The sequence below is a fragment of the Pseudoalteromonas sp. SCSIO_11900 genome, from assembly GCF_000576475.1.
Taxonomy (GTDB): Bacteria; Pseudomonadota; Gammaproteobacteria; order Enterobacterales; family Alteromonadaceae; genus Pseudoalteromonas; species Pseudoalteromonas tetraodonis.
Map to the genome: position 1 here is coordinate 452732 of NZ_KK070023.1, position 57671 is coordinate 510402.

The window sequence follows — 57671 nt, forward strand, 5'->3', positions numbered from 1 at the left end:
GGCCTGTTATGTCTCGGGAGCTGACGTATATATTCGCCGCTAAAAATTTCAGCAGAGCTAAGCAAGCTGCTGCCTACTGTGGCTTAATACCGCGGCTGCATGAGTCTGGGAAAATGAAGGGCCGTACAACTATGAGCAAGCTAGGGCCCTCAAAAATAAGAAGTAAACTTTATATGGCAGCAGTAGTCGCTGGGCAGTGGAATTATAAGATACAACAGCAAAAAATAGCCTTGCTGAATAATGGCAAAACGTCGATGCAAATCATTGGCGCCAATATGCGTAAACTCATTCATATATGTTTTGGTGTAATAAAAAATCAAGAAGCGTTTAAGCTCCAAGAAAGTTAAATACGATCTTGAAGCCTATAAAGAGAGATGGTATCTACAGAACAATTAAAACGCGGTGGTTCCCCGCAACTCGTAGCCCGAACCTTTAACCTTTAACCTTTAACCTTTAACCTTTAACCTAATCCTAACTTTGCACTTAAATAAAACCACTGTATTATCAACGCAGAATTTAGTTTTAGGTAAGATAAATGCATACTTTTTTTATTGATATCATCACCGCAATGCAAAGCCATTTATGGTTTTACTTAACCACGATTGGCCTAGTGAGTTTATGTATTGGTAGCTTTTTAAATGTGGTGATTTATCGCTTGCCGCTAATGATGCAAAAAGAATGGCAAACTGAATGCCGCTTATTATTAGCCGATGAACTAACCAGCCAAAAGGCTAAACAGACCACTGAACACACTACTAACACGTTTAACTTAGTTAAACCCAATTCATGTTGCCCAAAGTGCAAAGCAGCCATTAAGCCATGGCAAAATATTCCTATTATTAGTTGGTTATTTTTAAAAGGACAATGCGCGACCTGTAACAACCCAATATCAGTTCGTTACCCTCTCGTTGAAGCCATTACCGCTATTTTAAGTTTAGTGGTTGCCTACCGCTTTGGTGCTACAGATCAGGCCCTTTTATATACTTTTGTTACTTGGATTTTAGTCGCGCTCACCTTTATTGATATTGACCACATGTTACTGCCGGACCAGCTTACTTTACCGCTAGTATGGCTTGCGCTTATAGCCGCTGTAATGGGCGTAACAATAAGCCCGAGTGATGCGATAATCGGGGCCGCCTGCGGCTATTTAAGCCTGTGGAGTATGTTTTGGCTATTTAAGCTATTAACCGGCAAAGAAGGCATGGGCTATGGCGACTTTAAGTTACTAGCGGTGTTTGGTGCTCTACTTGGCTGGCAGTCGCTATTAACCATTATTTTGCTCTCCAGCGTGGTTGGCGCTGTAATTGGCATTGCCCTGCTGAGCATTCAAGGTAAAGACAAAGCAACGCCTATTCCTTTTGGCCCTTACTTAGCAATAGCCGGTTGGATCACTATGCTATGGGGCACACAACTGCAAAACAGCTATTTTAATTTTATTGGCTACTAACTATGAGCAATACACAACATCATAAAAATAACTGGGTGCTAGGGCTAACCGGCGGGATTGGCTGCGGTAAAACTGCAGTTAGCGATATGTTGGCAGCACTAGGTATTACTATTGTGGATGCAGATATAGTGGCTCGCCAAGTGGTTGAACCCGGCACTGATGGCTTAAAAGCGATTATTGCGCATTTTGGCACTGACATACTCGATGAACATGGCGCTTTAAATCGTGGCGAGCTAAGAGCGCGTATTTTTAGTAACGCTGAGCAAAAAGCGTGGCTCAATGCCCTGCTGCACCCTTTAATACGCACTAAACTACTCACTGACTTAAAAAACGCGCAAAGCGACTACGTGGTGTTAGTTGCCCCACTATTATTTGAAAATGGGCTTGATGGCTACTGTCATCGTACTTTGCTAATAGATGTTCCCAAAGAGGTGCAAATTGCACGTACTACACAGCGCGACAATATAAGCACTGAACAAGCAAAACAAATTATTGACGCACAAATGTCTCGTGAGCATAAACAACAAAAAGCGGATGATATTTTAAATAATAACCGCGACCTAAGCGATGTAAAACAAGACTTACTTAAACTACATAATTATTATTTACAGCAAGCAAAGTCTACAATATAGAGTGACTAACCCAATCACAGCGCAATAAACTGATATTTTTATCAGTAAATTATCTGCTGCATTGGTACGATTAATGTATTCCTTTCTTTTTTCTGATAAATTGCTGACAAATGAAGGATTAAATCAGGTGCGCAATGAATATTAACTCACCGTTATTAAGAAAATTTATTACCCTCGGCCGGGTTGATACCGATACCATAAAAGCCAGGCAGCAAGACTTTGCGTCAACCGCAGAGCTTATCTCTAAATGTGGAAAAATAGACAGTAAAGATTTAGCGCAGCAATGCATTGATTTATTTAGAGTGCCTTTTTTTGATTTAAAAGATTTTAATGTTGCACAAATTCCTGCCGAGCTAGTTAAAGAAAAGCTGATCCGCAAACACCACATTTTGCCTTTGGTACAAAAAGGCAGGAAAGTGTATATTGCCGCCTCAGATCCTACCGATTACGGCGCTTTTGAAAACTTTGAATTTAGCACGGGTTTATCGTGCGAAGTAGTTGTGGTTGACTACGTCCAGCTCGATAACAAAATTGAGCAATTACTCGATGCCACTGGCAGTTTAAATTTAAGTGAAGATGAATTTAAAGAGTTTGCTGAACTCGATTCTGAGCAGCACAAAGAACACACCCCTAAAGACGATGACAAAGACGACGCCCCGATAATTGTCTACATTAATAAAATTTTAATGGATGCAATAAAAAAAGGCGCCTCAGATTTACACTTTGAACCTTATGAACACAAATATCGTATTCGCTTTCGCATAGATGGTATTTTGCACGAAGTTGCCAGCCCGCCAAAAACATTGGCCAGTAAGCTATCGGCGCGAATAAAAGTAATGTCGCGACTGGATATTGCAGAAAAGCGTAAACCACAAGACGGCCGTATTAAGCTTAAAATCACTGAGCGTAAAAGTATTGATTTTCGTGTTAGTACCATGCCCACTTTATGGGGCGAAAAAATTGTAATGCGTATTCTTGATTCATCAAGTGCCATGCTAGGTATTGATGTATTAGGCTATGAACCCGAGCAGAAAAAACTATACCTTGATGCACTTGAGCAACCGCAAGGCATGATTTTGGTTACCGGCCCAACCGGTTCGGGTAAAACGGTATCTTTGTATACGGGCTTAAATATACTCAATCAGCCGGAGCGGAATATTAGTACCGCCGAAGATCCGGTAGAAATTAACCTCGAAGGGGTTAACCAAGTACAAATAAATACTAAAGCCGATATGACCTTTGCTAATGCACTGCGGGCGTTTTTACGTCAAGATCCCGATGTGGTGATGGTGGGTGAAATACGTGATTTAGAAACTGCAGAAATATCAATTAAAGCGGCGCAAACCGGTCACTTGGTGCTCTCAACACTGCATACCAATTCAGCGCCAGAAACAATTACTCGTTTGTTAAATATGGGTGTACCCGCGTATAATGTGGCCAGTTCTATTAGTTTAATTATAGCTCAGCGTTTAGCCCGAAGGTTATGCTCTAAATGTAAAACACCAGAGCAATTACCTCGCGAAGAGCTTATACGCCAAGGCTTTAGTGAACAACAAATTCAAGACATGGTTTTATACGCACCTAAAGGCTGTGAAAACTGTACCGATGGCTACAAAGGCCGTGTTGGCATTTACGAAGTAATGAAAATTACGCCTGAAATAGCGCAAATTATAATGCGCGGCGGTAACTCATTAGAAATTGCTGAGGTATCACTTAAAGCAGGATATAACAATTTGCGTTTATCGGGTATTCGTAAAGCTGCAGAGGGTGTGACCTCACTTGCTGAGATTAATCGTGTCACTAGTTTTTAAATAGAAAGCTTAGCTGTTTATTATAAATTGAGTCGCAAAGCCTATATTAATGTGAGAGTAAATTATGCCAACAGTGGTTAACTGCCCAACCTGTAAAGCAAAAGTAGAATGGTCAGCACAAAGTCCGAATCGCCCTTTTTGTTCAAAACGTTGCCAACTTATTGATTTAGGTGAATGGTCGTTTGAAAATAATAAAATTTCAGCGCCAATTACATCTGCAGATGAGTTCAGCCAAGACATGATTGAAGATATTGAAGCAATGATGGCAAAAAACGAAGATGACTTTTTTAAGTGATTTTTAAAGGTTCGAGGTTCGAGGTTCGAGGTTCGAGGTTCGAGGTTCGAGAAACTTAAAAACCTTGCTGTTAACATAGCAAGGTTTTTTTATACCTGTAGCTGCGGGTTCAACCCGCGTCAGTGTTAGGTTTTAGGTTTTAGGTTTTAGGTTTTAGCAACAGGCAACTCTGGGGAGCGCAAAGCGCCTCTGCCCCCTCTGTGGTTCAAAATATTCTGTAAATACGCGGGGCTTCGGGTTGCGGACCTCGCCTCTCGCACCTAGCCCTTCTATCTGCGGCGTTGCTGTATTTTAGCTAACTTTTCTTTTTGCTCAGCGTTAAGCAATTGCATTACTTGATGCTGGGTTTTTAATTTAATTAACCCCAATTGCTGTTTCTTATCTTGGCGTGCGGTTAATAGCTCTTTCGCCGCGTTTTCGTCAAACGTTGGAGCGCTAAGTAGTGCATCCATTTTTGCTTTATGCGCTTCGCGCTGTGCTTTACGTGCTTCTTTATCGCCGCCACGTAGCGCTTTCATTTGCGTTTTTTGCGCTTCAAAAATAGCTTCAAGCTTAGTTTGCTGCTCGTCGGTTAGACTAAGTTTGTCTGCGCCGCGCTCAGAGAGTAAAAAACGCGCTTGAGAATGCCCTTGCTTATCGTGCATGCCGCCTTTTGCTAATACGCTACTGGCACCAAGTGTAGCCGTTGCTAGACCACAAATAAGTACTAATTTTGAAAGTGTATTTACTTTAGTCATAATCATCACCTTAATATTGGATGGATTGAATTTGATTGTGGCTGCTTAGCCAGTGAGTTAACTATACCGCTTGCAACGCAAAGTAACGCAAAGCAGTGTAAAGGTTGTGTAAAGATTCACTTTTACACAATTTAAGAAGTAAAATATCCATATAGAAATTGCCTAAGGGTTTGAAATGAAGCTATTAATGATTGATGACGACACAGGTTTGTGCGAACTACTCACTGAATATTTAGCCGCGCAAGGCTTTGACGTACAAAGCGTTCACGATGGCGAGCAAGGCTTAAAGCTTGCTTTGTCAAATGACTACGCGCTGATATTGCTTGATGTAATGCTCCCCACCCTTGATGGCTTTGAAGTACTTAAACAACTTAGGCAAACCAAGCTAACTCCGGTCATTATGCTCACTGCAAAAGGCGAAGACTTTGACCGCATTTTTGGCCTAGAGCTTGGCGCAGACGATTACATAGCTAAACCCTTTAATCACCGCGAGTTGCTTGCCCGTGTAAAAGCCATTACCCGCCGCATAGAGCACATTAATAGCCTAAACGTTGCAACGCCTAGCAAAATGAATGTAAATGGCATTACAGTTAATTTGGCAGCCCGAGAGGCCGCTATTAACGAGCACACCCTCACACTGACTGGCACAGAGTACGAAGTACTGGTGTTATTGATTAAAAATGCCGGCGAAGTTGTCAGCAAAGAGCAAATAAGTGAAGAAGTGCTCGGGAGGCGCTTAGCTTCGTTTGACCGCTCAATTGATATGCATGTGAGTAATATTCGAAAAAAAATAGCCGAGCATATCGCGGGTGAAAAAATTAAAACTATTCGAGGGACGGGTTATGTCTTTATCCAAGGAGAGTAAAGTAACGCGTTTTAGCTGGTTAAGACACCCTCGACATTATTTGTTTTTTAAAGTCTTTGCTTGGTTTTGGCTAACGATCATTGGCACTTTTACTGCGCTATTTTTCTTAAGTAATATTTCGCTGATCAATGCTATTAGCCATGACCCCCTAAAAGGGCCCAAGCAAAAAAATCTAGAACACTTGGCTCGAGGTATCGAACGTAGTGCACATAAACACAAGCGCTCTATTCATGACATTATTACTCACCCGCGTTTGAGTAAACGCAAGTTACTTTATTTAAATTCACTAAGTAGCGATGAGTTTTTGATCAGTAAAAAAGTTGAGAATAATATTGATTTTAGCTTACTGAACTTTAGTGAAGGCATGCCACCTCAAATTATTTTTACTGAATATTACCAAGCTTTTGGCCCTGTGCGCATTCGAGTACCTGAAGGCGAATTTGCGTTATATGAAATCGATATAAATCAACAGCGACCGCTCTTTATTCGCTTAAGATTGTTGCCGGTTTGGTTAAAAATTTCTATCGCCATTATCGCCTCACTTACATTAAGTTTTTTATTTAGTCGTAACTTAATTGCCCCTATAAATAGTTTAAAACAAGCTGCAATTAGGCTCTCAAATGGCGATTTAAGTGCGCGCGCATCAATAAATAGTCAACGAAAAGATGAGCTTGGAGTTTTAGGACGCGATTTTAACCGTATGGCTGATCAATTAGAGCAACTACTTAGCGCTCAAAAGCGTTTACTTGCCGATATATCCCATGAATTGCGCTCCCCACTAACACGCTTAAAAATGGCCACAGGGCTGGCGCAAATGCAAGCGAGTGAGGCCAGCCAATCGTATTTATTGCGTATTGAAAAAGAAGCAAATCAACTTGATAAAATGATAGCCGATGTATTGCAGGTATCGCGCTTAGAAGCCAATAGCCAACCTTTATCACTGCAAGCGCAGTCGTTACAAGTTATTGTTGACCATGTGATTAACGATGCTCAGTTTGAAGCAAAACAGCACAATAAAACGCTGCATATTCAAGGTGATGCTGAGGTAAATATAGAGTGCGACGAAATGCTGATTGCCAGTGCTCTAGAAAATATTTTACGTAATGCAATTAAATACGCACAACATACTATTAGCATCACCTTAAAACACAGTGATATCATCACTATACAAATATGTGATGACGGCCCTGGCGTTCCCGCAGCGCAACTTGATAAACTATGTGAGCCATTTTTTAGGCAATCAGACGCCCGCGACCGAGTCAGCGGCGGCACTGGGCTGGGTTTAGCCATTGCAAAAAATGCGGTGATTGCCCACGGCGGAAATTTAGCTTTATCAAATAAGGACGCTGGCGGGTTATGCGTTGAGATAAGCTTACCAATACAAAAGAGAGACCATGTTTTATAGCAATGAAAGCGAGCTTGAAAATAACCTGCCTGCCATTAATGAGTTTTATACTAATACACTCAAAAAAGCCTATTTAAGCACGGCTGCCGGTAAATTATTTTATGCTTACGCTAAGCCTAAACAGGCCCACACTGCCATTGTTATTAGTTCTGGGCGCATTGAAGGGCTCGATAAATACAAAGAGCTGCTTTGGGAGCTTTATTGTAATAATTTTGCTGTTTTTATTGTTGATCACCAAGGCCAAGGGCGCTCTTATCGGTTATTAAAAAACCCCCATAAAGGCTATGTCAAACAATTTGAAGATTACAGTCACGATCTTAATCAATTCAATCTTGAGGTGGTAAAGCAGCATTGGCAAGGTAAAAAACTACTGCTTAGCCATTCAATGGGCGGCGCTATTGCGTTTGATTACTTAGCACGTTACTCACATGACTTTAGTGGGGCGTTTTTATCTGCGCCCATGTTTGATATTCATACTAAAGGAATACCAAAACCCGTAGCACAGTTTATCGCCGCCAGTGCGTCATTATTAGGGTTCTCAGGGTGTTATGCGTTAGGACAAAGCGATTATACACCTGAAGAGTTTGCGCTTAACACTTTAACCAGTAGCCAAATACGCTATGATCAATTTAGGGCAACTTATCAGCAAACGCCACTATTACAATTAGGCGGTGTTACCTATGGCTGGCTGCATACTGTTTTTTCATTTATTAAAGCGCTCGATAAACTATCCATAACAACCCCGTTATTTATAGCCAGCGCAGAAAATGACGAAGTGGTTGATAACCAAGCTCAGCATAAGCTTGCAAGCCGACATAAAAACACCCTAATAAAGCAGTTTAAAGGGGCTAAGCACGAGCTGTTTTTTGAGCGGGACGAAATTCGCCAACCATTGCTGACAAGCCTTTATAAATTTTGTGATTCAATAGGTTAACTACTAAGCGACAGCGGATCTAGGTGAATCAAAATATCAACTTCAGATTCAAATTGCTGAGTGATCATCAGCTCCACTTCATCTGCCACTTTATGGGCACGAATAAGTGGTAAATTGTCATCAAGCTCTAAATGCAGTTGAATAAACTTAACTTTACCGCCCTGTCGAGTGCGAATACCGTGAACGCCATAAACATCATTATGGTTACGCGCTATTTCAAAAATACTTTGCTTTTCTTCATCGGGTAGCTCTTTGTCCATTAAATGCGAGGCACTTTCGGTCGCTATATCCCAACTGTTATACAATAAATAACCTGCCACACCGATAGCAAACAATGGGTCGGCATACAGTACGCCATAGTAGGCGAGTAAAATAGCAAGCAATACCGCCGCATTTAAAATTAAATCGCCCTTGTAGTGAACGGAGTCGGCTTTTATAGCGATTGATTCTGTGTGCTTCACGACTTTATTTTGCACAAATACAATTACCAAGGTACAAGCAATGGCAAAAATACTCACCCATACACCTAATAATGAGTGCGAAAGCTCAACTGGGTTTATTAATCGCTCGATACCGTGAAACATTAATAAACAGCCCGAGCCCGCAATAAATGCAGCTTGGCCTAACCCTGCAAGCGCCTCCGCTTTACCGTGACCAAACCGGTGGTCATCATCCGCAGGACGCAGTGCATACGATAAAACTAAAAAGCTCATTAGCGTCGCGGTAATATCCATTAATGAGTCGGTTAATGAGCCAAGCATTGACGCCGAACCCGACGCCAGCCAAGCCCATGCTTTGGTCGCAATCATTAGGCTCACCATGACCATGGTCACTATGCTTGAAGCTTTGACCCAAAATTCATAACTGCGATTATGCACGTATCTGTCCAAGTGTAAGTTGTATTTAATGTTTGTAGTATATCATTTTTTATTCATTGTTCGTGTATACTGAGCCAGTCAAATTAAAGATTTTATAGGGCTTATTGTGCTGGATATTGTTTTATACCAACCTGAAATTCCGCCTAACACCGGGAATATCATTCGTTTATGTGCCAATACTGGCTATTCATTGCATTTAATTGAACCGTTAGGGTTTGAGTGGGATGACAAACGTGTAAAACGCGCTGGACTTGACTATCACGAATTTAGCCATGTACAACGCCATGCCTCATTTGATGCTTATTTAGAAAAGTGCCAACCTAAAAAGGTGTATGCTTGCACTACTAAAGGTAGCCAATTTCATCACCAAGCACAGTATGAAGCGGGTGATTGCTTAGTATTCGGCCCAGAAACCCGAGGCTTACCTGATGACATGATTCAAGCACTGCCAAACGAGCAACGCGTGCGTATACCTATGCAAGCCGATAGTCGCAGTATGAATCTGTCTAATGCAGTAGCTGTGTTTGTGTATGAATCTTGGCGCCAGCTTGGCTTTGTAAACGCGCAGTAATTATTTACCAATAATAAAAAACCGACATTATTGAAGTGACCCCCAATAGTTGGACATTCCAATTACTGGGGGTCTTTTTATGTCCAAACATCATCGAGCTTTTAAGCTCAAAATAGCAGAGCTCGCTTTGTCTGAAAGCTCTTCGACAGTAAGCAACAGATTTAATGTTACAGATAGGCAGGTCCGATATTGGACCGCTATTTATCGAATTCATGGCGCTGAAAGCTTCAGGTCTGTTCACAAACCTTATTCTCAAGCATTTAAGGTAGAAGTGTTAAAAACGATGACAGCAAACAGTTGGTCACTCGGTTATACCAGTGCTTTTTTCGATTTATCGTCCCCTGGCATTCTTTTTCAATGGCAAAAGCTTTATGCTCGTGATGGTATATCACGTCTCAAACCACAAATAAAAGGTAGGCCAGTCATGACTAATAATTCTTCTTCATCAAAACCAGTAGAGCAAATGACTGAGGAGGAGTTACGAGAAGAATTAGCATACTTACGAGCAGAGAATGATGTGCTAAAAAAGTTAGAAGCCTTGGCTCAAGCCAGAAAGAAAAAAGCAAAGACAAGACGATAGTCGTCGAAGAGTTCAAGGCAAAACATAGCTTACGACACCTTTTAAAGGCTACAGGGCTGCCAAAGAGTGTTTACTATTATCATCGCACTACTTGTAAGCAACCCTGTGCAAGCAATGATTTACTGGTAAAAATACGTGATATCTATCACGCGCATAAAGGACGATATGGCTATCGCAGAATTACGAGTGCTCTGAGAACAATGGGGGTACTTGTTAATCATAAGCGCGTTCAACGGCTGATGAATGAGTTAGGCCTCAAGTCAAAAGTAAGGCCTAAGCGTTATAAATCCTATAAAGGTGAAGTGGGTAAAATCGCAGAAAATACGCTTAACCGTGAGTTTAGTGCGCAGAAGCCAAATCAAAAATGGGTGACGGATGTGACAGAGTTTAAAGTGAATAATGAGAAGGTATATCTATCGCCTATGATTGACCTATTCAACCAAGAGGTAATCAGTTACGAAGTCAGAAAATCCGTTGCACTCCCTTTGGTAACTGACATGCTTAAAACAGCAACTGCTAGGTTGAAGCCAAATGAAAAGCCAGTTGTACACTCAGATCAAGGGTGGCAATATCAAAACAAACAATATCAAAATCATCTCAAGGAAAAAGGGTTGCAACAAAGTATGTCTAGAAAAGGAAATTGTTTAGATAATGCGGTTGCTGAGAACTTCTTCGGCATATTGAAGAGTGAGATGTACCACAACGAAACGTTTAAAGACGTGAATGAGCTTATTGAAAACATCAAAGAATATATCGACTATTACAACAACGAGCGTATTAAGCTGAAACTAAAAGGCCTGAGTCCGATACAGTATCGAAATCAGGCCTTGGCAGCCGCTTAAAAATGAGTCCAACTTTATGGGGTCACTTCATTATGTCGGTTTTTTAATTTTTAAAGAATAGTGAAGCATTTATTCTGACTTTTGTTCACGACCTAATAAGGCCATAGCAGCCGCTTTCATGTCTTTATTTTCATAGAGTACTTTATATATTTGCTCGGTAATTGGCATTTCCACACCAGCGCGTTGAGCTAGTAAGTACACTTCTTTGGTATTTCTAAAGCCTTCAACCACTTGGCCGATTGATGCAATGGCATCATCAACACTCTCACCTTTGCCTAAGGCTAAACCAAAACGGCGATTGCGCGATTGGTTATCGGTACAGGTCAGAATTAAATCACCTAACCCAGCCATGCCCATGAAGGTTTCAGGTTTTGCACCCAGTGCACACCCTAAACGCGACAACTCTGCTAAACCACGAGTGATAAGCGCGGTACGAGCATTTGCACCAAACCCCACTCCATCAGAAATTCCCGCACCAATGGCAATCACGTTTTTAACCGCACCACCGAGCTGTATACCAATAAAATCATCATTGTTATACACCCTAAACGAGCGCCCGCAATGCAATAAATCGGCTATTTGTTTAGCAAATGCCGATGATGTTGATGACACCGAAATTGCAGTTGGTGATCCCATCGCCATTTCTTTGGCAAAGGTTGGCCCTGAAAGTACCGCTAATGGCACCTCTTCACCTAGCTCTTGCACTGCCACTTCTTGTAACAAACGCCCAGTATTTGGCTCTAGCCCTTTGGTGGCCCAAGCTATTTTTGCATTTGGGCGCAAAGCAGGTTTGATTTGCTTTAATGTGTCAGCAAATGCGTGGCTTGGCACAACAACCAAAACAATATCGCTACTTTGCGTTGCACGCTGTAAATCTGCTTCAAGGATTAAGGTGTCAGGAAAAGGAATATCAGGTAAGTAACGTTGATTTTTTCGCTCAGCTGCAAGCGTCGCAACGTCTTGGCTATTGCGTCCCCATAAAGTCACTTTGTGGCCATTTCGGGCTAAACAAATAGCAAGGGCGGTGCCATACGACCCCGCCCCTAAAACACTAACAGCTGATGTGGCTGTATTCATAAATTAAGCGTCTGCTGTAGCCTGCTCAGCTTGCGCTGTGCGTTGCTGCATGTACTGTGCAAATAATGCGTCAAAGTTAACTGGCGCAAGATTAAGTTGTGGGAACGTACCACGATTTACTAAGTTAGATACCGCTTCACGTGCATATGGGAATAACACGTTAGGGCAAAATGCACCTAGCATGTGCGCTAATTGCATTTCCTCAACGTCAGCAATCGTAAAGATACCTGCTTGTTGAATTTCACATAAAAACGCAGTTTCTTCACCGATAGATGCCGTTACAGTTAGCGCAAGCACTACTTCGTAAACACCTTCATCAAGCTTGTTAGAGCGCGTATCTAAATCTAATTTTACTTCTGGAGCCCACTCTTTTTGAAAAATAGCTGGCGAATTTGGCGTTTCAAACGACACATCTTTAGTGTAAATACGTTGAATAGTAAACTGTGCACCTGCATCAGCTTCTGCTGCTGCGTTTTGATTTTGTTCGTTCATTGTTATTCCTAACCTGTTATTTATTATAATTAATTAAATTAAGCACTGAGCTTAGCATCAAGGTGACCTTGCGCTTCTAGTGCCATCATGTCGTCACAGCCACCGATGTGTTCATCGTTGATAAAAATTTGTGGAACCGTGCTTGCGCCACCGGCTTTGGCGATCATTTCATCGCGAAGCTCTGGCTGAACGCCAATATCAATATTTGTGTATTTTACACCTTTGCTGTCTAACAGCGCTAATGCGCGATGGCAAAAAGGACAATATCCTTTGGTGTATAAAACAACGTTACTCATAATTAATCCTTAATCGGTTTAGCTAAGAGATATTAGCGACCGCTTGTTGTTGGCAGACTTGCTGATTGCCACGCACCCATACCGCCAGATAAAACATAAACCTGTTCATAGCCTGCTTTATGCATTGCGGTTGCAACACCTGAAGCAGTCATGCCTGCAGCACATACCACTATAATGGGTTTGCTCTTATACTTTTCAAGGGTTGAGAAATCAGATTCTTTAGCTTTTTCTGGGTTTAAGTGCACAGCACCGGCAATATGGCCGGTTTTAAACTCTTTTTGCCCACGCATATCAACAACCTGGCCGTCTTCGCGGTTAATTAGTAACGTTAACTGCTGAGGATTGATTTGACGAATTGCTGAAAATTTACTTTTTATTGCGCCACTAATAATAAGAAACGCAATCGCAACCCAAGCTAGGCTTAAAATTGGATGGTTTGAGACAAATTCAATATATTGATCCATTCGACTTCCACTATAAAGTTACATACTAAAACGGATGTTTTAGATATTTTAAATTCTTACCAATTGCACTTGCACAATGAGCAGTCACTCATCAGCAAATCAATAGAGCGCTGTTAGGCTACTCTGAATTTTAACCTACAATATAGGCTTAACTTACCCCACAACCCTATTCAATACTTGAATAAAATAGAGATTAGCCGCGCAAGTATACCCAAATCAGCTAAAAATGCGAGTTTAAGCACGCTTGAAAGCCACAATGCCCTGCTCTTTTTAACTGAAAAATAACCTAGCCCTTTAAAGTTTTTAATTTAGCCAATCCTAATTAAAAATTTTTAATATCTTCTTTTCATTGCTGATCCTAGCTATAAAACGCGGTATGCTAAGACTTGGCATGTTGGCATTAATGTTAGCGTGTATTTTAGCAACGCTAGGGTCTGTTGATCTTTCAAGGTTAAATTTGCAGCAGTCTGTTTGGTATTTAGGTAAGGCAGAGCCTATGTGGTGTGGTTATTCCCCATAAATAGGCGATAACGCAGCATCAATGACAAACAGGTGCTGCCCGAAGGGTTCTGCCTAGGGGCGATTTACTCTTTGTTGCCTACATGGATGTAGGTAAGGGGCGTGAGCAGGACGCGGAAGCTTTGCTCGGTTTTTACTTAGCCCACTAGGTTACAAACCTCGCGCCGCGATTAAACCGCCCCTAGTTTGAACAAATTTTAATCCGCAAAGGTCAACAGACCCTAATAGGAGTGACTATGACAGAGCATAAAAAACCACTGGTATTAATGATTTTAGATGGCTGGGGATACAGAGAAGATGAGCAAAGCAATGCTATTTTAGCTGCTAACACCCCTGTATTAGATGAGCTTTGGGCCACACGTCCTCATACATTAATTTCAGCATCGGGTTTAGATGTCGGTCTTCCTGATGGCCAAATGGGTAATTCTGAGGTGGGTCATGTTAATTTAGGCGCAGGCCGTATTGTGTATCAAGATTTTACCCGTATCACCAAAGCCATTGATGATGGCGAATTTGATACGACCCCTGCACTTGTTGAAAACATTGATAAAGCTGTTCATGCCAGCAAAGCTGTACACATTATGGGACTGTTAAGTCCAGGTGGCGTGCATAGCCACGAAGATCATATTGTTGCCAGTATACAACTGGCTGCAAAACGCGGCGCTAAAGAGGTGTACTTTCATGCCTTTTTAGATGGACGCGATACACCACCGCGTAGTGCTAAAGCGTCTATTGAGCGTATTGAAGCCTTATTTAGCGAACTTAAATGTGGCCGTTTAGCCTCACTAATTGGCCGTTACTATGCCATGGACAGAGACAACCGCTGGAACCGTGTTGAAAAAGCCTATAATTTAATCACCTTAGGTGAAGGTGATTTTGATTATGAAGAAGGCGTAAGTGCACTAAATGCCGCTTATGAGCGCGATGAAAATGACGAATTTGTAGCAGCCAGCACGATCACTCCTAAAGGCAGCGAACCTGTAAAAGTAAATGATGGCGACACCATTATATTTGCAAACTTTAGAGCAGACCGCGCACGCGAAATAACCCGCGCCTTTGTAGAACCAGGCTTTGACGGCTTTAATAAGAAAAAATCGCCTGAGCTTAGCGGCTTTGTGATGATGACTGAATACGCAGCCGATATAGATGCGCCTGTTGCTTTTGGCCCCTCGCCGCTTAATAACGTACTTGGCGAATGGTTTGAAAAACAAGGTAAAACTCAACTGCGTATTTCTGAAACTGAAAAATATGCTCATGTTACCTTTTTCTTCAGTGGTGGACGAGAAGATGAGTTTGACGGCGAAACCCGTGAACTTATCCCATCACCTCAGGTTGCAACTTATGATTTGCAGCCAGAAATGAACTCAAAAATGCTTACCGATAAGCTAGTAGAAGCAATAAAAAGTGGAAAATACGATGCCATTATTTGTAACTACCCTAATGGCGACATGGTCGGTCATTCAGGTGTATTTGAGGCTGCAGTTAAAGCCTGTGAGGCAGTAGATAACTGTATTGGCCGTGTAGTGGATGCATTGAAAGAATATGGCGGCGAAGCACTTATTACCGCCGATCATGGCAATGCAGAGCAAATGGCAAACCTTAAAACAGGCCAAGCGCACACAGCACATACCAGTGAGCCCGTGCCGTTTATTTATGTAGGTCGCGATGCACAAGCTTATTCAGGCAAAGCCTTGAGCGATGTTGCCCCAACCATGCTGCATTTAATGGGGTTAGAGCAACCTGCAGAAATGACAGGGTCGCCAATTATGGTGTTGAAATAACCTATGAAAAAAAGCGCATACCGCGTCATTGCGTGTATCTGTGTACTGCATTCATTAGTCACTGGCGTTGCCGTGGCTAATGAAGATCGCACTAAAAAAGACCTATCCCAAGTTCAAGTGGCTTTAGAGCAAAGCCAAGCTGAATATCAACAACAGCAAAAAGAAATAGCTAAACAGCAGCAAAAGCTAAAAGCACATGAACTCGCTATAGCGAAAAACGCTAAAGCACTCAATATGGCTGAGCAATCAGTTAAAAAAACACAACAACAGCAAGCAGAGCAACAACAACGCGCGATAAAGCTTGAAAAACAACAAGCCCAATTTCAGCGTGTGTTAGCAGCACAGTTAAAAAGTGCTTATATGGCAGGTAGTGATGACTATTCAAAAATGCTGCTTAACCAAGAAAATACCGCTAAATTTGAACGTACGCTTAGCTATTACAACTACTTAAATAAAGCCCGCATAAAGCAGCTTGATGAACTTAAAGCGCTGCAAATAGAAATTGCGAAAAACCAAGCTGAGCTTGAAAAAACAAAAGAAAAGCTAGTTGCTTTATTTGATGAACAAAAAAGGCGACAAGCAGCGCTTCTTGACGCTAAAAATGAGCGCCAAGCCAGCCTAAAAAATCTAAAAAAGCAGTTAAATAAAACAAAAAATTCAATTAGTTACTTAGAAGAGAACGAACAAACGCTGATAGCAACTATTAAAGAACTTGAAGAAGAAAAAACCACAAAAATTGAGCTATTGGGCCTAAATAAAAATAAAGGAAGATTAAGCTGGCCGAGTAAAGGCAAACTAACGCACAAGTTTGGCCAACGTAAGCACGGCGGAATTAACTGGAAAGGCGTATTAATTTCTGCTGCAGAGGGCACTTCAGTAAATAGCATTCATAACGGTCAGGTGGTATTTGCAGATTGGTTAAAAGGTTACGGCTGGGTGATTGTTGTGGACCACGGAGAAGGCTTTATGAGCTTATACGGGCATGCACAAACTTTGCTAAAAGACGTGGGCGATATGGTCAGAGAAGGTGAAAGCGTTGCATTAGTTGGGCAAAGCGGTGGACAAGCTGATTCTGGTCTATACTTTGAAATACGTCATAAAGGGCGTGCTGTTAATCCCATAAAATGGTGCAGGCGTATTTAGTATCAAAATAACTGCATCCTAGTAGAGGCAGTTATGATAAACACACACATTTGCCAAAAAAAAGTATCGCAAACAAAACCAATGTTTTGGTTTTGTTTGCAGTTATTTTTTTTATTGGCACTTTTTGGCTTTATAAATAATGCTCATGCCAGTTCGGTCAAAGATTTAGAAAGCCAAAAAATAAATGAAATACTGTTTAATATTCATACCTACTACGTTGATGATTTGGCACTGCATAACAGTGAATACATTGAATACAACACCTCTCAATTTGAACGTTTATACTCTAAACTCGATCCCTACTCTAAATATTTAGATAAAAATGAGCTAAATGCGTTATTTGATAATACCAATGGTCGCTATACTGGCTTAGGCATTGAGGTCAAAAATATTGAGCAGCGCACCACGATTGTTAAAGTAATTAATAATTCGCCTGCTAAACAAGTCGGCCTGCGAGCTGGCGATATTATTACAGCAGTTAATAATCAGCAGATTAAAAATAGTCCTATTGATATAGTCGCGCAGCAAATTAAAGACAGCCCCAACAATAAAGTACAACTAAGTATTATCCGAAATAACAATCTAACACCGCTCATATTTAACCTCAGCAGAAAACAAATAAAACTGGCCAGTGTAACTAAGCAACTACTTGATGCTGGTGGCGGTTATATTGCTATAAATACCTTTTCAAACCACACCTTGCATGAAGTTGCCTTACAAATAGCCGCTATGCAAAACCATTACGGCCACGCATTAAAAGGCCTGATTATTGATTTACGAGACAACCCTGGCGGGACTTTAAAAAGCGCGGTTGCTGTGGCAGATCTCTTTTTACAAGATGGTCTAATAGTAACAACCAAAGGACGTTTTTATGATTCTAATCAGTCGTTTTACGCTAAGCGCGGCGATATTTTAAAAGGCGCACCTATTGTTGTCCTGATTAATGAAAACTCAGCCTCAGCAGCAGAAATACTGGCTGCAGCACTAAAAGAAAATATGCGTGCAAAAATAGTGGGGAGTCAGTCGTTTGGCAAAGGATCGGTACAATCACTCATTCCATTAGGCGATGGTGATACCGCCTTAAAACTAACCACCGCACGCTACTTTACGCCATCAGGTGAATCGATTGAAGGTATTGGCGTAACTCCAAATGTGGCGATTAATCAAACAACACTTCCACAAACAAATAAAGCCGTTATAATAAAAAATGAACAATCAGAACAAAACTCCGTTTTTAACGCTGAAGAATTAGCCGATATCCAGTTAGTAAAAGCAAAACAGCTACTTAGCATGCAATAAAAACGGTAAACTATTTAAAGATAATAAAAATTATAAAACGTGAAAATTATAAATTTAATGGTGTTAGCTGGGCTTTTTTTAGCCTTATTTGCAACAACGAGTGCTGTTAAAGCCAAGCAAATAGCCATAGTGATCGATGATATTGGATATCATCAACGTGATTTAGAATTCCTGAGTTTACCTGGGCAGTTGTCCTATTCAATATTGCCCCACACCCCCTATTCTCAAATATTTGCAACCCTTGCTAGTCAGTCAAATAAAGAGCTCCTGTTGCATGTTCCTATGCAGGCTTTAAATGGTAAAAAACTCGGGCCAGGTGCGCTCACTTTAAATATGGATAAAGCAAAACTTCAACAAACGCTCGGGAATGCGCTGGCGAGTTTACCGCAAGTTAAAGGAGTTAATAACCATATGGGCTCTGCGCTGACTCAACAAAGCCAAGCAATGAAATGGACCATGGAAGTACTCAAAAAACGCCAGCTATATTTTCTTGATAGCCGTACAACTGAATTAAGCCAAGCTCAGAATGCAGCCAACTTTTTGGGAGTGGAAAACATTAGCCGACATGTATTTTTAGACAATATAACGACTACAGAGCAACTACAATTAAGATTAGAAGAGCTAAAATCAAAAGCAACTAAGTATCAGTTTGCCATTGCAATAGCGCATCCCTACCCCGAAACCATCGATTTTTTACGCCACGCTTTGCCGCAATTAAGTGAGCAAGGATTTGAACTGGTGCCAGTATCGCAACTGGTCGAACGTAAATATGTACAAATAGCTCAGCAACAAGCTATTTCATTAAACTGATGGGGTAAGTAAACATCCTACCCCGTCAGTTAATTTAACTCACTTAAGCGCATTATATTTATAAAATAAACGTCGCTACTTTGGCATTTAAATCTGTAGCTCTGTCTTTTAATACTTCAGCTTGGCTTAAATGCGCAGTGGCTGAGATAGTAATTTCATCGGTTACATCTTTAATGGCGACCGTATTTCGAGTAATTTCATTGGTCACTTGCGTTTGCTCTTCTGCTGCAACCGCTATTTGACCCGCCATATCAGAAATTTCATTCACTGCTAAGGTGATTTCCTCTAGTGCGTGAGCTGCTGCATTAACATCATCCACACTATTGTTAGCATACCCCTTACTGCTGTCCATCAAGCTCACTGCTTTTTTAGTCGTATTTTGTAAGGTTTCTATGGTGGTGTAAATTTCTGCTGTGGAGTTTTGCGTTCTTCTTGATAGAACACGCACCTCATCGGCAACCACTGCAAAGCCACGCCCTTGTTCACCAGCACGGGCAGCCTCTATTGCGGCATTGAGTGCTAAGAGATTTGTTTGCTCAGCAATTTCTTGAATTGTGGTCAAAATACTCGATATAGCCTGAGCATGTAAGCTTAGTTCGCCAATGACGGTGGTTGTTTGGTCTATTTCACCAGCAAGTGAGTTAATCGTGTTTCTGGTTTTATCAACTAACAGTTTACCTTCACAACTACTTTGCGCTGACTGCTGTGATGCCGTCGCGGTATTTTCGGCATTAGCAGCAATCTCATGGGTTGCACTTGCCATCTCTGTGACCGCAGTGGCAACCATCGCTACTTCTTGTTGCTGACGCTGCAACTCACTGACACTGTTTTGATTGGTGATTAAGCTTTTCTCTGCATCAAAATCTAAATCAGTAGCTAACTGGCGAATATGGCTTATAAGCTCATGCTGGCTGCTTACAAAGCGATTAAAACTATCAGCCAGTACCCCAACCTCATCTTGTGTATCAACACTAATACGCTGGGTCAAATCACCGTTACCATCAGCAATTGTTGATAACGCTTGAGATACTCGGCTTAACGGCGCAAGCAACACACTTAATAACCATGAAATAGCCAACACGCTCAATAAAAGTACCACACTGACTAATACGAGTTGAGTTACTAATAAACTAATTAATGGTGCCTCTAAGGTTTCTTTATCCAGTACAAATAGCAACTGCCAATCGGTATTATTTATATTTTCACCCCAAACAAGCTTCTCTCGGCCTTCATCTTTAAAATAAAGGGGAGTAAATTCACCGTTTTGACTATTAGATAAAATGAATTGGTGATTTATTTTCGAGTCAATATGCGTAATATCTGCCATTACTTTTTTAGTGTCTTTATAGGCAATCACAGTGCCATCTTGATGCATCATGATGCCATACCCATTTGCCGGTAAAGACATAGTATTAACATCATTAACTAAAGACTCAATCGATAAATCACCCGCTACCACGCCACTTTGTGTGGTTTTAGCAATAGAAACAACCAACTGATTAAACGCAGTATCTAAATAAGGTTTGGTAATTACGGTGCCATTTTTCAGCTGTGCTTGTTTATACCATGGACGAGTGCGCGGGTCGTAGCCGGTTCGATCAATACTTAGATCAGAGTCAGTCATTTTCCCGATACTATCTCCAAAGTAAGTTAATTGAAAACCACCCGACACTTGGGCTTGCTGTAATGCGCTGAGCGTATTGCCCTCAACCATACTCGCAACTGACTCTATGATCTGCTGACGACTAGCTAGCCAATCTTCAATACTCGCAGCTTGCTGCTTACCAGACTGACTTACATTATCAATACTGCTTTTTAACAGTAACGCTTTTTGAGAGGTGTAGCTATTCCACGATAGCAATACAATAATAACGGCTAGGGCAAGAACCACCGATAGCAAGATCTTTTTCTTTAGTGAATATGAGTTCATATTGAGTGTAAATACTCGCGTTAAATGAAATTGAAAGGCAATAAGCACAGTAATTAACAGTTTAATTTAGGCTACGGTTTGAACGACAAGTCGCTCAGGTGCGCGAATATTTTCATATACCCAAATTAAAAACAAACTAAAATCATGTATTTAAATTAAAACCAAACTTATTCATTAACTTTAACTAGGGTATATTTAATTAAAAGATATACAGATGTGACTAGAGGTAAGCAAAATAAGAAAGACGATACTTTTTGTTAACCTCTTTTTTTAACTAAAAAAAAGCCCCGCATTTTCATGCAGGGCTTTATAACTTTATAAGTGCGATTAACTCATCGCGCTTTGTAATTTTTTCATTGCTGTTTTTTCCAGCTGGCGAACACGCTCTGCTGATACGCTGTATTTTTCAGCCAACTCTTGCAGTGTTGCTTTATCATCTGACAACCAGCGTGCGCTAACGATATCTTGAGAACGCTCATCGAGGGTTTTCAAAGCGCTAAATAATCGCGTATGCGACTGCTCTTGCCATTGTTGCTGCTCAATATCATCGGCTAAGTCAGCAGTACCATCCGTTAAGTATTGCACTGGTGAGTAAGTACTGGTTGGCGCATCGTCGTTATCGTCGCCTGTTAAGTCAAAGCCCATGTCTTGGCCGCTCATACGCGACTCCATTTCACGCACTTCTTTTTCACTCACACCTAGCTCGCTCGCTACTGTGCTAACTTCAGCTTGATTAAACCAGCCTAAACGTTTTTTGTTTTTACGAAGATTAAAAAACAGTTTACGTTGCGCTTTGGTTGTCGCAACTTTTACGATACGCCAGTTTTTAAGCACAAACTCATGAATTTCGGCTTTGATCCAATGAACCGCAAATGAAACCAAACGTACACCCACTGATGGGTCAAAACGTTTTACTGCCTTCATCAGTCCAATGTTACCCTCTTGAATTAAATCAGCTTGTGGTAACCCGTAACCCGAGTAGCTTTTAGCTATGTGCGCTACAAAGCGCAAATGCGACATAATGAGTTGCTTTGCAGCACTAAGATCGCCTTCTTCCTGAAGTTTTTTTGCAAGTTCCTGCTCTTGCTCAACTTTAAGCATAGGAATAGTACTAACAGCTTGAAGATAGCCATCCATACTTGCGCTTTGTTGCCCAACTGTAAGTGCCATTGCGTATAAATCTTTACTCATTTTTCACCTCGGTGATAAACATTTGAAACCATCTTAGCACTCTTTTAGTAAGAGTGCTAACTTGAATTTAAAACTTTTTTGAATCATAAATCAAGTGGTTTTTTTAGTGTTAAGTCAGTCTACACTAGGCGACTGAATAACCTATGAATTAGTTTAGGGTCTGTTGACCTTTCAAGGTTAAATTTACAGCAGTCTGTTTGGTATTTAGGCAAGGCAGAGCCTATGTGGTGTGGTTATTCCCCATAAATAGGTGATAACGCAGCATCAATGCCAAACAGGCGCTGCCCAAAGGGTTCTGCCTAGGGGCGATTTACTCTTTGTTGCTCGGTTTTTACTTAGCCCACTAGGTTACAAACCTCGCGCCGCGATTAAACCGCCCCTAGTTTGAACAAATTTTAATCCGCAAAGGTCAACAGACCCTAGCCAAAGCAAAGATTAATCTTTTTGCTTTGGCTTTTTATAATTTTAAACTTAAAACATGACAGTTTTAAGAATTATATTAGGGCCCTAAACCTTATCGGGTTCTATTTCTGAGATGTAACGGTTAACCGATAAGTAAGAACCAATAAAGCCTAAGCTAGTGGCCAACAATACCAACGCGCCAAATTCATTAAGGCTAAGCCCTATTAGCGTAAAGCTGGTTTGATATACCCCTGCAACACTGCTTACCGCAGCAGATAGCCACCACATCATTAATGCTACGCAAATAAAAGCAAACAATCCGCCAATCACGCCATACCAAATGCCAGTCCATAAAAAGGGGGCATGAATAAAGGTATTAGTTGCCCCTACGAGCTTCATTACCTGTATTTCTTCTTTTTTATCCATAATAGATAAACGAATTGTGTTGCCTATAATAAGCGTCACTGAGGTAAGTAATAATAGCGCAATCGTAATTACACTTTCTTTTAGTAAACTGAGTAATGCATTTAAACGTTCAAGCCAAGCAATATCAAGCTTACCAAAATCAACTTCGCGTTCACCTTCAAGTTTTTTAAGCAATAGCTTAGCCGCATTAGGTTGGCTATGTCGCTGGGTTGGTGTAACTAGAACCACATTCGGTAATGGGTTACTATCTAGGTATTCTAAAGCTTGACCAAACCCAGACATTTCTTTAAATTCATCCAAAGCCTCAGTGCGAGAAATAAAAGTCACACGTTGTATTTCAGGATATAGCGCTAAGCGTTTAACTAGAGTTTGCGTTTCTTGCTCGCTCATATCCTCTTTTACAAACAAGGATATTTCGCTGGCTTGCTCAAAACCACTACTCACTTGCTGCACATTTTTAACCACTAAATATAACGTTGCGGGCAACGTTAAACTCAAACCCAGAACAGCAATGGTCATCATAGAGGCTAATGGCGTGCGCCACATTTCCCCAAGACTGTACACACCTTGGCGAAAAATATTAATAATGAAAAAGTAACCGCCAGAGAATACGGATTTTTTTTGTTTATCATTACTATTTTGACGGCTTTTGAATAGTAAACTCATAATACACCCTCAGCCAGTGGATCTTGGCTCATCCGCCCATCATGAAGCGTTAAGCTACGATACTTCATTCGTGATACTAACCCCAAGTCATGGGTGGCAATTAAAACCGTGGTGCCATGCTTATTAAAGTCTTCGAACAGGCGTAATATTTCCATTGATAACTCAGGATCAAGGTTACCGGTAGGTTCATCAGCTAATAGTATAGGAGGAGAATTAACAATGGCTCGTGCAATCCCTACACGTTGCTGCTCACCGCCAGAGAGTGTGGAGGGATGACAGCGTACTTTATCTAACAAGCCCACTTTATCGAGCGCGCCATGCACACGCTTGGCAATTTGCTTGTGGTGAGTCCCTTCAATAATTAAGGGCAAAGCAACGTTATCGAATACCGTGTATCGTTCTAATAGACGATGATTTTGAAAAATAATACCAATGTCGCGGCGTGCATACGGAATTTGTCGTGAATTTAACTTATTTAAATCCACGCCATTGATAAACACATTGCCCGCAGAAGGACGTTCCATCAAGCTAATAAGCTTTAAAAGTGTACTTTTACCGGCACCACTGTGGCCCGTTAAAAAAGCCAGTTCGCCTGGTTTTATATGAAAACTCACTTTTTCAAGCGCGCGATGCCCACCGGCATAGGTTTTACTTACTTGCTGAAAATTTATCATTTTTTATTATTGCCAATTTATTGTTAGCCTTAAGCTCTAAAATAAAATGGTATTCCTCGCAATTAAAAAGGGAGCAGGCTCCCTTTTGGTAAATTAAGCGTCGTCCTCATCTTGACTAAATAGCGCGTCAATAAAGTCATCGCTCTTGAAGGTACGTAAATCATCAATACTTTCACCTACGCCAATGTAACGAATAGGAATATTAAACTTATCGGCAACGGCAAAAATAACCCCACCTTTAGCAGTACCATCAAGCTTTGATAATGTGATACCGGTTAAACCTACACATTGATTAAATAAGTTTACTTGGCTAATTGCATTTTGGCCTGTACCAGCATCAATAGTCAGCATCACTTCATGAGGTGCATCAGGGTCTACTTTTTTCATTACACGGGCTATTTTTTCAAGCTCTTGCATTAAGTTATCTTTATTTTGCAAGCGCCCTGCTGTATCAGCAATTAACACATCGACATTACGTGCTTTTGCAGCTTGAAAAGCATCAAATACTACCGATGCACTATCAGCACCTGTATGTTGAGCTATTACCGGAATGCTGTTGCGTTCACCCCATACTTGAAGCTGCTCTACCGCTGCAGCTCTAAAAGTATCACCGGCAGCAAGCATGACCGACTTACCTTGATTTTGGAATTGTTTGGCCATTTTACCAATGGTGGTGGTTTTACCTACGCCGTTTACCCCTACCATTAAAATAACAAAAGGTTTTTTATCTGCTGGTATTTCTAAAGGCTGCTCTGCTGTTTTTAGCATAGTTGCCATTTCTTGTTTCATAAGCTCATAAAGCGCATCACCATCTTTAAGTTGCTTGCGATCGGCTGCATCAGTTAAATTATCAATAAGCTTCATGGTGGTATCAACACCGAGATCAGCAGTAAGTAACTGAGTCTCTAGCTCTTCAAATAACTCGTCGTCAATTTTTTTACCGCTAAAAATTGACGAAAAACCAGAGCCAATATTAACTCGAGTTTTAAGTAAGCCTTTTTTGAGACGAGAGAAAAAGCCTTCTTTTTTAGGTTTTTCCGCTTTCTTTGCTTCTTCCTCTGCAAGCTCTGCGGTCAGTCGCTGTTGCTCTAGGCGTTCAGCCTCTTCTTCAGCTGCAATACGCTCTTGCTCTAAACGCTCATTTTCAGCTTGCTCTGCTGCAATACGCTGTTGCTCTAAACGTTCATTTTCAGCTTGCTCTGCTGCAATGCGCTGTTGCTCTAAACGCTCATTCTCAGCTTGCTCTGCTGCAATACGCTGTTGTTCTAAACGTTCATTCTCTGCTTGCTCTGCTGCAATACGCTGTTGCTCTAAACGCTCATTCTCAGCTTGCTCTGCTGCAATACGCTGTTGTTCTAAACGCTCATTTTCAGCTTGCTCTGCTGCAATGCGCTGTTGCTCTAAACGCTCATTCTCAGCTTGCTCTGCTGCAATACGCTGTTGTTCTAAGCGCTCATTCTCAGCTTGCTCTGCTGCAATACGCTGTTGCTCTAAACGTTCATTTTCAGCTTGTTCAGCCGCGATACGTTCTTGCTCTAACAACATTTTCGCTTCTTGTTCAGCTAAACGTTTAGCTTGCTCTTGTCTTTGCTGCTCTGCATCCGCCTGTTGTTTAGCTAATAGCTCAGCGTTAGCTTGTTCAATCGCTCGTTTTTCTGCCTCCGCCGCGCGTTGTGCTTGCGCCTGTGTCTCTTGCTCTAAACGTTCAGCTTCTGCTTTTTCAGCTGCTATACGCTCTTGCTGTAACAACATTTGCGCTTCTTGCTCTGCTAAACGTTGAGCTTGCTCTTGTCTTTGCTGCTCGGCATCTGCCTGTTGTTTAGCCAATAGCTCAGCGTTAGCTTGTTCAATCGCTTGTTTTTCTGCTGCCGCAGCGCGTTGTGCTTGCGCCTGTTTTTCTTGCTCTAAACGCTCTGTCTCTGCTTTTTCGGCAGCTATTTGTTGTTCGGCTTTTTCAGCTTGCTCTTGCGCTAAACGTTCTGCTTCAGCTTGTTCAGCTGCAATTCGGGCTTGTTCTAAACGTTCGGCTTCAGCTTCCAAACGCTCTGCCTCGGCTTTCTCTGCTGCTAAGCGCTCCTGTTCGGCTTTTTCTGCCTGCTCGTTTGCCAATGCTTGTTGTTTATCAGCTTCTGCTTGTTTTTTATCTGACTTGCCAAAACCGAGCCACGACATGAATTTACTTTTTTTTGCCATACTTGCTAATAACCACTTATAAAAATCTGATAAACTAACGATAATGATAGCGTGCTTTTAAGCCTAAATAATTGCTTTTTAGCAACACGTTATCCTCGAGGGTGCATAATAGTAACACTTTTAGCGCAGTTGAAAAATGACACGCCGTGATATGATTGCAATATTATCTGAGCTAGATCATAGATACCAATTTTTAGTGAGTTAAATGAGAAAAAAAATCACACCAAATAACACCACCCATAAATCAGTCGATGGCGTTATTAGAATCATTAGCGGCCAATTTCGCGGTCGAAAACTGCCAGTAAAAGACGTTCAAGGCTTGCGCCCTACAACCGACAGAATAAAAGAAACAGTGTTCAATTGGTTAATGCACGATACCCGCGATGCGCGCACTCTCGATTGCTTTGCCGGTTCCGGAGGTTTAGGGTTCGAAGCGCTATCTCGCTTTGCTAAAAACACCACATTTTTAGAACTTGATCCGTTAGCAGCAAAACAGCTAACGCAAAATGTTGCCACCCTTAATGCGCAAAATGCACAGGTACTCAATACTAATACCCTGACCTTTCTTGAAAGCAAAAACACCAATGACACATTTAATTTAGTTTTTATTGACCCGCCATTTCGCAAAAATTTAGCCCAATCATGCTGTGATTTATTAGAAAATAATCAATGGCTCGACCCTGACGCACTAATATATGTTGAAGTAGAAACCGAGTTAACTTCGTTTAAAGCACCTAATAACTGGTTGTTAATAAAAGAAAAAAAAGCTGGGCAAGTTTTTTGCAGGCTATACCAACGGCATATAAATTAGCACTGTTTTAGCCGTCGGGTTTCTGTTAATATTATCCTTTACATGTGGTGTTGCTTCGGATTACAATACCGCACCATTTTTGAACCACTTGATCAATGTTTGATCAACTTGAGCAACGCTCATAATTTAGGTAGGTGAATTTTTAATGCCAGTAATTAAAGTAAGAGAGAACGAACCGTTTGACGTAGCACTTCGTCGCTTCAAGCGTTCATGTGAAAAAGCAGGTATCCTTTCAGAAGTTCGTCGTCGCGAGCACTATGAAAAACCAACAGCTGAGCGTAAGCGTAAAAAAGCAGCTGCTGTTAAACGTCACATGAAAAAACTTTCTCGTGATAACGCTCGTCGCGTTAAATTATACTAATATATTAGGTCTTGTATAAATGAGCCTTTTAATAACGCTAAAAGATGCGCAAAAAGATGCGATGAGAGCTAAAGACAAACAACGTCTTAATCCTATTCGCATGGTACTTGCTGCAATCAAGCAACGTGAAATTGACGAGCAAATAACACTAGACGACGCAGGTATTACCTCCGTTATAGTGAAGCTTGTTAAACAACGTCGCGACTCTTACACTCAGTACAAAGATGCTGGGCGTGATGATTTAGCTGAAATTGAAGCCAATGAGATTACAGCACTTGAAGCTTTTTTACCTCAACAATTGAGTGAAGAAGAAATCATTGCTCTCATTGACGCGGCTATTGCTGATACTAATGCAGCAGGTATGCAAGACATGGGTAAAGTAATGGGTATAATCAAAAGCAAAGCCGAAGGTCGTGCCGATATGGGCAAAATCTCAGGTTTAATTAAGCAACGATTAACTGCCTAATACTCCCACATACATTAAGTATGATTGAAGTAAACCGAGCCTTGAGCTCGGTTTCTTCGTTTAGAGCACTTCAAAAAAATATGCATTTGTGTTCCAATCTCTGCGTATTATAATTCGCTTTTAACACTTTTATATTTACCTTAGGGCTGTACTTTAAACAATGGCTGGAAAGATCCCACGCAACTTTATCGATGATTTATTGGCACGAACCGATATTGTCGACCTGATTGACTCAAAGGTAGGGTTGAAAAAAGCGGGCAAAGACTATCAAGCTTGCTGTCCTTTTCACAATGAAAAATCGCCTTCGTTTACTGTATCGCAAGATAAACAGTTTTATCATTGCTTTGGCTGTGGCGCTAACGGCAATGCTATTTCTTTTGTTATGGAATATGACAAACTTGAGTTTGTTGATGCAATTGAAGAGCTAGCCAGTTTACTTAACCTAGATGTTCCTCGCGAACAAGGAAGTAGTAATGGCCCAGAACGCACCGCAGCACAAAAACGTTCAGACTACGATTTAATGCTCCATGCAGCGCGTTTTTATCAACACCAGTTAAAACATCATAGTAATTCTGAAACAGTCATAGACTATGTAAAAGGTCGCGGCTTAAGCGGCGCAACAGTTAAAAAGTTTATGATGGGCTATGCGCCCAGCGAATGGGAAGGCCTCTGCCAACAGCTTGGACGTAATCAAGAACAAAAAGAGCAATTAGTTGAGCTGAAGCTCGCATCTGAAAAAACGCCAGGTAAGCAATTCGATTTTTTCCGTGATCGTTTAATGTTTCCTATTCGTGATAAACGCGGTCGCGTCATTGCTTTTGGTGGCCGTGTAATGCAAGCAGATCAGGGGCCAAAATATTTAAACTCTCCTGAAACACGAATATTCCACAAAGGCTTTGAACTTTATGGCCTTTATGAAGCAAAACAAGCACATAAAAGACTCGATCATGTACTTATAGTAGAAGGTTATATGGACGTCGTTGCGCTGGCTGAACAAGGCATAGAATACGCAGTTGCCGCACTCGGCACAGCGACAACCAGCGAGCATATGCACACCTTATTTAGAACCACTGACAAAGTTATTTGTTGCTACGACGGTGACCGTGCAGGTAAAGATGCCGCGTGGCGCGCACTGGAAAATGCACTTCCTTACTTAAACGATGGCAAAGCACTGCATTTTGTATTTTTACCCGATGGTGAAGACCCTGATTCACTCGTTCAACAAGAAGGTAAAGAGGCTTTTGAGCAGCGGCTAGAAAACGCCGATGACTTCACTAAAGTGCTGTTTAATAAACTAAGTAAAGAGATTGATTTAACGCTCGATTCCGGTAAGGCTAAGTTACTCAGTGCAGCACTGCCATTAATTGAAAAAATCCCAAGTGAGTTCTATCAAGAAAATATCTTGGAGCAACTTGGCAGATTAATTGGTCGCACCCGTGAGCAACTCAATAATCACTTAAAAACACCAAAACAGCAGCAGGCAATTGAACGTAAATTTAAAATTACACCGATGCGCCAAGCGATAGGCATTTTAGTTCAGCACCCTAATTTGGCAAAAAGCGTGCCCTACTTGCCTGATTTAGCACAAATGAATATTGCAGGAATCGGCTTGTTATTACGCCTACAACATCAAGTGTTACAAAAAGATGGCATTACCACTGCACAAATTCTTGAATCATTTAGAGGTACTGATGACTATGAGCCATTAACTAAGTTGGCTACATGGCAACATCAAATAGATGAAGAGCGTTTAGAGACTGTTTTTCAAAATACTTTTAAATTTATTGAAGATCAGTGTTTAAATTATCGACTAGAGACCCTATTAATAAAAGACAAGACACAGGGCTTAAATAGCGATGAACGACTAGAATGTCATTTGCTAATGACAGCGTTAAAAACGACTAATAGTTAGGGTCTGTTTATCTTTCGAGGTTAAGTTTACAGCAGTGTGTTTGGTATTTAGACAAGGCAGAGCCTATGTAGTGTGGTTATTTCACATAAATAGGCGATAACGCAGCATAAATGCCAAACACGCGCTGCCCTTTGGGTTCGACCCAAGGGAGGTTTACTCTTTGTTGTTCGGTTTTTACTTAGCCCACTAGGTTACAAACCTCGCGCCGCGATTAAACCACCCTTGGATTGAACAAACTTTAATCCTGAAAGACCAACAGACCCTAGTCAGATTTGATTTAGGCTGTTATACTGTGCTATTCACTGCGTCACATTATTCTGGTTAGCCTTTGAGCAAACTCCATGATGGCGCCTGTTGTATCAACTTATCAGAGTGGAAGAAACAATCTCTATGGATCCAACTCCTCAGTCACAATTAAAACTTCTGATTCAAAAAGGTAAAGAGCAAGGTTACTTAACTTTTGCAGAAGTTAATGATCACCTTCCACAAGATATTATCGACTCAGATCAAGTAGAAGATATCATTAGCATGATTAATGACATGGGTATCAAGGTTAGCGAAAACGCGCCTGATGCTGATGAATTAATGATGCAAGAAACCACGACAGACGAAGACGCAGCGGAAGCTGCCGCTGCAGCCCTTGCTACTGTAGAAAAAGAAATCGGCCGTACAACAGACCCTGTTCGCATGTACATGCGTGAAATGGGTACTGTTGAACTTCTTACCCGTGAAGGCGAAATTGTTATCGCTAAACGTATTGAAGAAGGCATTAACCAAGTACAGATTTCGGTTGCTGAATACCCAGAAGCGATCACTTACCTACTTGAACAGTGGGATAAGTTTGAAGCAGAAGAGATGCGCCTTAGCGACATTATCTCTGGCTTTTTCGATCCTGATGCAGACGAAGCACCACCAATTGCTGCCACTAACATTGGTTCTGAATTAAGCGAAAAACAGCTTGATGACAGCGACGATGATGATGACAGCGATGATGAAGACGAAGAAGAAGTAGATACAGGTCCAGATCCTGAAGAAGCGCGCATCCATTTCGAAAACTTACGTGATTTATACACTAAAGCACGTGAAACATTCGATAAAAAAGGTCGCTCTCATCCAGAATCTCAAGCCGCTATTTTAGAAATTGGTGAGTTGTTCAGAACCTTTAAACTTGTGCCTAAACAATTTGACCGCATGGTTAATAACATGCGTGAAATGATGGACCGAGTTCGCGTTCAAGAACGTCTTATCATGAAGCATGCAGTACAAGTTTCAAAGCTTCCAAAGAAAACCTTTGTTAAGCACTTTGCAAACAACGAAACTGACACAGCATGGCTTGATATTGAAATTGCAGCTAACGAAAAGCATTCAGCTAAACTTGAAGAAGTGAAGCCTGAAATACTTCGTTGTATTAGCAAACTTTCTTCAATGGAAGAAAGCACTGGCTTAAGCATTGAACGTATTAAAGATATAAACCGTCGCATGAGTATTGGTGAAGCGAAAGCGCGCCGTGCTAAAAAAGAGATGGTAGAAGCGAACTTACGTCTTGTAATTTCAATCGCTAAAAAATACACCAACCGTGGTTTACAGTTCTTAGATTTAATCCAAGAAGGTAACATTGGTTTGATGAAAGCGGTTGATAAGTTTGAATACCGTCGTGGTTATAAGTTTTCAACTTATGCTACGTGGTGGATCCGTCAAGCAATTACGCGCTCTATTGCTGACCAAGCAAGAACAATCCGTATTCCAGTACATATGATTGAAACGATCAATAAATTGAACCGTATTTCACGTCAAATGTTACAAGAAATGGGTCGTGAGCCAAATCCAGAAGAATTAGCTGAACGCATGATGATGCCTGAGGATAAAATCCGTAAGGTACTTAAGATTGCAAAAGAGCCAATTTCAATGGAAACACCAATTGGTGATGATGAAGATTCGCACTTAGGTGACTTTATCGAAGATACGACTATTGATTCGCCAATCGATTCGGCAACAATGGAGTCTCTTCGTGGCGCAACTAACGACGTGCTCGCTGGCTTAACAGCCCGTGAAGCGAAAGTACTACGTATGCGTTTTGGTATTGATATGAATACCGACCACACGTTAGAAGAAGTAGGTAAACAGTTTGACGTAACACGTGAACGTATTCGTCAAATTGAGGCGAAGGCACTGCGTAAATTACGTCACCCTTCTCGCTCTGATTTACTGAAAAGCTTTTTAGACGCTAAATAATCTAGCGTTACATTATAAGTTAACTTAAAAGGCCGCTGTAGCGGCCTTTTTTCTATTTCAAGGAAATAAACATGGCTTGGATCCAAATCCGTATCAATGCCAATGCTGCAACTGCTGATGCAGTCAGTGACCTATTAATGGAAGCAGGCAGTGCTTCTGTTACTTTTATTGATGCTAAAGACACGCCTATCTATGAGCCTAAAATTGGCACTGTTGTATTTTGGGCTGACACCACAGTAATTGGCTTGTTCGAAGCTAATCACGATATGAACGCAGTGGTTGCGTTATTAAAACGCCATGATGAGCTAAAAGACAATTTAGTTTACAAAATTGAGCAACTCGAAGATAAAGACTGGGAACGTGAGTGGATGGATAACTTTCACCCTATTCAATTTGGCGAAAAACTCTGGATTTGTCCAAGCTGGCGCGACATTCCAGACCCAGACGCAGTCAATGTACTACTTGATCCTGGTCTTGCTTTTGGTACTGGTACACACGCCACTACAGCACTGTGTTTAAAATGGTTAGAAAGCCAAGACTTAACTGGTAAAACCGTGGTCGATTTTGGCTGTGGCTCAGGCATATTGGGTATTGCAGCAATAAAATTAGGTGCTGAGCGCATGATTGGGATAGACATTGACCCACAAGCGCTAGAAGCAAGCCTAGATAACGCTAATCGCAATGGTGTTGCTGACAAGCTTGAAGTGTACCTTCCAGAAAATCAACCTGAGTTTACTGCTGACATTGTAGTGGCAAATATTTTAGCGCAACCACTTCGTGAGCTTCATAGTGTTATTTTAGGGTTATTAAAGCCAGGCGGTAAAATTGCCATGTCGGGCATTTTAGAAGAACAAGCACAATCGGTTGCTGATATATATGCGCCCTTTATTGAGCTCGATGAAATTGCCATTGAAGGCGATTGGACCCGAGTAAGTGGCATTAAAAAAGCATAATAGTGCGTTATTAAAAAATTTAGAGTATTAACTCAAAAGTCGTATCTAAAGCCTGTATTTAACAGGCTTTACTATTTTTTTACATAATAAAAAATAAAGGTTTTTTATTATAAAAACAACGACCGTTCAAAATTCACACAAATAAACCGCTTCGTCATACGGTTATCAAATGTCAATACAAAAAGAGCAAAAAAAAGTCACTTTTGTTCAATTTATAGCCTTTGATTTTTGCGCAAAAAGCCGTAAACTTAGCGCCCCTTGAAAAGAGGCCTATTGAATATCGTGCGTATCGGTTCATACCAACTTGAGAATAATGTCATTGTCGCGCCTATGGCGGGCATAACGGACAGACCATTTAGACAGCTATGTCGTCGTTTAGGCGCTGGCCTTGCTGTGTCTGAAATGCTGTCGTCTAATCCGAAGGTTTGGAAAACCGAAAAGTCGATGAACCGAATGGATCATTCTGGTGAGTCGGGTATACGTGCGGTGCAAATTGCAGGAGCAGACCCTGAGCTTATGGCACAGGCCGCACAATTCAATGTTGCAAACGGTGCACAGATCATAGATATCAATATGGGGTGCCCAGCAAAAAAAGTGAACAAGAAACTTGCAGGCTCAGCCTTATTACAGTTTCCAGAACTCGTGGAAGAGATTATTGATGCCGTAGTAAATGCGGTTGATATACCTGTGACACTTAAAATCCGTACCGGATGGGATCAGGACAACCGTAATGGTGTAGAGATTGCAAGAATAGCTGAACGTTATGGCATTGCATCACTGGCTGTACATGGTCGCACGCGCGCATGTATGTATAAAGGTGATGCTGAGTACGCCACAATTAGGGATATAAAACGTTCAGTGTCGATACCTGTCGTTGCTAATGGTGATATTACATCACCTGAAAAAGCAAAGCAGGTTTTGGACTATACGGGTGCAGATGCCATTATGATTGGTCGAGCCGCCCAAGGTCGCCCTTGGATATTTAGGGAGATAGACCACTATTTGCGAACTGGTGAACATATGCAGCCACCTGCTATTGCAGAGGTGCGCAGTATTTTAATGGAGCATTTAACCAACCTCCATATGTTTTACGGTGAGCCAATGGGAGCACGAATCGCTCGCAAACATGTATCTTGGTATTTGCAAACCCATGACAGTGATGGTCAGTTTAGGCGAGTATTTAATGCGCTCGACAATTCAGAGGCACAGGTCGTCGCATTAGAGCAATACTTTAAAACACTAGCAGCTAACTAAGAAAGAAAGAGACTTTATAATGTTCGAACAAAACGTGACTTCTCCATTTATCACTAACCCTCATGTTCAGTCACACGAGAAACCGCAGCCATTGCGTGATGCAGTGAAAAAAGCTGTTCACCACTACTTAAAGCAGCTTAACGGTCAAGATGTGCAAGACGTTTACGACCTTGTTCTTTCTGAGCTAGAAGCGCCATTGCTTGAAGAAGTAATGACTTACACACGTGGCAATCAAACTCGTGCGGCAATTTTACTAGGTATCAACCGTGGTACTTTACGTAAAAAGCTTAAAAAATACGGTATGAACTGATACCAGCTATATTGAAACCGTAATCATTCTAACGAGCTAAATAAGCCCCTAACTGCGTTAAAAATTTTTATGTAGAATAACTACACAGCAAAATTTTTGCCTTGTTATTGACTTATTTCTCTGTCGTTATAGTTGCTTACTAATCCAATACAGCTGGTATAAAGTATTTTGAGTAAAAAGCACCTTAGGGTGCTTTTTTTATTTGTAAAATTTATTAACGAAATTGCAAAATGCTCACGCTTTATGGGTCGTTATAAGTCGTTTTTTAAGTCGTAATCAGTTAAAATACGCGCTTCTAAGCTAGCTCATTAACTGAGGAAATCAAACTACAATGGATACACATCGTCCTATACGTCGCGCACTTTTGAGTGTGTCAGACAAAACCGGTATTGTTGAATTTGCCCGTGCACTAGAAGCACAAGGTGTTGAAATACTCTCAACTGGCGGCACGTGTAAACTACTTGCTGATAATGCGATTAAAGTTACCGAAGTATCAGATCACACCGGACACCCTGAGATCATGGATGGTCGCGTAAAAACCCTACACCCAAAAATTCATGGCGGTATTCTTGCTCGTCGTGGCCAAGATGAAGGCGTGATGGCAGATAACAATATTTCTGCTATCGACATCGTTGTAGTTAACTTATACCCCTTTGCGAATACTGTCGCTCAAGAAAACTGCAGCCTTGAAGATGCTATAGAAAACATCGATATTGGCGGCCCAACGATGGTACGTGCGGCAGCTAAAAATCACAAAGATGTGACGATTGTTGTTAACGCAAACGACTACGACCGTGTTATTAGCGAAATGCAAAATAACAATGGCTCAACAACCTACAAAACTCGCTTTGACTTAGCTATTGCAGCGTATGAGCATACAGCGCAGTACGATGGCATGATTGCTAACTACTTCGGTAAAATGGTTCCTGATTACACAGAGGAAGCTGCTATCGATACTAAGTTCCCGCGTACTATCAATATGCAATTCACTAAAAAACAAGATATGCGTTACGGTGAAAATTCGCATCAAGATGCCGCGTTTTATGTTGAAAACGACATCTCTGAAGCGTCAGTGGCGACAGCCACTCAACTGCAAGGTAAAGCATTATCGTTTAACAATATTGCCGACACCGATGCCGCACTTGAGTGTGTTAAAGAATTTGATGTACCGGCGTGTGTTATTGTAAAACATGCTAATCCATGTGGTGTTTCAATTGGCGAAAATATCTTAGAAGCATACGATCGCGCCTTCAAAACTGATCCAACGTCAGCGTTTGGCGGCATTATCGCTTTTAACCAAGAACTTGATGCTAAGACTGCACAAGCGATTGTTGAACGTCAATTTGTTGAAGTTATTATTGCGCCAAGCGTGAGTGCAGAAGCCGCTCAAATAGTATCAGCTAAACAAAACGTACGTTTATTAGAGTGTGGTGAGTTCTCTGCTAAAGGCACAGGCCATGACATTAAACGTGTTAATGGCGGTGTACTTATTCAAGACCGTGATTTAGGTATGGTAACGCAAGGCGACTTAACGGTTGTCTCTAAGCGCCAGCCTTCTGAGCAAGAACTTAAAGACTTACTGTTCTGTTGGAAAGTGGCTAAATTTGTTAAATCAAACGCCATTGTTTATGCCCGCGACGGTATGACTATTGGTGTTGGCGCAGGCCAAATGAGCCGCGTTTACTCAGCTAAAATTGCCGGTATTAAAGCCGCTGATGAAAACCTTGAAGTAAAAGGCTCGGTAATGGCATCAGATGCATTTTTCCCATTCCGTGATGGCATTGATGCTGCAGCCGCAGCAGGTATTACCGCGGTTATTCAACCGGGTGGTTCAATGCGCGATGAAGAAGTAATTGCTGCCGCTGACGAAGCTGGTATGGCAATGGTGTTTACCGGTATGCGCCACTTCCGTCATTAATCGCATAAAGAGCTAACGGGTTCAGTTAGCTCTTTTTGTTTGCACCAAATTCACGTATTCTGCTTATTCTATAACCATGACTAACAATTATAATGTGAAGGATTAGACGATGAAATTTGCACTAAAATCTCTACTGGTTGCCACACTGTCATTAAGCTCAACAATGGTATTGGCACACAACCATGGCCACGACTCAGCATTAACAAATGCAGTTAAAGCAAGCGAGCGTAGCAGTGAGCGCGATCAATACCGCAATCCTGTAGAAACACTCGAATTTTTTGGCTTTAAACCATCTATGACCGTGGTAGAAATTGCCCCAGGTGGTGGTTGGTACAGTGAAATTTTAGCGCCAGCGCTGAAAGAGCAAGGCACCTATTATGCTGCGCACTTCCCTGCTGATTCATCGGTTGGTTATTACCAACGTTCTCTTGCTGGCTTTAAGGCTAAAATCGCTGAAGACGCCCGCTTTAGTCACGTTAAACTCACTGAGTTTGCCCCTTCTACACATTTAGATATTGCTCCTGCGGCTAGCGCTGATATGGTACTGACTTTTCGTAATGTCCATAACTGGTACATGAGCAAAGATAAAGAAGCTGCAAGCAATGCGTTTAAGTCTTTTTACAAAGCACTTAAACCTGGCGGCACTTTAGGTGTGGTTGAACACCGCCTACCAGAAGAGCAAGATGATGAGATGCAAAAATCATCAGGTTATATGAAGCAAAGTGTAGTTATTGCACTTGCTGAACAAGCAGGTTTTGAACTTGAAGCAAAAAGCGATATTAATGCAAACCCTCTTGATACAGCCGATCACCCTAAAGGGGTATGGACCCTTCCACCGAGCCTTAGACTTGGCGAGCAAGATGCCGCTAAATATAAAGCCATAGGTGAAAGCGACCGTATGACGCTGAAATTTAAAAAACCGCTTTAAATAGGATATTCGCCATGAATGTATTAGTCATTGGCAGCGGCGGCCGCGAACACGCACTTGCGTTCAAAGCCGCTCAAAATACAAAAGTAAACACTGTTTATGTTGCTCCAGGTAATGCGGGCACAGCCCTTGAGCCAAAACTTGAGAACGTAGCAATTAACGTTGAAGACCTTGATGGGCTACTTAGCTTTGCCCAACAAAATAATGTTGAGCTAACCATTGTTGGCCCTGAAGTGCCACTAGTATTAGGGGTTGTTGATAAGTTCCGTGAACACGGCTTAGCTATTTTTGGCCCAACCGCCGGTGCAGCCCAGCTTGAAGGGTCTAAATCGTTCACTAAAGACTTTTTAGCACGTCATGCTATCCCAACCGCTGATTACCAAACGTTTGAACAAATCGACCCTGCGCTTGCCTACTTAAAAGAGAAAGGCGCACCGATTGTTATTAAAGCCGATGGTTTAGCGGCTGGTAAAGGCGTTATTGTTGCCATGACCGAACGCGATGCTGAAGAGGCTATTCGCGATATGCTTGCGGGTAATGCCTTTGGTGACGCCGGTAGTCGTGTAGTCATTGAAGAGTTTTTAGAAGGTGAAGAAGCGTCGTTTATTGTCATGGTTGATGGTAAAAACGTACTGCCGTTTGCAACCAGCCAAGACCATAAACGCGCTTACAATGGCGATCAAGGTCCTAACACCGGTGGTATGGGTGCATACTCACCAGCGCCTGTAGTAACCGATGAAATTCATCAGCGCATTATGAACGAAGTGATCTACCCAACGGTAGAAGGTATGGCTAGCGAAGGCCATCCGTACACTGGCTTTTTGTATGCAGGCTTGATGATAGATGAGACAGGTACACCAAAGGTTATTGAATATAACTGTCGTTTTGGCGATCCTGAAACACAACCTATGATGCTACGCTTACAATCAGACTTAGTTGAATTAATTGAAGCTGCTAACCGTGTAGAGCTTGATAAAACCACCATTGAGTTTGATTCACGTGCTGCAGTAGGTGTTGTTTTAGCCGCTAAAGGCTACCCTGATAACTACCCGAAAGGTGATGCTATTAGTGGCTTGAAAGTAACTTACCCTGAAGGCGAAAAAGTCTTCCATGCAGGGACTAAGCAAGACGGCGATAACGTAGTGACTGCCGGTGGTCGTGTACTGTGTGCTACTGCACTGGGTAATACAGTTACACAAGCGCAGCAGCGTGCCTATAAACTGGTTGATGAAATCAACTGGGATGGTATGGAGTACCGTACTGACATTGCTTATCGCGCAATTGCTCGTGAACAATCATAACGATTGATAACTAACGAGTAAATTTTATAAAAGCGCAGATTATCTGCGCTTTTTACTGCTACACTATAAAAAAGTAATCTGGACATAGATTAATATTGGAATTTAAAACTTTACGCTATCATGCCATCACGCTATACCATAGATAAAATAACCTCTGTTTACCTCGATCATGCGTATTACATAGACAAAAGCAAAACACAAAGTTTTGCAGAAGTAATGACCAAGCAGGCGCTATTTACACAGCAAGAATTTAACGATATACCTTGGAGCTTTGAACAGCAAAATTATTGGTTACGCCTCGATTTAGAAAATAAAAGCAGCCAACAAGAAGATGTGGTTGCCCACTTTGATAATCCGATGGTAGATCATCTCACCATATATCGGCTCAATAGAAGTATCAGGTTGCCCCTCATTTATTGAAGTTTGAGCTGACTGAATCGGCGTTTGTCGAAAATCAAGATGCGTTAGTCACCTTAGTTGGTAAACTCGCCACACTGGGCGTTAAGGTGATGTTAGACGACTTTGGTACTGGTTATTCATCACTTAGCTACTTAGTTAACTATCACTTTAGTGAACTTAAAGTAGATAAGTCGTTTGTGTTTGATTTAACCGATAACCGGGCTCATCAGGTCATTGTGCAAATAGCCATAGATATGGCGCATAACTTGGGCCTTACTATCACGATTGAGGGCGTAGAAACTCAAGAAGTTCACCAGCTGCTCAACACCATGAAAGCTGACCGTACCCAAGGCTATTTGTACGCAAAAGCACTCTCTTATGATAATTATTTAGACTTCTTGAACAGCCAATACCGCCTAAAAATGTTAAGCTCCCCTTTTTAACATCTTTGGGGCCAAGTAAAGATGCAAGGTACACTGCGCAAATTAAAGTCGAGCTTAACAGAACCCGTTCAATATCATTTACCTGTAGGTGATGAACTGGTTGATTTAAATGCTTTAATAGGTAAACAATTGACTCTCACTTTTAGTGGCACAATTTTGTGTTCTAACTGTGGTAAAAAAACAAAAAAAAGCTATTCTCAAGGGCATTGCTTTGTATGTATGCGCAAGCTTGCAAGTTGCGACATGTGTATCATGAAACCTGAAACCTGCCATTACGATCAAGGCACCTGTCGCGAGCCACAGTGGGGTGAAGAAAACTGCATGATCCCGCATTATGTGTATCTAGCTAATACATCAGGGTTAAAAGTAGGCATTACTCGCTACACACAAATACCTACCCGTTGGATTGACCAAGGGGCAACCCAAGCATTACCTATTTTTAAAGTACAAACTCGTTTACAGTCGGGCTTAGTGGAAGTGGCGCTCGCGCAGTTTATTGCTGATAAAACCAATTGGCGCAATATGCTCAAAGGACAAAACGACGTTCTTGATTTAAAAGCAGCGGCTGCTGAGCTTATTCCACAAATTAGCGAAAAACTAACCGAGCTGAGTGAGTTATTTGGCGCAACCGCTATTGAACAGCTTGACCAAGACGTTGTGAATCTTGATTTTCCTGTAAGCGAATACCCAAGTAAAATTAGCTCATTTAACTTTGATAAAAACCCCGTTGTTAGCGGTATTTTACAAGGCATTAAAGGCCAATATTTAATTTTTGATAGCGGCGTTATTAATATTCGTAAGTTCACCTCTTATGAAGTGAGTGTAGACTCAGAATAACCTTTTGCTGCTTGGTTATAAAATGCTATCCACTGCTGCTGCGTTAATGGATGGCAATAATAATAGCCCTGAATTACATTGCAGCCTATTTCGACTAAGTGTGCCTCTTGCGAGGCATGCTCAACGCCCTCAGCAACCACATTCAATCCTAAACTTGTCGCCATGGCTATAATGGCCGCCACAATTTGGCTATTGCCATACTCATCAGGAATCTTAGCAATAAAGCTCGCATCAATTTTTAATGTGTTAAACGGTAATTTGGTTAAATAACTGAGTGCAGAATACCCCGTACCAAAATCATCCAGCGCAATATGCACGCCCAGCGCTTTGAGCTGCTGTAGTTGCTCTTTTGCCTGTGAAAACGAGCTAATAAAGCTGCTTTCGGTCAGCTCAATTTCAAGTAAGCTGCCAGGTAATTGGTAACGAGTAAGCATCGCTTTAATATTATCAGCCAACTTACCTTGGCTTAAATGACACGCAGATACATTAATCGCTAAACGTCCGGCATCAATCCCCTGCGCTTGCCAAAGGGTTAACTCTTTACCTGCTTGGTTTATAACCCATAAATCTAAACGCACCACTAAACCTAGCTCTTCAGCAAGCGGAATAAACTGCGCTGGTGAAATAGTGCCTAAATCAGAGTCATGCCAACGCAGTAGTGCTTCAGCTCCCATAATCAACCCTGTTTTTAAACATTGCTTAGGCTGAAAATAAAGCTCAAACTCATCATTTTCGAGTGCATGCTGAAACTGGCTCATCATCGCTAAGCGCTCAAGGGAGCGGGCATTCATTGACGGTTGAAACAACTGAAACGAATTGCGACCGACATCTTTTGAGCGATACATAGCAATATCAGCATGCTTTAATAATGTTTCACTGTCTAAGCCATCATCAGGATAAACAGCCGCCCCTATGGACGCAGTAACACCAACCTCAAAGCCTTCAAGCTTAAACGGTGTATTTAAGTGATTTAAAATACTCTCAGCAAGGGTGATAGCACCTCCTACATTATTTATTTCGCATAATACAACAAACTCATCTCCCCCTAATCGCGCCAGCGTATCACCCTCATTTAAGCTATTGATGATGCGCTCTGATACTAATTTTAATAGCATGTCACCGGCATTATGACCTAAGCTGTCATTCACCTCTTTAAAACGGTCAAGGTCAATAAACATTACCGCTAGCATCTGTTTATCTTTGTGCGCTGAGGCCAGTGCCATAGAAAGTCTATCGTTAAATAAACGCCGGTTAGGTAAGCCAGTTAGCTCATCAAAATACGCTAACTGCACCACTTTTTCTTCTGCGCTTTTTCGCTCAGTTATGTCACTAAAAATAGCGGCGTAAATCACCTCACTATGACTTGGCTCTTTTATTTCTATAATACTGAGCCACTCAATATAAATATCGCCAGATTTTTTACGATTATGAATTTCCCCCTGCCATACCCCTGTTTTGGCAAGCGAATCCCACATTTTTATATAAAAGTTTTTATCATGACGCCCTGAACTCAACATATTGGGTCGCTTACCAATCACCTCATATTCTTTGTAACCGGTTAAATGGGTAAATGCAGGGTTTACTTGCATAATCACTCCATTCGAGTCGGTGATCATGATGCCATCTAGGGAGGAGTCGATAATTTTATTGGCTAAAAATAAGTTACGCTGCGAATGCTCCAATGCAATATCACGCTGCTGAAGTACTTTTTCAAGCTCACAACAATAAGCCGTTTCAATTTCATTAATTAAGTTTTCAAGCGACAACACGCCATTAATTTGATCGTTTTCGCTAACCACTAAATGCCGAATATTACTTTCCGACATCAACCTGTAAGCATCAAAAAGGCTGTCTTGGGGGCTTATCTGATAAAGGGGGCGACTGGCTAAATCCCAACAAACAAGATGATTATGCTGCTCGGTGATGAGCTTTAGTAAGTCGCGCTGAGTAATAATGCCATGAACATTTTCATCCTCATTAAACACCAAAATCACTTTCTCTGCGTATTCACGCATCATGCCCACCGCGTCATTGATTGCCAATGAACTCGGTACTATCCGTATGTTTTTATTATATTGATCATTAATAGGTCTAAATTGTAAGTAATGCTCTAGCCCTTGATTGTTTACAATATCTGTAATGCTGATCACGCCGCTGGGAATGTCATTTGTATCGGTTACTAACAAATGCCTTACACCCTGCTTATTAAACACCATGGCCGTCTCGGTTAATAATTGTTGACTGGGCACACTTAATACAGGGCTCGACATAACGCTTTCAATCGCTAACTGCCTAAGTGAGCGATTAGAAAAGTTAAGTGTTAAACAATCGGTTTCAGTCCATACGCCTATTATTTGTTGCTGTTGTTTTACAAAAATAGCGCTAACATTATGCGCTCGCATTAGTTTCACCGCTTCAATTAAAGGGGTATCCTTAGCGCAGGCGATCACCTTATTGGTAAAAACATCGCATACTTTTTGATAGCGGCTAGTGTGAGGCATTGCTTCTACTTCCAAAATTAAACCAATTAATGACTATAAATTATTCAGTAAAAAACAATTTGATTTAGGACAATAGATGAGCATCAGTTACCCACAAATTATTATTTATAATGATGAAATTGAGCTAATGGAGCACGCCAATGATTTACACGACTTTATTTACACTATGGAAGCAAGTGAGCAGCAAAAAGTTATTATTTTAGATAAGGTAAGTGGCTATCAAAGCTTGAGCGGCCATTCGCTCACGGCGCTCAGTGCAGGCCAATTAGCAGAGCTAGTAAAAGAATATTTAGCAAAAGAAGGGCAATGCTGCTTAAGTAAAATAGAGCAGCTAACTCCAGATCAGGCATTCAGGTTACTCGCCGAAATCAACTAGCGCTTTAACGTGTGCAATCGCGCTGCGCCCGAGTGCCGACAGTGAGTATCCTCCCTCTAAATAAGAAATAATTCCTAAACAATGATGCTGTTGGCTAAATTGCGCTAACTGCTCAGTAAGCCATATATAATCACTTTCAACAAACTTAAGACTGGCCATGTCATCTTCTAAATGTGCGTCAAATCCCGCGCTTATAAAAAGTAGCTCAGGCTTAAATTCTGTTAATTTTGGTAGCCATTGTTGCTCATAAAGTGCTTTTAAATCAGCACCATCACTAGCTATCGGTAAAGGTGAATTTACCAGTGTGGCATTATTTTTAATGGCGGTATTAGGATAAAATGGATATTGAAATAACGAGCACAGCAACACATTTTCATCATCCATAAAAATATCTTGAGTCCCATTGCCATGGTGTACGTCAAAATCAACAATGGCAATGCGTTTTACCCCTTTGCTTTGTGCATATTTAACTGCAATCGCAAGGTTATTAAACACACAAAAACCAGAAGAGCTATCTCGGTTAGCGTGATGCCCTGGCGGGCGTACTGAACAAAACGCAGCGTCTAACTTACCCTCTAAAATCTCATCAACAGCGAGTAACCCTGCTCCGACTGCACGCTCAATGGCCTTTAAAGAGTCGGGGCATAACCACGTATCTCCATCAAGATCGCTGAGCCCTTCGTTTGGGATCATGTCTTCTACATGCTTAATATGCTGCTCACTGTGCGCCAATAAATAATGTTCGCGCAGTGCTTTAGGGGCTTGTTTTTGCTCTATAGCCACATCCAGTCCACTAGCAAGTAAACGGTCATTAATCGCATCTAAACGCTCTGGGCATTCTGGATGATCTTCAATCATTTTATGTTTACGACAGTGAGGATGAGAAATAATCGCAGTGCGCATAGCTAACTCCAAATATAAGTTGCTTAACGAGTATAACAAAGCCACCTTGTGGTGGCTTTGCGACTTTGGTTGATACTAAACGACTATTTAACCAAAGTTATGGTTATTTAGCTTTTAAGTCGAGATTTCTAAAATCAAAGCTAAAATCGGTTACCTGCGTTGAAACTGCATTCATTTTCGCTGATTCTACGCGGTTATCGGCGCTCATAGAAAAGCGAATAAAGGCATCTGCCTCTAATAACTTTTCATCCCACTTCACAATAAAAGTATTACCTGTGTAATGCTTCAGCTCACCTTTAAGGCGTTTTGTATGGGTAAAATCAATGCGTAATTTACCATCTAGTTCTTCAACAATTACATCGCCATACCAATCATCATGTAATGTACCGGTGTAGTTTATATTAGGCAATTGCGGTTGAATATCTGTTGGCGCTTTTGGAGCGGCGTTGGCATAGGCTTTTTCTTTACCTGCAAAATGCTTTTTAGCTAACTCTTCAACCCAATCTTTATCTTCAAGCTCGAGTACATCTTCAAGTACTTCATGAGTCACTGCCGATAATGCAGAAAATGCTTGTTGGTTGCTTAATATCACAATCCCTACGTTTTTTTCTGGTAGTAAAGTCACCTGCGATACCATACCTAAAATGCCGCCACCATGTGCCAGCTTTTTAACGCCGTGGTAATCTTCTATACTCCAACCTAATCCGTAGCCTCTAAATTGTTGATGATACGCTTTATAGGCACTTTTAGATGCCATTGACGTAATATGTGGATGCCACATTTGTGCTTGCTGCTTTTCACTAAATAGCTGCTCGCCATTAGGCATTTTGCCACCCGCAAGTTGAGTACGTAGCCATTGGCTCATATCGTTTACGCTTGATGCAATGGCGCCTGCCCCTCGAAAGTCTTCAAGGTAATTAACAAAAAAAGGATGCAATTTGCCATCCATTGGGATGTGTCCAATCGCCCAGTTTTTGTTATTTTTTGCGATACGCGAAAAGCCAGCGCGCGAGTTAGTCATGTTAAGTGGCTGTAGAATATTTTTTTCAATGTAGTCGTTCCAGCTCATCCCCGATATACGCGCAACAACTTCACCAGCGGTAACAAACATTAGGTTGTTGTAAGCATATTGGCTACGAAAACTGCTCGCGGGTTTTAAATATTTCAGCCCAGATAAAATATCGGCTACCGATTTATCGGTACTTGGCCAAATCATTAAATCGCCTTGACCAAGCCCTAAACCGCTACGATGACTAAGTAGATCGCGTATGCGCATTTCACGAGTAACGTAAGAGTCGTACAATCTAAACTCAGGAATATGGTCAATTACGCGGTCATCCCAGCTTAACTTACCTTCATCCACCAGCTTAGCCAATGCTGCACTGGTAAATGCCTTGGTATTTGAAGCAATGCCAAATAAAGTGTCTTTATTCACCTTGCTATTAGTATTGAGGTTGGCAACACCAAAGCCTTTAGCGAATACGACTTTGTCATTTTCAACAATGGCAACGGCCATTCCGGGTACATCAAAACGTGTCATTGAGGCGTTGATCACCTCTGAAATTTTATCGGTATCAACCGCTGCAGAGCTCGTAAATGCCCAGCCAGCCAATAATGCGGCTGTGGCTAATTTTTTTAGTTTCATAGTGTTACCTTAGGTTATTATTTTTGTTTAGTCTTGATGAACCGCAAATTCTATTTCGGCGCGCGCTTTATTAGTATCTTGCTTACTCGGGTAAGCTAAAATGCGTTGACTGTAGTGTTCGGGTACGCCCGCCTCAAGTGCGCCGCGGTATACATGCTGCACGTACCAATCATAAGGTAGCAGTGTGTCGTCATGTGTGTTTGCGATGTAGCAGTGTACATTAATGTCACCGTCATCTAGAAGGCTTACGGTTAAATCAACACAGTCGTAATTAGGGCCTTCAATTTTATCTAAGATCTCTTTTTCGGCTTCATTAAGCTGATACACTACCCCATATACCACAGCATCGGGTTCATTGGTGGGCACAATAGTGCATTTACCTGAACCATCTGAAAAGGCCATATTAAAGGTTAACTTATAGCCCTTTAAAAGTGCCGTACCCACACGTTTTGCATTAGGTAAACGTGCCAATAAACGATTAGATGACATATTAGAGCCAAACGAAAAATTATATAACGCCATACTATTCCTTCTTTAAATAACAACTCGCACAGCCAGTGCGATTAAAATAATGCCAATGCCGCGGTCGAACCAATAACCACTTTGCTGAAAAAAATCACGTACACGCGCTTTTGATAACAATAGCGACAAAATAGAAAACCAAGCCCAGGTAGCAAGCGCCATATAAACGCCGTATCCCATTTGTATTATTACCGGCGTAGTTGGGCTAATCACTAAGGTAAACAACGACATAAAAAATAACGTAGCCTTAGGGTTAAGTGCATTGGTAAAAAAGCCACGTCGAAACGCGCGCCATGGTGACTCAGCTGCAAGGCTAGGTTTTGCAGCCGGTTCTGATGAGGTATTTGTAGGTTTAGCGGCGCGCAGTGCCTGCACGCCTAAATACGCTAAATACGCGCCCGCTATATATTTAAGCGCCATAAACAACGCAGGTGATTGAGTTAACACCAGCGCAACTCCCAATACACAATAGGCTATGTGTAATAAAATAGCCACACCAACACCGGCACTTGTCCATAACGCATTGCGCCTGCCGTGTTGTACACTTTGTTTAAGGACTACCGCAAAGTCGGGCCCAGGGCTTGCTACCGCAAAAAAATGAGCCACTGCAATTAATATAAATTCATCGATATAGTTCATACTTAACTGGCTTGCTCTGGCGAAATAGCCTGTAACAATGGGTTAGCCGATTGATTAATCAAGGCTTTTATTTCTTTTTGCGCTTTTTTAAATTGGCCTCGTAAATGCGGTTTTAAATGTTTTTTGGAGTGTTTATCTTGCTTAAAGTAGCTCACTAACGCATGCATAAATACGGTATGCGTTTCACTGAGCGTCGCTTCGCGATTTGCATACGGGTTATAACATGAGCCACAGCCACCTTTAAACTGGTACACGGTATTGCTCATCATTACCCCAAAGCCTAAAAAACACGCTAAAGCATCAGTGGCTTGCGGTAAATACTCTTTACCACCTGGGGGTAATACCCCTACGTGATGAATTAATATGGTGGCAAGCGTACCGGCAAAACTCGCCACTAAATCTTGCGGTTGATTAATTTGATTAGGGTTAAACGACACATTAATAGTATGACTGGCTGGTACTATTAAATGACACTCTTCGCCACGTAAATGCTGACTAAATTCAAAGTGTGGAAACACCTGTGGTTGCAATTGTTGCGGTGCAACCAAGGTTACTGGCCATTCATTCATACCAGCGTATTGCTTAACACGCGCAAACACTTTGCTGGCCATTTCCTCAATACTTGAAACCGAGTCAGGAAAAAACTCAACCGTTGGTAAAATAACTTGGCTGTGTTTGGTAAAAAAATCCAAATCAAAGTTTTCTGCTGCCCAAATAAAGGTATCAATCAGCCATTGTTGTTCTTGTTCTGCCAATAAGGGCTTTGATTTAAATAGAGTTAACATAAACTACTCTTGCCCCTTCGCCCATTGCCATGCTTGTGTATTGTATAAAGGCACCGTAGAGAGCGCATGATGATGACTGCCCGTAGACTCTTTCGTTGAGTATGATAAATATAATAATGTATGTGTTTTAGCATCATAAATACGGCGCACTTTTAATGACTTAAACAAAATACTCTTAGATGATTTAAACACGACTTCACCGGATTTACTGCGGTCGATAGACTGTAATTGGTCTGGCGTTATTGGCCCCGTTTGACGACAGGCAATCGACATATCTGAGGGGTCTGAAAAATCTAAATTCGCCTCAATATGGCTAATATGACAGGTTACACCGGTCACTAGCGGGTCTTGCTGTGAATTAACCACCACATCTTTAGTGGTAAATAGCCCAAGACTTACTGAAGCAACATCATCAGAGCACCCTGCAAGCCCTGCTAAGCATACAATTAAACCACCCATTTTGAGATACTTCATAGCAAGTCCTTCGTTCATATTAAAAATTAAGTTACGCCTTATACTAAACGCTTTCACCGCGATAAAACAAATTTTATCCACCAACTCAATGCTGTAATGATTTAAAGGGTATTTCGCAGCAAGATACACAATAAAAAAGGCACGCCCGAGGGAGTGCCTTTGCAAACAAATACAGCTAAAGGTTATTAAAAGCTATATTGCGCACCTAGATAAACATAACGACCGGCACCGCCGCCGTAGCCACTATAAAAGTTACCACGACCACTTGGGTAAAATGCCCCTTTGTCGTCAAATACATTGTTAATACCGCCAAATACACGTAAGTCACTTTTATCAGTCAGTGCCAGAGTGTAGGACGCTGATAAACTATGCTTTAAAAATGAGCCATAATCTTGATACGCAAGTGGCTCTGGGTTTGCAATACAATCGGCACCGCCCGCAGCACAGCGCTCATCGTTTGCAGCAACATACTCAAGGTAGTCTTTCTCATCTTCTTGGCTTGCTTTAAACGCGCCTACGTAATTTGTACGCCAGCGGATGCGTAAATCATCCATTTTCCATACAATCGACATAGCGGCTTTATCTTTTGAGCGCCCATAACCTGCATACTGTGAAGTAACACTGTTACCATCTAACCCTTTATAGGTTTGCGAGTTTTCAATGATGTGATTGTAATAAAGCTTAAATAACAAGTTGCCATAGCTGCCGATGTCATATTTGTAAGTTGCAACGACATCGTAACCGCGCGCAGTTAACTCATCCAAGTTATGTTCACGCTGTAGAGTTTTTACAATGTTACCTTCGTCGTTACGGGTAATATCGCTACAGTATTCGTTATCACTGCCCCACGCAGCCTCTGAGTCATAACATTCGCGCATGATGTTTTCGTTACTTATTTCATAAATTGCAATTACAAATACCAACTGGCTTGTGTGCACTTCGTATAAGTCACCACAAATTGACATAAAACGTATCAACCAAAAATATTTGCCATAATAAATCTAAAATTAAACACGCTACAGGTCTTGTAATTGCTTAAATGAGTTTATTGCTAAAAATATGTTCAAGCTACATTTTTAAAAATTAAGCGTTATGGGGTTAGCGTGTACAAACCCGTTTGGTATAATTAAATAAACCAATCTAAAGAGGATACGTTAAATGCCACACATTATTATTGAACACTCAGAAGATCTGCCTTTACTACCTCAAGTTCTTGTGGAAAAAATCCATACAACAACGTTTGAAAGTGGCTTATTTGATTTAGAAACAATAAAGACTCGCGCTATTGCTTATCAGCATTATCAGTTAGGTGTGGGTAAAGAAGGGTTTATTCATATTGCGGTGCATATTATGGCTGGGCGTTCCATTGAGCAAAAGCAACTACTAAGTGAGCAATTACTAGCCTGCTTGCAAACGTATTGCAGAGCCTCTGACAGTTTAAGCGTAAATATTTACGAAATGGATCACGAGATTTACCGTAAAAACTAACCGCCATTACAACATCATAGTTATAGGCGAGAGCGCTATAACTATGATGATTTCCTCGCTCAACCGATTTTTAATTAAATCGTGTTTAAAGCGTAAACTTACCCAGTAAATCCCTTAAAATATTCGATTCTTTATTTAAACCGTTACAAAGCTGCTCTGACTTTTTCATATTTTCTTTGGTTTGCTCTGCCGAATCGGAAATCATCACAATATTTTGGCTAATTTCTGAGGTTGCTAGTGTTTGCTCTCGCGTTGCAGTAGCCACTGAGTTGTTTAACTCGCTTAGTAGTACAATTTCCTGTGAAATACCATTTAATGTATGGCCGGTTTCTTTTAAGCGCTCGGCATTTTCTAGGGTGTTTTTGCTGCCCAATTCAATCGCTGTTACCGTGCTTGACGCTTTAGCATTTAACGAATCAATCATCTCATTAATTTGCTCCGTAGACTCCGCGGTACGTTGCGCAAGCGTTCTTACTTCGTCAGCAACTACCGCAAAGCCACGGCCCTGCTCACCCGCTCTAGCAGCCTCAATAGCCGCATTTAACGCCAATAAATTAGTTTGCTCGGAAATCCCTTTAATTACATCCAATACATGAGAGATTGATTTAATCTCTGTCGAGAGTTCTAACACCGAGGCCACAGAGTTGGCCATTGACGCTTCCAGTTGTTCCATTTGTTTAATCGTGCTTTGCACAAACTCAACCCCTTTGTGCGTCGTTTCTTCGGTTTTAGTAGCAATATCTGCTGCATTACTGGCACTACCAGAAATATCCTGAACCGTAACCTCCATCTCATTAACGGCTGCCGCCACCGCTTGCGTACTCGATGATTGCACTTCAGCTAAATTTGCCGCACCTTGCACTTGCTCAAGCACATCTTGGGAAATACCTTTAACATGAATTGCCGACTCAGAAACCTGTTTGAACATATAATGTAACTGCTCTAAAAACAGATTAAACTTAACCGCTAAGTCTGAAATTTCATTATTATCATCAGTAGGGAGTCGCGCTGTTAAATCGCCATCTTTTTCTGTTAACGCATTCACTGCTGCAGTAATGTTTTCGATTGGCCTAAATATTTGCCCTACCAACACGCGTGCTGACGCTAAACTTACAAGCGCAATAATTACACCAAAAATGATATTAGTATTAATAGCACTATTAATTGCGCCATATAATTGCTCTTGGGGAATTTCAGCAACTAGATGCCAACCTAATGAGTTTACAGGCGTACTTGATACAACATAGTCATCACCATCAATTACTTTACTTTGAATTGCCCCATTTTTAATCGGCGCCAAGTCAACAGATTGCCCTATTTTAGTTTTATTACCATGCAGCATAATCTCGCCACTACCAGAGACCAAATAAACAATGCCGCCCTCACCTATCCTATATTCACTTATGAGATCCACCATAGAATCGAGCGAACGCCCAATCCCAGCAATTCCTTGTCGTTGCCCATCAAGCTCAATGGCATAATTAATAAATACCATCACCTCAGAGCTGCCTTTATCTATGTCGAGCGCTACTTCAAATGATCTATCCGATGCTAAAAAAGCATCAAACCAAGTATCACTACTGTCTATTTGCCTAGAAATACCTTCATCGGTGTAATAGTTACGGGAGTTTTTAGAAATAATATATGCGTTACTGGCTTGGTTTTTATCTTTTATATGTTTGAGGTAATCAATAAATTTACCTCGGCTTTGCGCATCTTCATTATTATTCATCCATTGCTGCACAAATAAGTTTTGCGCTATTTCTTTGCCTACAACAATAGGTGTAGAAAGTTCCAGCTCTATTTGGCTTTTAACTTCACTAAGCGCAGTCGGTAAATCTACTTTTGCTAGTTTTTCTTCTGTATTTGAGCGAATACTATTGGAAAAGATGAGAGTAGATATTGCTAAAGGAGCAGTAACAGCCAGAATAAGGCTGAGGTATACTTTTCGTTTTAATAACATAGAACACCTAAGGAATAACTAAGCAGTATTTTATATACTGCACACAATTAACAGTAGCGACATTAAAGGGCATAAAGTAAAGATTTTTATAATAAAACCCCATAACACTTTAATAGTAGATTCAACTGTGTTTATTGCAATGTATTCAATAGAATTAATACAGAAATCAGTGCACTGGTGATAAATACGATAGAAATAACAAAAGCGAATTTTATAAACTAAGAAAATGAGTTTTTATGTACTTGGAAAGCGTGTAAAAGTGGTGGCCCCTCCCAGACTCGAACTGGGGACCTAACGATTATGAGTCGTGTGCTCTAACCAACTGAGCTAAGGGGCCATCTTTGTATAACTGTAAGCAGTTAATTTTTTGAAGCGTTTAGCCACAGAGCGACTAAAGCGGGTTGCAGTATAAAAAGTTTTTAGGGGCTTGTCACTAGCAAAAAGCTTTATTTTAACAATCAAAGGGCTAACTGCTCAAATAGTAAGCTTTTAGATTTATTGATGGTGACGTTGAGGAAACGAACTCATTAAATAATAGTAGTCTGAGTAACTAATACACATACCTTACGATGGCAATTAGCAACTCAGTATTAAATGTATTACTGCGATAGAGTGTTATTTTTTGGCGATAATATAAATCGCATGAATTAATCCAGGGAAATAGCCGAGTAAGGTTAGCAAAATATTTAACCAAAAATGCATCCCTAGTCCTACCTGTAAAAACACACCCAGTGGTGGTAATAAAATAGAAAAAATAATTCTAATGATATCCATAATTTAATCCTTACAATGTTAGCAAAACAAAAAGCCCAGCAGGGCTGGGCTTTAGTATAGTGTATTATTCTGCAATAACAGTTAATTCATCCACTACCTTGCGAACATCTTCAGCGTTTTTAGCAATTTCCATCGCTAATTGCTTTTCAGCATCAGACTCAACTGTACCTTTTAGAGTTACCACACCATTATCAGTATCAACATCAATGTCTGTACCACCTACTTCAGAATCAAATAAGTAACGTGTTGTAATCACTGTAGTGATTTTAGCATCGGTTAAATCACTTTCAGTGTCGTTACCCATCATTTTAGAATCATGCTTCTTCATGTCGGTGTTTTTTACCACAGTTAGACTGTTTTCAACGTCAGTTACACCATCTAGGCTTAGCACGAGCTCTTCAGCAAGCTCTTTATCTAATTCGCTGTTTACTTTACCTGTTAGCATTACCTTGCCGTTTTTTACGTCCGTGTTGATATCAAAGTTATTTAGATTGGTGTTCATAAGCAATACTGTTTCTGCTTTCCCATCAATCCAAGCATCTTTGCTTTCGTTTTCCCAACTGCTTGCCTGAGCGCCCATTGCGGTTGTTCCTAATACTAGGGCTGCAATCATAGACTTATTAAATGTTTTCATAATCGTTCTCCTTTTGATTAAAGACACTTAAGCTAATGCGAGCATCGGGCCAACATTTTTTAACCTTTAATTTCAATATGTTATTTTAAAATAGTAGATATTGGCTTAAACCTACTAAGTAAACATTTACAGACTATTGCGTAAAAGTTTCTCGAATAGCGAAACTTACTAAATAATTGTATATTTGGTTAATCTGTCGTTAATATAATAAAGAATCAAAAACCAAAAATCATAAACCACTGAATTTAAACAATTTAGTATTTGGTATAAGGCTTGCTTTGAAATAACCAGCAACCATAAAAGGATAATTTAAATGTCTGTTAAAATTGAAGACCGCCCTATTGAGCAAGTTCGTGAGCAAGTGATTGATCAGCTCATTTATAACTACAGCCATGGTGTTATTTCTGTAGAAGCATTTGAAAGGCGCTTAGACGACGCCATGGCAGCGAGTGACAATAAAGCACTTATGGATCTCGTTGAAGATTTAACCTTAAATACTGACCAGCAATATAAGGCGCAAAAGCACTCTCAATTTGCACCTAATTATAGCGCGCAGCATGAGACTGATGAAGAGCCACTTACATTAAGAAGCATTCTTGGTTCGAGTGAACGAAGCGGCCAATGGGTAGTTCCTCAAAACATTTACATAGAAAACTACATGGGGTCAGTCAATCTTGATTTTACGGATGCTATTTTTACCCACCAACATGTCACTATTCACGTTAATTGTTATTTTGGCAGCGAAGAAATATATGTACCAGAGCACGTTAATGTAGTTTCTAAAATGTTTTGTATTTTAGGCAGTTTTGAAAATAAAACAGTGTCACTAAATAAGCGCCAAGGGCCAACGATTCACATTGAAGGAAAAACTGTTTTAGGCTCTGTGGAAGTTAAAGTTAAACGCACTATTAAAGAAAAATTTATTAACTTTGCAAATGATCTAAAAACTCAACTTGGCATGAATGGTAAACATTATTAAATATGCTAAACATTGAATGAAGCCATAATAGTTGGCTTCATTCATATTATAAGTCGTTATTTCGTTCACTAGGTACATCACTCATGTACTCTACAAACTCAACCTCAAACCCTGCAGGGTCAATATAATAAAATTTTTTCTAAATGGATTTACAGCACCTTCTTTACTTATTGCAAAGCCCGCATGTTTTAGGCGCGCTATTACTGCATTTAAGTTATTGGTTACATAGGCAAAGTGTGCCAAACCAACTTGATGTCCTGATAGGTCGCAGTTTCCCCTTCCCCCCCACTTGTAATTGACCAATAGGGAAACACTGCTTGATAAAACTTAAGCATGGCGTTTATGTCACTAACAACTAAATTTACGTGTTCTAATTTCATAACTTTCTTCCTATTAATTGAATATAGAACATCATAAAACCTCAAGTTAACTTTAGGTAAAGCGCTAATTTACAAATTTATTGCCTGTTTTCGTTCCAATAAATATATTGAAAGATCATACCTGTACAAAAAACACTCACAAGTATTTAGGCTTTATGGTTTACTTTATGGCAAAAACCGCTAAAATACGCCGGCTTAAATATATAAACGTTCTTTTACAACCCAAAGGTAATACCATGCATCCAATGTTAAACATTGCGGTTCGCGCTGCGCGTAACGCAGGCAAGCTTATTCTTCGTGCAAGTGAAGACTTATCAAAAGTTGAAGTGCAACAAAAAGGCACTAATGATTTAGTTACGAACATTGATAAAGAAGCCGAAGCCGTAATTCGTGACACTATTTTACGTTCTTACCCTGATCACTGCATCGTTGGTGAAGAGTTAGGCGAACACAAAGGTAAGGATGCTGATTACCAATGGATTGTTGACCCACTTGATGGCACAACTAACTTCATCAAGGGTATCCCTCATTTCGCAGTATCTATTGCACTTAAAGTTAAAGGTCGTTTAGACCAAGCCGTAATTTACGATCCAATTCGAGGCGAACTTTTCACCGCTTCTCGTGGTCAAGGCGCACAGTTAAATAGCAAACGTTTACGTGTATCTAAAACGGTTGAACTTGCAGGTTCTATTCTTGCAACAGGTTTCCCTTTCAAACAAAAACACCACTTAGATGCCTATTCTGAAGCGTTTAAAGCGTTATTTGTTCACACGGCTGATATTCGTCGTGCAGGCTCTGCTTCGCTAGATATGGCGTATGTTGCAGCGGGTCGTGTTGATGGTTTCTTTGAAATTGGTTTAAAACCTTGGGATACAGCAGCAGGCGAGCTATTAGTTAAAGAAGCTGGCGGCATGGTTGTTGATTTTGCTGGCGGTAATAACTACAACGTGAGCGGTAACGTTATTTGTGGTGCACCTAAGCTAACACAAGCGATTGTTCGTGAAATGCGCCCAGTATTATCTGAGTCGTTATTACGTTAATCGTAATACCGCACTTAAAAAAAGGAGCCTAGGCTCCTTTTTTGCTTTTTTTTAGCCACTTTTTTACTATTGGATAAACGCACAACAGCGGGTGCTGGCCTTTTTCGATTACAAATAAATAAGTAGCTGTGACGATAACGTTTTGCTTTTTTAGCATCTGTGGCTAATGCCGCTACTTGATGGCTATTTTTACACTGCTGCAGATCCGGCTCAACTAAACCTATCGATAGTGTAAGTAAAAGTACAAACTGCTTTTCGCCCTCTTGATTAGTTGCCCAATCCCCTTTTTCAGCAATATGCTCTGGCGTAAAAAATACGCGTGACTGCAGTTTAAATTGCGTGATAATGGTATTACAAACCTCCACCGCATCTTTTTTTTCAAACACCACCATAAAGTCATCGCCACCAATATACCCGACAAAGTTAGCGCTGTGCGCACACGCTTTTACAGTCACATCGGCCAGAAGTTTTATCACGCTGTCCCCACTGGCGTAACCATACAAATCGTTAAATTGTTTAAAATGATTTAAATCGATATCGGCTAGTGAAAATGGCTGTTTATGTTGCAGACGCTGCTCTATTATTTCACTAATTGCCACATTACTCGGTAACATGGTTAGAGGGTTAGAGGGTTAGAGGGTTAGCATGTTGGGCGTGGCTAATAGGCTATTAAAGAGATGTCGAGTCTATTAGTGATATCCCAAACGGTTTCGTTTCGGAATAAACTCATTCCAATTACAGACCACATAACAGCTTCTAGCGGTAATCGCCTTTTACGCACAGTAGCAACACCTGCATGTTTAAATGCTTGTTCAAGAATATCAGGGTCAAGACCCTGTTTAAGTTTATCTAGTGTATGTACATCATTTAAAAATGAAGACATGCTATCGAAGTGCTGAATGAGAGACATAAAAAAATCCGATATTATTTCTAATATCGGATTTTGAAGCCATGGAAAGATCAGTCAAGTGATCATAAAAATATTCTTAACTGATCTGCATTACTCACAAGGAGCGGCTTTTTAAAAAGGATAATTTAATCTCAATTAAGGCATTGAGTCTAAATCGGCACCTTCTTTTTCAATCACCTCTGGTATTAAATCTTCTTTACTTACGCCCATGGCAATAGCCACCGAGCTGGCAACGTAAACTGAAGAATAAGTACCAATAAATACACCAAATAATAATGCGGTAGCAAAGCCATGAATAGTTTGGCCGCCCCATACAAAGAGTGCAATCAATACTAAAATAGTGGTAATTGATGTAACTAAAGTACGATTAAGTGTTTGCGTAAGTGACAGGTCAATAATTTCAATGGTGTCGTCAATACGTACTTTACGGAAGTTTTCACGGATACGGTCTGATACAACAATGGTATCGTTTAGTGAGTAACCTATCACGGCGAGTATTGCTGCCAAAATAGTTAGGTCAAACTCTAAACCAAGCACCGAGAATAAACCAATCGTAATGATTACATCGTGTAATAGTGCCCCCACTGCACCCACAGCAAAGCGCCATTCAAAGCGAAATGCCACGTAAATTAAGATACATATAAGCGCAGTTAACATGGCAAGGCCACCCTGCTCTTTTAAGTCTTCACCTACACTTGGGCCTACAAACTCAATACGGCGCATTACTACGCTATCATCAGCTTGTTTAAGGGCAGCAATTACTTGGTTACCAATCACTTCTGCTTTTACATCATCACCGCGAGGGGCTAAACGGACCAGTATTTCTTGGCTTGAGCCAAAAAGCTGTACCGATGCATCAGCAAAGTCGTTTTCGGCCAGTACATTACGTACTTTTTTCAGATCGGCAGGTTGTGAAAAACCTACCTCAACTGCTGTACCGCCGGTAAAATCTAAACCGAAATTTAAGCCTTTAACAAAAAGTGACGCCAGCGACGCTATGATTAATAACGTAGAAAAGCCCATTGCCACTTTTCGAAGAGACATGAAACGAAGGGTTTTTCCGCCCAATCTTAAAATTTGCATGTCTGCTCCTTAAATTGAAAGTTTATCAACACGTTTACCACCAATAAATAGGTTGATCACCGCACGGGTACCTACAATTGCTGTAAACAT

At 41.0% G+C, this 57671-nt stretch carries 57 protein-coding genes, 1 tRNA gene and 3 pseudogenes (1 of these 61 cut by a window edge); 33 read left to right on the forward strand and 28 right to left on the reverse strand.

Features of this window, described 5'->3' with window-relative positions; all coding sequences use genetic code 11:
* The 5 genes from BG00_RS02060 to yacG all read left to right on the forward strand — a co-directional run.
* Positions 1 to 347: transposase (locus tag BG00_RS02060; protein WP_150111316.1), on the forward strand; the 347-nt coding region annotated here is incomplete at its 5' end.
* A gap of 188 nt (positions 348 to 535) precedes the next feature.
* Positions 536 to 1447, forward strand: a complete 912-nt coding sequence (locus BG00_RS02065) for a prepilin peptidase (RefSeq protein ID WP_036980243.1) — start codon at positions 536 to 538, stop codon at positions 1445 to 1447.
* A gap of 2 nt (positions 1448 to 1449) precedes the next feature.
* The gene (gene coaE, locus BG00_RS02070; RefSeq protein WP_036980244.1) at positions 1450 to 2079 is read left to right on the forward strand and encodes a dephospho-CoA kinase; all 630 of its coding nucleotides are present in this window, start codon (positions 1450 to 1452) and stop codon (positions 2077 to 2079) included.
* A gap of 134 nt (positions 2080 to 2213) precedes the next feature.
* On the forward strand, positions 2214 to 3890 hold the full coding sequence (gene pilB / locus BG00_RS02075) for a type IV-A pilus assembly ATPase PilB (protein WP_036980245.1): 1677 nt from the start codon (positions 2214 to 2216) through the stop codon (positions 3888 to 3890).
* A 64-nt stretch (positions 3891 to 3954) separates the two neighbouring features.
* Entirely contained in the window at positions 3955 to 4185 is a 231-nt protein-coding gene (gene yacG / locus BG00_RS02080; RefSeq protein ID WP_024601728.1) for a DNA gyrase inhibitor YacG, read from the forward strand.
* A 269-nt stretch (positions 4186 to 4454) separates the two neighbouring features.
* On the opposite strand, the gene BG00_RS02085 is transcribed toward yacG, so the two are convergent.
* Positions 4455 to 4922 (reverse strand): Spy/CpxP family protein refolding chaperone, encoded by a 468-nt coding sequence (locus tag BG00_RS02085; protein WP_036980246.1) that lies wholly within the window; start codon positions 4920 to 4922, stop codon positions 4455 to 4457.
* A gap of 175 nt (positions 4923 to 5097) precedes the next feature.
* Between BG00_RS02085 and BG00_RS02090 the strand changes: the two genes are divergently transcribed.
* The 3 genes from BG00_RS02090 to BG00_RS02100 are packed head-to-tail and all read left to right on the forward strand — an operon-like array spanning position 5098 to position 8126.
* Positions 5098 to 5787 carry a response regulator gene (locus tag BG00_RS02090; protein ID WP_036980247.1) on the forward strand — a complete coding sequence of 230 codons (690 nt, stop codon included), beginning with the start codon at positions 5098 to 5100 and terminating at the stop codon, positions 5785 to 5787.
* Entirely contained in the window at positions 5765 to 7192 is a 1428-nt protein-coding gene (locus tag BG00_RS02095; RefSeq protein WP_036980248.1) for an ATP-binding protein, read from the forward strand. The genes BG00_RS02090 and BG00_RS02095 overlap by 23 nt, the downstream gene beginning before the upstream one ends.
* Entirely contained in the window at positions 7182 to 8126 is a 945-nt protein-coding gene (locus tag BG00_RS02100) for an alpha/beta fold hydrolase (protein WP_008114910.1), read from the forward strand. Before BG00_RS02095 ends, BG00_RS02100 begins: the two co-directional genes overlap by 11 nt.
* Here the strand turns inward: BG00_RS02100 and BG00_RS02105 are convergent.
* Positions 8123 to 8953, reverse strand: a complete 831-nt coding sequence (locus BG00_RS02105; RefSeq protein ID WP_076916062.1) for a cation diffusion facilitator family transporter — start codon at positions 8951 to 8953, stop codon at positions 8123 to 8125. The genes BG00_RS02100 and BG00_RS02105 overlap by 4 nt on opposite strands.
* A 157-nt stretch (positions 8954 to 9110) precedes the next feature.
* On the opposite strand from BG00_RS02105, the gene trmL reads away from it, so the two are divergent.
* The 3 genes from trmL to BG00_RS02120 all read left to right on the forward strand — a co-directional run bounded on the left by trmL (position 9111) and on the right by BG00_RS02120 (position 10997).
* Entirely contained in the window at positions 9111 to 9575 is a 465-nt protein-coding gene (gene trmL / locus BG00_RS02110) for a tRNA (uridine(34)/cytosine(34)/5-carboxymethylaminomethyluridine(34)-2'-O)-methyltransferase TrmL (RefSeq protein ID WP_013465943.1), read from the forward strand.
* A 79-nt stretch (positions 9576 to 9654) separates the two neighbouring features.
* Positions 9655 to 10155 (forward strand): transposase, encoded by a 501-nt coding sequence (locus tag BG00_RS02115; RefSeq protein WP_036979831.1) that lies wholly within the window; start codon positions 9655 to 9657, stop codon positions 10153 to 10155.
* Positions 10152 to 10997 carry an IS3 family transposase gene (locus BG00_RS02120; RefSeq protein ID WP_250653896.1) on the forward strand — a complete coding sequence of 282 codons (846 nt, stop codon included), beginning with the start codon at positions 10152 to 10154 and terminating at the stop codon, positions 10995 to 10997. Before BG00_RS02115 ends, BG00_RS02120 begins: the two co-directional genes overlap by 4 nt.
* 69 nt (positions 10998 to 11066) lie before the next feature.
* Here BG00_RS02120 and gpsA read toward each other — a convergent pair whose 3' ends face one another.
* From gpsA to BG00_RS02140, 4 genes are read right to left on the reverse strand one after another with little or no spacing between them, the layout of a single operon-like run.
* A complete protein-coding gene (gpsA, locus tag BG00_RS02125) occupies positions 11067 to 12074 on the reverse strand; it encodes an NAD(P)H-dependent glycerol-3-phosphate dehydrogenase (protein WP_036980249.1) in 1008 nt (335 codons plus the stop codon).
* Positions 12075 to 12077: 3 nt separating this feature from the next.
* Complete coding sequence (gene secB / locus BG00_RS02130; RefSeq protein WP_013465945.1) at positions 12078 to 12566, reverse strand: protein-export chaperone SecB; 489 nt, start codon at positions 12564 to 12566, stop codon at positions 12078 to 12080.
* A gap of 38 nt (positions 12567 to 12604) precedes the next feature.
* Positions 12605 to 12862 (reverse strand): glutaredoxin 3, encoded by a 258-nt coding sequence (grxC, locus tag BG00_RS02135; RefSeq protein WP_016899746.1) that lies wholly within the window; start codon positions 12860 to 12862, stop codon positions 12605 to 12607.
* Between the two features lie 32 nt (positions 12863 to 12894).
* Positions 12895 to 13326, reverse strand: coding sequence for a rhodanese-like domain-containing protein (locus BG00_RS02140; protein ID WP_013465947.1), 432 nt, complete (start codon positions 13324 to 13326; stop codon positions 12895 to 12897).
* Positions 13327 to 14081: 755 nt separating this feature from the next.
* On the opposite strand from BG00_RS02140, the gene gpmM reads away from it, so the two are divergent.
* From gpmM to BG00_RS02160, 4 genes are read left to right on the forward strand one after another with little or no spacing between them, the layout of a single operon-like run.
* On the forward strand, positions 14082 to 15626 hold the full coding sequence (gene gpmM / locus BG00_RS02145; RefSeq protein ID WP_036980250.1) for a 2,3-bisphosphoglycerate-independent phosphoglycerate mutase: 1545 nt from the start codon (positions 14082 to 14084) through the stop codon (positions 15624 to 15626).
* A gap of 3 nt (positions 15627 to 15629) precedes the next feature.
* Entirely contained in the window at positions 15630 to 16769 is a 1140-nt protein-coding gene (locus tag BG00_RS02150; protein WP_024601721.1) for a murein hydrolase activator EnvC family protein, read from the forward strand.
* 33 nt (positions 16770 to 16802) lie between these two features.
* On the forward strand, positions 16803 to 18068 hold the full coding sequence (locus BG00_RS02155; protein ID WP_036980251.1) for a S41 family peptidase: 1266 nt from the start codon (positions 16803 to 16805) through the stop codon (positions 18066 to 18068).
* 57 nt (positions 18069 to 18125) lie between these two features.
* A complete protein-coding gene (locus BG00_RS02160) occupies positions 18126 to 18878 on the forward strand; it encodes a divergent polysaccharide deacetylase family protein (RefSeq protein WP_036979186.1) in 753 nt (250 codons plus the stop codon).
* 58 nt (positions 18879 to 18936) lie between these two features.
* Here BG00_RS02160 and BG00_RS02165 read toward each other — a convergent pair whose 3' ends face one another.
* From BG00_RS02165 to ftsY, 5 genes are all read right to left on the reverse strand, one after another.
* Positions 18937 to 20808, reverse strand: coding sequence for a methyl-accepting chemotaxis protein (locus tag BG00_RS02165; RefSeq protein WP_036983324.1), 1872 nt, complete (start codon positions 20806 to 20808; stop codon positions 18937 to 18939).
* 327 nt (positions 20809 to 21135) lie between these two features.
* Positions 21136 to 21999 (reverse strand): RNA polymerase sigma factor RpoH, encoded by an 864-nt coding sequence (gene rpoH, locus BG00_RS02170; RefSeq protein ID WP_016899742.1) that lies wholly within the window; start codon positions 21997 to 21999, stop codon positions 21136 to 21138.
* A 507-nt stretch (positions 22000 to 22506) separates the two neighbouring features.
* Positions 22507 to 23493, reverse strand: a complete 987-nt coding sequence (gene ftsX / locus BG00_RS02175; protein WP_036980252.1) for a permease-like cell division protein FtsX — start codon at positions 23491 to 23493, stop codon at positions 22507 to 22509.
* The gene (gene ftsE, locus BG00_RS02180; RefSeq protein ID WP_013465956.1) at positions 23490 to 24167 is read right to left on the reverse strand and encodes a cell division ATP-binding protein FtsE; all 678 of its coding nucleotides are present in this window, start codon (positions 24165 to 24167) and stop codon (positions 23490 to 23492) included. Before ftsE ends, ftsX begins: the two co-directional genes overlap by 4 nt.
* 93 nt (positions 24168 to 24260) lie before the next feature.
* A complete protein-coding gene (ftsY, locus tag BG00_RS02185) occupies positions 24261 to 26360 on the reverse strand; it encodes a signal recognition particle-docking protein FtsY (protein WP_036980253.1) in 2100 nt (699 codons plus the stop codon).
* Positions 26361 to 26565: 205 nt separating this feature from the next.
* On the opposite strand from ftsY, the gene rsmD reads away from it, so the two are divergent.
* The 14 genes and pseudogenes from rsmD (at position 26566) to BG00_RS02255 (ending at position 40485) form a co-directional block, all read left to right on the forward strand.
* Positions 26566 to 27171: a 16S rRNA (guanine(966)-N(2))-methyltransferase RsmD gene (rsmD, locus tag BG00_RS02190; protein ID WP_024601716.1), complete on the forward strand. Its 606-nt coding sequence runs from the start codon at positions 26566 to 26568 to the stop codon at positions 27169 to 27171.
* 145 nt (positions 27172 to 27316) lie between these two features.
* Positions 27317 to 27532: a 30S ribosomal protein S21 gene (rpsU, locus tag BG00_RS02195; protein ID WP_002957797.1), complete on the forward strand. Its 216-nt coding sequence runs from the start codon at positions 27317 to 27319 to the stop codon at positions 27530 to 27532.
* A gap of 19 nt (positions 27533 to 27551) precedes the next feature.
* Positions 27552 to 27998 carry a GatB/YqeY domain-containing protein gene (locus BG00_RS02200; RefSeq protein ID WP_008114877.1) on the forward strand — a complete coding sequence of 149 codons (447 nt, stop codon included), beginning with the start codon at positions 27552 to 27554 and terminating at the stop codon, positions 27996 to 27998.
* 160 nt (positions 27999 to 28158) lie between these two features.
* Positions 28159 to 29910 carry a DNA primase gene (gene dnaG / locus BG00_RS02205; protein ID WP_036980254.1) on the forward strand — a complete coding sequence of 584 codons (1752 nt, stop codon included), beginning with the start codon at positions 28159 to 28161 and terminating at the stop codon, positions 29908 to 29910.
* A 390-nt stretch (positions 29911 to 30300) separates the two neighbouring features.
* The gene (rpoD, locus tag BG00_RS02210) at positions 30301 to 32142 is read left to right on the forward strand and encodes an RNA polymerase sigma factor RpoD (RefSeq protein ID WP_010391796.1); all 1842 of its coding nucleotides are present in this window, start codon (positions 30301 to 30303) and stop codon (positions 32140 to 32142) included.
* Positions 32143 to 32213: 71 nt separating this feature from the next.
* Complete coding sequence (prmA, locus tag BG00_RS02215; protein WP_008114871.1) at positions 32214 to 33095, forward strand: 50S ribosomal protein L11 methyltransferase; 882 nt, start codon at positions 32214 to 32216, stop codon at positions 33093 to 33095.
* Positions 33096 to 33377: 282 nt separating this feature from the next.
* Entirely contained in the window at positions 33378 to 34349 is a 972-nt protein-coding gene (dusB, locus tag BG00_RS02220) for a tRNA dihydrouridine synthase DusB (protein ID WP_171034673.1), read from the forward strand.
* Positions 34350 to 34368: 19 nt separating this feature from the next.
* Positions 34369 to 34659, forward strand: a complete 291-nt coding sequence (fis, locus tag BG00_RS02225) for a DNA-binding transcriptional regulator Fis (RefSeq protein WP_002957804.1) — start codon at positions 34369 to 34371, stop codon at positions 34657 to 34659.
* 331 nt (positions 34660 to 34990) lie between these two features.
* The gene (gene purH / locus BG00_RS02230) at positions 34991 to 36577 is read left to right on the forward strand and encodes a bifunctional phosphoribosylaminoimidazolecarboxamide formyltransferase/IMP cyclohydrolase (protein ID WP_036980255.1); all 1587 of its coding nucleotides are present in this window, start codon (positions 34991 to 34993) and stop codon (positions 36575 to 36577) included.
* Positions 36578 to 36686: 109 nt separating this feature from the next.
* The gene (locus BG00_RS02235) at positions 36687 to 37505 is read left to right on the forward strand and encodes a class I SAM-dependent methyltransferase (protein ID WP_036980256.1); all 819 of its coding nucleotides are present in this window, start codon (positions 36687 to 36689) and stop codon (positions 37503 to 37505) included.
* A 14-nt stretch (positions 37506 to 37519) separates the two neighbouring features.
* Complete coding sequence (gene purD, locus BG00_RS02240; protein ID WP_036980257.1) at positions 37520 to 38806, forward strand: phosphoribosylamine--glycine ligase; 1287 nt, start codon at positions 37520 to 37522, stop codon at positions 38804 to 38806.
* A 120-nt stretch (positions 38807 to 38926) separates the two neighbouring features.
* On the forward strand, positions 38927 to 39226 hold the full coding sequence (locus tag BG00_RS18460) for a 7TMR-DISMED2 domain-containing protein (protein WP_036980258.1): 300 nt from the start codon (positions 38927 to 38929) through the stop codon (positions 39224 to 39226).
* Positions 39199 to 39648: pseudogene (locus BG00_RS02250) on the forward strand (EAL domain-containing protein); the annotation flags it as partial. The gene BG00_RS18460 and the pseudogene BG00_RS02250, both read left to right, overlap by 28 nt.
* 21 nt (positions 39649 to 39669) lie before the next feature.
* Positions 39670 to 40485, forward strand: coding sequence for a DUF2797 domain-containing protein (locus BG00_RS02255; protein ID WP_036980260.1), 816 nt, complete (start codon positions 39670 to 39672; stop codon positions 40483 to 40485).
* Here BG00_RS02255 and BG00_RS02260 read toward each other — a convergent pair.
* Entirely contained in the window at positions 40458 to 42986 is a 2529-nt protein-coding gene (locus tag BG00_RS02260; protein WP_036983327.1) for an EAL domain-containing protein, read from the reverse strand. The two genes, BG00_RS02255 and BG00_RS02260, sit on opposite strands and share 28 nt — an antisense overlap.
* Before the next feature lie 76 nt (positions 42987 to 43062).
* Here BG00_RS02260 and BG00_RS02265 point away from each other — a divergent pair, with 76 nt between their 5' ends.
* Positions 43063 to 43362: a DUF4144 family protein gene (locus BG00_RS02265; RefSeq protein ID WP_036980261.1), complete on the forward strand. Its 300-nt coding sequence runs from the start codon at positions 43063 to 43065 to the stop codon at positions 43360 to 43362.
* On the opposite strand, the gene BG00_RS02270 is transcribed toward BG00_RS02265, so the two are convergent.
* From BG00_RS02270 to BG00_RS02300, 7 genes are all read right to left on the reverse strand, one after another.
* The gene (locus BG00_RS02270) at positions 43342 to 44265 is read right to left on the reverse strand and encodes a histone deacetylase family protein (protein ID WP_028835586.1); all 924 of its coding nucleotides are present in this window, start codon (positions 44263 to 44265) and stop codon (positions 43342 to 43344) included. The genes BG00_RS02265 and BG00_RS02270 overlap by 21 nt on opposite strands.
* A gap of 103 nt (positions 44266 to 44368) precedes the next feature.
* Complete coding sequence (locus tag BG00_RS02275) at positions 44369 to 45910, reverse strand: serine hydrolase (RefSeq protein ID WP_036980262.1); 1542 nt, start codon at positions 45908 to 45910, stop codon at positions 44369 to 44371.
* A gap of 27 nt (positions 45911 to 45937) precedes the next feature.
* Entirely contained in the window at positions 45938 to 46432 is a 495-nt protein-coding gene (locus BG00_RS02280; protein ID WP_036980263.1) for a gamma-glutamylcyclotransferase family protein, read from the reverse strand.
* A gap of 12 nt (positions 46433 to 46444) precedes the next feature.
* The gene (locus BG00_RS02285) at positions 46445 to 47071 is read right to left on the reverse strand and encodes a LysE family translocator (RefSeq protein ID WP_036980264.1); all 627 of its coding nucleotides are present in this window, start codon (positions 47069 to 47071) and stop codon (positions 46445 to 46447) included.
* Between the two features lie 2 nt (positions 47072 to 47073).
* Complete coding sequence (locus tag BG00_RS02290; RefSeq protein WP_036980265.1) at positions 47074 to 47856, reverse strand: hypothetical protein; 783 nt, start codon at positions 47854 to 47856, stop codon at positions 47074 to 47076.
* 3 nt (positions 47857 to 47859) lie between these two features.
* A complete protein-coding gene (locus tag BG00_RS02295; protein ID WP_013465976.1) occupies positions 47860 to 48330 on the reverse strand; it encodes a CreA family protein in 471 nt (156 codons plus the stop codon).
* 185 nt (positions 48331 to 48515) lie between these two features.
* A complete protein-coding gene (locus BG00_RS02300; RefSeq protein ID WP_036980266.1) occupies positions 48516 to 49295 on the reverse strand; it encodes a porin family protein in 780 nt (259 codons plus the stop codon).
* Positions 49296 to 49488: 193 nt separating this feature from the next.
* Here BG00_RS02300 and BG00_RS02305 point away from each other — a divergent pair, with 193 nt between their 5' ends.
* Positions 49489 to 49818: a 5-carboxymethyl-2-hydroxymuconate Delta-isomerase gene (locus BG00_RS02305; RefSeq protein WP_013465979.1), complete on the forward strand. Its 330-nt coding sequence runs from the start codon at positions 49489 to 49491 to the stop codon at positions 49816 to 49818.
* A gap of 85 nt (positions 49819 to 49903) precedes the next feature.
* Here the strand turns inward: BG00_RS02305 and BG00_RS02310 are convergent, their stop codons facing one another.
* The 4 genes from BG00_RS02310 to BG00_RS02325 all read right to left on the reverse strand — a co-directional run bounded on the left by BG00_RS02310 (position 49904) and on the right by BG00_RS02325 (position 53189).
* Positions 49904 to 51781, reverse strand: coding sequence for a methyl-accepting chemotaxis protein (locus BG00_RS02310; protein ID WP_036980267.1), 1878 nt, complete (start codon positions 51779 to 51781; stop codon positions 49904 to 49906).
* A 260-nt stretch (positions 51782 to 52041) separates the two neighbouring features.
* Positions 52042 to 52118: transfer RNA gene (locus BG00_RS02315), tRNA-Ile, on the reverse strand.
* A 278-nt stretch (positions 52119 to 52396) separates the two neighbouring features.
* Entirely contained in the window at positions 52397 to 52555 is a 159-nt protein-coding gene (locus BG00_RS17245; RefSeq protein ID WP_008466367.1) for a YqaE/Pmp3 family membrane protein, read from the reverse strand.
* Between the two features lie 64 nt (positions 52556 to 52619).
* Positions 52620 to 53189: a BON domain-containing protein gene (locus tag BG00_RS02325; RefSeq protein WP_036980268.1), complete on the reverse strand. Its 570-nt coding sequence runs from the start codon at positions 53187 to 53189 to the stop codon at positions 52620 to 52622.
* 313 nt (positions 53190 to 53502) lie between these two features.
* Between BG00_RS02325 and BG00_RS02330 the strand changes: the two genes are divergently transcribed.
* On the forward strand, positions 53503 to 54168 hold the full coding sequence (locus BG00_RS02330) for a LiaF domain-containing protein (RefSeq protein ID WP_036980269.1): 666 nt from the start codon (positions 53503 to 53505) through the stop codon (positions 54166 to 54168).
* 46 nt (positions 54169 to 54214) lie between these two features.
* Here BG00_RS02330 and BG00_RS02335 read toward each other — a convergent pair.
* Positions 54215 to 54548, reverse strand: a pseudogene (locus tag BG00_RS02335) (VOC family protein).
* Between the two features lie 236 nt (positions 54549 to 54784).
* Here BG00_RS02335 and suhB point away from each other — a divergent pair.
* The gene (gene suhB, locus BG00_RS02340; RefSeq protein ID WP_036983329.1) at positions 54785 to 55588 is read left to right on the forward strand and encodes an inositol-1-monophosphatase; all 804 of its coding nucleotides are present in this window, start codon (positions 54785 to 54787) and stop codon (positions 55586 to 55588) included.
* A gap of 14 nt (positions 55589 to 55602) precedes the next feature.
* On the opposite strand, the pseudogene BG00_RS02345 reads toward suhB, so the two are convergent.
* From BG00_RS02345 to secD, 4 genes and pseudogenes are all read right to left on the reverse strand, one after another.
* A pseudogene (locus tag BG00_RS02345) lies at positions 55603 to 56217 on the reverse strand (GGDEF domain-containing protein); the annotation flags it as partial.
* A gap of 29 nt (positions 56218 to 56246) precedes the next feature.
* Positions 56247 to 56498, reverse strand: a complete 252-nt coding sequence (locus BG00_RS02350) for a transposase domain-containing protein (RefSeq protein ID WP_036980271.1) — start codon at positions 56496 to 56498, stop codon at positions 56247 to 56249.
* 135 nt (positions 56499 to 56633) lie between these two features.
* Positions 56634 to 57581 carry a protein translocase subunit SecF gene (secF, locus tag BG00_RS02355; RefSeq protein WP_013465987.1) on the reverse strand — a complete coding sequence of 316 codons (948 nt, stop codon included), beginning with the start codon at positions 57579 to 57581 and terminating at the stop codon, positions 56634 to 56636.
* A 9-nt stretch (positions 57582 to 57590) separates the two neighbouring features.
* A protein-coding gene (gene secD / locus BG00_RS02360; protein ID WP_036980272.1) for a protein translocase subunit SecD crosses the window boundary here: on the reverse strand, positions 57591 to 57671 show its final stretch. 1779 nt of this gene lie beyond the right edge of the window; only the last 81 of its 1860 coding nucleotides appear in the window; its start codon lies beyond the right edge, outside the window; the stop codon is at positions 57591 to 57593.

What these genes read in the sequence shown, in the direction of transcription:
- gpsA (WP_036980249.1), bottom strand. Translation starts at nt 12,074, where the DNA reads ATGAATACAGCCACATCAGCTGTTAGTGTTTTAGGGGCGGGGTCGTAT.
- dnaG (WP_036980254.1), top strand. Translation starts at nt 28,159, where the DNA reads ATGGCTGGAAAGATCCCACGCAACTTTATCGATGATTTATTGGCACGA.
- coaE (WP_036980244.1), top strand. Translation starts at nt 1,450, where the DNA reads ATGAGCAATACACAACATCATAAAAATAACTGGGTGCTAGGGCTAACC.
- BG00_RS02200 (WP_008114877.1), top strand. Translation starts at nt 27,552, where the DNA reads ATGAGCCTTTTAATAACGCTAAAAGATGCGCAAAAAGATGCGATGAGA.
- BG00_RS02100 (WP_008114910.1), top strand. Translation starts at nt 7,182, where the DNA reads ATGTTTTATAGCAATGAAAGCGAGCTTGAAAATAACCTGCCTGCCATT.
- rpsU (WP_002957797.1), top strand. Translation starts at nt 27,317, where the DNA reads ATGCCAGTAATTAAAGTAAGAGAGAACGAACCGTTTGACGTAGCACTT.
- BG00_RS02260 (WP_036983327.1), bottom strand. Translation starts at nt 42,986, where the DNA reads ATGCCTCACACTAGCCGCTATCAAAAAGTATGCGATGTTTTTACCAAT.
- rpoH (WP_016899742.1), bottom strand. Translation starts at nt 21,999, where the DNA reads ATGAGTAAAGATTTATACGCAATGGCACTTACAGTTGGGCAACAAAGC.
- rpoD (WP_010391796.1), top strand. Translation starts at nt 30,301, where the DNA reads ATGGATCCAACTCCTCAGTCACAATTAAAACTTCTGATTCAAAAAGGT.
- BG00_RS02325 (WP_036980268.1), bottom strand. Translation starts at nt 53,189, where the DNA reads ATGAAAACATTTAATAAGTCTATGATTGCAGCCCTAGTATTAGGAACA.
- ftsX (WP_036980252.1), bottom strand. Translation starts at nt 23,493, where the DNA reads ATGAGTTTACTATTCAAAAGCCGTCAAAATAGTAATGATAAACAAAAA.
- fis (WP_002957804.1), top strand. Translation starts at nt 34,369, where the DNA reads ATGTTCGAACAAAACGTGACTTCTCCATTTATCACTAACCCTCATGTT.
- rsmD (WP_024601716.1), top strand. Translation starts at nt 26,566, where the DNA reads ATGAGAAAAAAAATCACACCAAATAACACCACCCATAAATCAGTCGAT.
- BG00_RS02255 (WP_036980260.1), top strand. Translation starts at nt 39,670, where the DNA reads ATGCAAGGTACACTGCGCAAATTAAAGTCGAGCTTAACAGAACCCGTT.
- BG00_RS02150 (WP_024601721.1), top strand. Translation starts at nt 15,630, where the DNA reads ATGAAAAAAAGCGCATACCGCGTCATTGCGTGTATCTGTGTACTGCAT.
- BG00_RS02265 (WP_036980261.1), top strand. Translation starts at nt 43,063, where the DNA reads ATGAGCATCAGTTACCCACAAATTATTATTTATAATGATGAAATTGAG.
- BG00_RS02165 (WP_036983324.1), bottom strand. Translation starts at nt 20,808, where the DNA reads ATGAACTCATATTCACTAAAGAAAAAGATCTTGCTATCGGTGGTTCTT.
- suhB (WP_036983329.1), top strand. Translation starts at nt 54,785, where the DNA reads ATGCATCCAATGTTAAACATTGCGGTTCGCGCTGCGCGTAACGCAGGC.
- ftsY (WP_036980253.1), bottom strand. Translation starts at nt 26,360, where the DNA reads ATGGCAAAAAAAAGTAAATTCATGTCGTGGCTCGGTTTTGGCAAGTCA.
- BG00_RS02310 (WP_036980267.1), bottom strand. Translation starts at nt 51,781, where the DNA reads ATGTTATTAAAACGAAAAGTATACCTCAGCCTTATTCTGGCTGTTACT.
- grxC (WP_016899746.1), bottom strand. Translation starts at nt 12,862, where the DNA reads ATGAGTAACGTTGTTTTATACACCAAAGGATATTGTCCTTTTTGCCAT.
- yacG (WP_024601728.1), top strand. Translation starts at nt 3,955, where the DNA reads ATGCCAACAGTGGTTAACTGCCCAACCTGTAAAGCAAAAGTAGAATGG.
- BG00_RS02140 (WP_013465947.1), bottom strand. Translation starts at nt 13,326, where the DNA reads ATGGATCAATATATTGAATTTGTCTCAAACCATCCAATTTTAAGCCTA.
- secF (WP_013465987.1), bottom strand. Translation starts at nt 57,581, where the DNA reads ATGCAAATTTTAAGATTGGGCGGAAAAACCCTTCGTTTCATGTCTCTT.
- BG00_RS02305 (WP_013465979.1), top strand. Translation starts at nt 49,489, where the DNA reads ATGCCACACATTATTATTGAACACTCAGAAGATCTGCCTTTACTACCT.
- BG00_RS02095 (WP_036980248.1), top strand. Translation starts at nt 5,765, where the DNA reads ATGTCTTTATCCAAGGAGAGTAAAGTAACGCGTTTTAGCTGGTTAAGA.
- BG00_RS02330 (WP_036980269.1), top strand. Translation starts at nt 53,503, where the DNA reads ATGTCTGTTAAAATTGAAGACCGCCCTATTGAGCAAGTTCGTGAGCAA.
- BG00_RS02275 (WP_036980262.1), bottom strand. Translation starts at nt 45,910, where the DNA reads ATGAAACTAAAAAAATTAGCCACAGCCGCATTATTGGCTGGCTGGGCA.
- BG00_RS02280 (WP_036980263.1), bottom strand. Translation starts at nt 46,432, where the DNA reads ATGGCGTTATATAATTTTTCGTTTGGCTCTAATATGTCATCTAATCGT.
- BG00_RS02115 (WP_036979831.1), top strand. Translation starts at nt 9,655, where the DNA reads ATGTCCAAACATCATCGAGCTTTTAAGCTCAAAATAGCAGAGCTCGCT.
- BG00_RS02270 (WP_028835586.1), bottom strand. Translation starts at nt 44,265, where the DNA reads ATGCGCACTGCGATTATTTCTCATCCTCACTGTCGTAAACATAAAATG.
- purD (WP_036980257.1), top strand. Translation starts at nt 37,520, where the DNA reads ATGAATGTATTAGTCATTGGCAGCGGCGGCCGCGAACACGCACTTGCG.
- gpmM (WP_036980250.1), top strand. Translation starts at nt 14,082, where the DNA reads ATGACAGAGCATAAAAAACCACTGGTATTAATGATTTTAGATGGCTGG.
- BG00_RS02160 (WP_036979186.1), top strand. Translation starts at nt 18,126, where the DNA reads ATGGTGTTAGCTGGGCTTTTTTTAGCCTTATTTGCAACAACGAGTGCT.
- BG00_RS17245 (WP_008466367.1), bottom strand. Translation starts at nt 52,555, where the DNA reads ATGGATATCATTAGAATTATTTTTTCTATTTTATTACCACCACTGGGT.
- BG00_RS02290 (WP_036980265.1), bottom strand. Translation starts at nt 47,856, where the DNA reads ATGTTAACTCTATTTAAATCAAAGCCCTTATTGGCAGAACAAGAACAA.
- BG00_RS02350 (WP_036980271.1), bottom strand. Translation starts at nt 56,498, where the DNA reads ATGTCTCTCATTCAGCACTTCGATAGCATGTCTTCATTTTTAAATGAT.
- BG00_RS02105 (WP_076916062.1), bottom strand. Translation starts at nt 8,953, where the DNA reads ATGGTCATGGTGAGCCTAATGATTGCGACCAAAGCATGGGCTTGGCTG.
- ftsE (WP_013465956.1), bottom strand. Translation starts at nt 24,167, where the DNA reads ATGATAAATTTTCAGCAAGTAAGTAAAACCTATGCCGGTGGGCATCGC.
- BG00_RS02085 (WP_036980246.1), bottom strand. Translation starts at nt 4,922, where the DNA reads ATGACTAAAGTAAATACACTTTCAAAATTAGTACTTATTTGTGGTCTA.
- secB (WP_013465945.1), bottom strand. Translation starts at nt 12,566, where the DNA reads ATGAACGAACAAAATCAAAACGCAGCAGCAGAAGCTGATGCAGGTGCA.
- BG00_RS02065 (WP_036980243.1), top strand. Translation starts at nt 536, where the DNA reads ATGCATACTTTTTTTATTGATATCATCACCGCAATGCAAAGCCATTTA.
- purH (WP_036980255.1), top strand. Translation starts at nt 34,991, where the DNA reads ATGGATACACATCGTCCTATACGTCGCGCACTTTTGAGTGTGTCAGAC.
- BG00_RS02155 (WP_036980251.1), top strand. Translation starts at nt 16,803, where the DNA reads ATGATAAACACACACATTTGCCAAAAAAAAGTATCGCAAACAAAACCA.
- BG00_RS02285 (WP_036980264.1), bottom strand. Translation starts at nt 47,071, where the DNA reads ATGAACTATATCGATGAATTTATATTAATTGCAGTGGCTCATTTTTTT.
- BG00_RS02235 (WP_036980256.1), top strand. Translation starts at nt 36,687, where the DNA reads ATGAAATTTGCACTAAAATCTCTACTGGTTGCCACACTGTCATTAAGC.
- pilB (WP_036980245.1), top strand. Translation starts at nt 2,214, where the DNA reads ATGAATATTAACTCACCGTTATTAAGAAAATTTATTACCCTCGGCCGG.
- BG00_RS02300 (WP_036980266.1), bottom strand. Translation starts at nt 49,295, where the DNA reads ATGTCAATTTGTGGTGACTTATACGAAGTGCACACAAGCCAGTTGGTA.
- BG00_RS18460 (WP_036980258.1), top strand. Translation starts at nt 38,927, where the DNA reads ATGCCATCACGCTATACCATAGATAAAATAACCTCTGTTTACCTCGAT.
- BG00_RS02090 (WP_036980247.1), top strand. Translation starts at nt 5,098, where the DNA reads ATGAAGCTATTAATGATTGATGACGACACAGGTTTGTGCGAACTACTC.
- prmA (WP_008114871.1), top strand. Translation starts at nt 32,214, where the DNA reads ATGGCTTGGATCCAAATCCGTATCAATGCCAATGCTGCAACTGCTGAT.
- BG00_RS02295 (WP_013465976.1), bottom strand. Translation starts at nt 48,330, where the DNA reads ATGAAGTATCTCAAAATGGGTGGTTTAATTGTATGCTTAGCAGGGCTT.